The sequence below is a fragment of the Aporhodopirellula aestuarii genome (assembly GCF_023701485.1).
GTDB lineage: Bacteria > Planctomycetota > Planctomycetia > Pirellulales > Pirellulaceae > Rhodopirellula > Rhodopirellula aestuarii.
Map to the genome: position 1 here is coordinate 93,479 of NZ_JAMQBK010000015.1, position 44,123 is coordinate 137,601.

The 44,123-nt window shown below is 55.3% G+C and carries 22 protein-coding genes; 10 read left to right on the forward strand and 12 right to left on the reverse strand.

Features of this window, described 5'->3' with window-relative positions; all coding sequences use genetic code 11:
• Positions 1–54 precede the first annotated feature (54 nt).
• The 6 genes from NB063_RS04990 to NB063_RS05015 form a co-directional block, all read right to left on the reverse strand.
• Entirely contained in the window at positions 55–2,523 is a 2,469-nt protein-coding gene (locus tag NB063_RS04990; protein ID WP_250927646.1) for a PPC domain-containing protein, read from the reverse strand.
• Between the two features lie 77 nt (positions 2,524–2,600).
• Positions 2,601–4,007 carry a DUF1501 domain-containing protein gene (locus NB063_RS04995; RefSeq protein ID WP_250927647.1) on the reverse strand — a complete coding sequence of 469 codons (1,407 nt, stop codon included), beginning with the start codon at positions 4,005–4,007 and terminating at the stop codon, positions 2,601–2,603.
• A gap of 64 nt (positions 4,008–4,071) precedes the next feature.
• Positions 4,072–5,859: a LamG domain-containing protein gene (locus tag NB063_RS05000; RefSeq protein WP_250927648.1), complete on the reverse strand. Its 1,788-nt coding sequence runs from the start codon at positions 5,857–5,859 to the stop codon at positions 4,072–4,074.
• Entirely contained in the window at positions 5,859–6,467 is a 609-nt protein-coding gene (locus NB063_RS05005) for a sigma-70 family RNA polymerase sigma factor (protein WP_250927649.1), read from the reverse strand. Before NB063_RS05005 ends, NB063_RS05000 begins: the two co-directional genes overlap by 1 nt.
• Before the next feature lie 160 nt (positions 6,468–6,627).
• Positions 6,628–9,645 (reverse strand): FG-GAP-like repeat-containing protein, encoded by a 3,018-nt coding sequence (locus NB063_RS05010; RefSeq protein ID WP_250927650.1) that lies wholly within the window; start codon positions 9,643–9,645, stop codon positions 6,628–6,630.
• Between the two features lie 88 nt (positions 9,646–9,733).
• A complete protein-coding gene (locus NB063_RS05015) occupies positions 9,734–10,981 on the reverse strand; it encodes a DUF1559 domain-containing protein (RefSeq protein WP_250927651.1) in 1,248 nt (415 codons plus the stop codon).
• A gap of 330 nt (positions 10,982–11,311) precedes the next feature.
• Between NB063_RS05015 and NB063_RS05020 the strand changes: the two genes are divergently transcribed.
• Complete coding sequence (locus NB063_RS05020) at positions 11,312–11,500, forward strand: YgdI/YgdR family lipoprotein (RefSeq protein ID WP_250927652.1); 189 nt, start codon at positions 11,312–11,314, stop codon at positions 11,498–11,500.
• A gap of 385 nt (positions 11,501–11,885) precedes the next feature.
• On the opposite strand, the gene NB063_RS05025 is transcribed toward NB063_RS05020, so the two are convergent.
• Complete coding sequence (locus tag NB063_RS05025) at positions 11,886–14,918, reverse strand: FG-GAP-like repeat-containing protein (RefSeq protein WP_250927653.1); 3,033 nt, start codon at positions 14,916–14,918, stop codon at positions 11,886–11,888.
• 337 nt (positions 14,919–15,255) lie between these two features.
• Here NB063_RS05025 and NB063_RS05030 point away from each other — a divergent pair, with 337 nt between their 5' ends.
• Positions 15,256–16,782, forward strand: coding sequence for a glycoside hydrolase family 88 protein (locus NB063_RS05030; RefSeq protein WP_250927654.1), 1,527 nt, complete (start codon positions 15,256–15,258; stop codon positions 16,780–16,782).
• A gap of 181 nt (positions 16,783–16,963) precedes the next feature.
• Here NB063_RS05030 and NB063_RS05035 read toward each other — a convergent pair whose 3' ends face one another.
• Positions 16,964–19,930 (reverse strand): serine/threonine-protein kinase, encoded by a 2,967-nt coding sequence (locus NB063_RS05035; protein ID WP_250927655.1) that lies wholly within the window; start codon positions 19,928–19,930, stop codon positions 16,964–16,966.
• Between the two features lie 4 nt (positions 19,931–19,934).
• Positions 19,935–20,537: an ECF-type sigma factor gene (locus tag NB063_RS05040; protein ID WP_250927656.1), complete on the reverse strand. Its 603-nt coding sequence runs from the start codon at positions 20,535–20,537 to the stop codon at positions 19,935–19,937.
• A gap of 221 nt (positions 20,538–20,758) precedes the next feature.
• Between NB063_RS05040 and NB063_RS05045 the strand changes: the two genes are divergently transcribed.
• Both NB063_RS05045 and NB063_RS05050 read left to right on the forward strand, forming a co-directional pair.
• On the forward strand, positions 20,759–21,319 hold the full coding sequence (locus NB063_RS05045; RefSeq protein ID WP_250927657.1) for an RICIN domain-containing protein: 561 nt from the start codon (positions 20,759–20,761) through the stop codon (positions 21,317–21,319).
• A 484-nt stretch (positions 21,320–21,803) separates the two neighbouring features.
• On the forward strand, positions 21,804–23,711 hold the full coding sequence (locus tag NB063_RS05050) for a hypothetical protein (RefSeq protein ID WP_250927658.1): 1,908 nt from the start codon (positions 21,804–21,806) through the stop codon (positions 23,709–23,711).
• 65 nt (positions 23,712–23,776) lie between these two features.
• Here NB063_RS05050 and NB063_RS05055 read toward each other — a convergent pair whose 3' ends face one another.
• Genes NB063_RS05055 through NB063_RS05065 form a run of 3 tightly spaced genes read right to left on the reverse strand, consistent with a single transcriptional unit; the run spans position 23,777 to position 33,250 of the window.
• Positions 23,777–28,102: an NHL repeat-containing protein gene (locus tag NB063_RS05055; RefSeq protein ID WP_250927659.1), complete on the reverse strand. Its 4,326-nt coding sequence runs from the start codon at positions 28,100–28,102 to the stop codon at positions 23,777–23,779.
• 20 nt (positions 28,103–28,122) lie between these two features.
• Positions 28,123–32,019: a FlgD immunoglobulin-like domain containing protein gene (locus tag NB063_RS05060; RefSeq protein WP_250927660.1), complete on the reverse strand. Its 3,897-nt coding sequence runs from the start codon at positions 32,017–32,019 to the stop codon at positions 28,123–28,125.
• 13 nt (positions 32,020–32,032) lie between these two features.
• A complete protein-coding gene (locus NB063_RS05065; RefSeq protein ID WP_250927661.1) occupies positions 32,033–33,250 on the reverse strand; it encodes an SGNH/GDSL hydrolase family protein in 1,218 nt (405 codons plus the stop codon).
• A gap of 228 nt (positions 33,251–33,478) precedes the next feature.
• Here NB063_RS05065 and NB063_RS05070 point away from each other — a divergent pair, with 228 nt between their 5' ends.
• From NB063_RS05070 to NB063_RS05095, 6 genes are all read left to right on the forward strand, one after another.
• Positions 33,479–35,047 (forward strand): sulfatase family protein, encoded by a 1,569-nt coding sequence (locus NB063_RS05070; protein ID WP_250927662.1) that lies wholly within the window; start codon positions 33,479–33,481, stop codon positions 35,045–35,047.
• 363 nt (positions 35,048–35,410) lie between these two features.
• Positions 35,411–37,186, forward strand: a complete 1,776-nt coding sequence (locus NB063_RS05075) for a preprotein translocase subunit SecA (protein WP_250927663.1) — start codon at positions 35,411–35,413, stop codon at positions 37,184–37,186.
• Positions 37,187–37,299: 113 nt separating this feature from the next.
• Positions 37,300–38,232, forward strand: a complete 933-nt coding sequence (locus NB063_RS05080) for an efflux RND transporter periplasmic adaptor subunit (RefSeq protein WP_250927664.1) — start codon at positions 37,300–37,302, stop codon at positions 38,230–38,232.
• Positions 38,222–39,679: an efflux RND transporter periplasmic adaptor subunit gene (locus NB063_RS05085; protein ID WP_250927665.1), complete on the forward strand. Its 1,458-nt coding sequence runs from the start codon at positions 38,222–38,224 to the stop codon at positions 39,677–39,679. Before NB063_RS05080 ends, NB063_RS05085 begins: the two co-directional genes overlap by 11 nt.
• Positions 39,680–39,683: 4 nt before the next feature.
• A complete protein-coding gene (locus NB063_RS05090; protein ID WP_250927666.1) occupies positions 39,684–41,891 on the forward strand; it encodes a biotin/lipoyl-binding protein in 2,208 nt (735 codons plus the stop codon).
• Positions 41,892–42,106: 215 nt separating this feature from the next.
• Entirely contained in the window at positions 42,107–43,990 is a 1,884-nt protein-coding gene (locus NB063_RS05095; RefSeq protein ID WP_250927667.1) for a TolC family protein, read from the forward strand.
• Positions 43,991–44,123: the final 133 nt, after the last annotated feature.

The window sequence follows — 44,123 nt, forward strand, 5'->3', positions numbered from 1 at the left end:
ACCGATCACGATCAGCGGAATTGTCCTTATACCGAATCACTTCTATGTACCTGCTTAGCCTTGTCCGGGGTCGATTCTTAACACGCCATTGCCGCTTCGCTGGACAATTTCTTGTCCCTCGGCTTCGAGAATGACTTCGCATGAAAGACCCGTCGCCGAACCCAGCAGAGCTTCGTCGGTGGCCTCGATTTCAAAACGGATTTCTTTAGATTGGCTGTTCAGTGTGGGCATGGGCTCCATGACCGTCACGCCCTTCGGCAGCCCCAGCAATCGCACGTGGGCTTCACCATCAAACGCGTTCTTGTGCTTGACGTTCCAAACAAATGACTTCTTTTCGCCGCGGCGAACGCTTTCCGGCTTCGCAGCCAATTCCACGTACGGATCGGCAACTGTCAATTCGATAAATTCCGACGAAACACGTGTATGCCCGACGCCAAGAAACGGATCGATGTCGTCGCGCACTGTGCTGGCGATCGCAACTAACGGCCACGTCGTCAACGGTGCGGCATTGGTCGCCGAAACTCGCAAGAAACCTTCCGTCTCTCCTGGTTGAAGCGTTTGAGGTGGTTGAATAGCAAGCCCCGGCGGTGACCAAACGGCACCAAATTCGATCGCGCCTTCAAAGCCAGGTTGACGATGAAGTTTGATGGGTACGGCCAGTTCGCCTCCTCGCACCAAAGGCACCGCGGGCTTAACTAGCTCGATCGAAAACGGTGCGGGATCGACAACGGCGGTGATGTAGCTGTCCACGCGAACGGTATTCCACGCATCGCCACCCGAGTGGTTGATGAACGGCACTTGCTGAACCGATCTACTTTCCACTTGCTGATTGGGATCCGCAGGAATTGCTTCGAGCGTGATGACCGCTCCGGCGGGCGCGGCGTCCGCGTCGGCAACGAACTGCATTGGCCAAACACCAGGGATCTTCCCTTTCGGAATCGGAGGAACGATCAGTTTCATTCCCTTGGGGAGACCACGGGCGACAACGTCAAAATCACCTTTGATCGTGTCGCACTGCCCCTGTGGAAGATTCACGTTAACTGTCCAACGATTGCCCTGTGGAACCGCGAGCCCCGTAACCCGCATCGACTCCGTCCAGTCAAACGTGGTGCTCTTGAGCACCGTTTGAAACAAGGTGCGAGGCGACTCAATTTCGATGCGATAAACACCCGTCGGCCCACCGCTCCCGCTGGTATCGTGCAATTCAATGACATAGTCACCGTCTTGCTTCGGTTCCCAAACCACCGAGGGATCGAGGGTGTCAGGCAACCCGCTTCGAGAACGATAGTTGGTCCCGTAAACATCGCGTTGTTCTAACGTGACATCGTCGAGATCGACTTCGGGTTTCCCAAGTTTTCCATCGGCATCGATCGGCCGAATTCGAATCAGGGGATCGATTGGCGATCCCAGCGTCGCGGCGTACACACGAACGTGCCAGCGATCACCTTTGCGAACGTGCACCCGATAGCTGTCGAACTCCTCGCCAGAGTCAATGATTCCATTGATCGCGATTGGAAACTCGTCGACCGCGGTAATGCTCGCTCGGGGGTCTTCGAGCACGTTCGGGTAAGGACTGCTGCGAAGCGGCAATGGCGTGGGGGCGTCACCAAAATAGTTGAACGTTCCATCGGAGTCCGGAATTGGAATCATTCGATCCGTCGCGCCCAACGCGTCGCCGAGCATCCGAATTCGCTCCTTGCTGCCCGCCTGACCTCCCGGCGGATAGGCTGCCAACGGGCGAAGCGTGTCGCTGATGTGAACACAATAAGGACGGTTGGACGGAACAAAGATAGACCGACCAACTGCGACGTAAACGTGCCCGTCGCGAGGAATTTTCACAGACACGATCGGGTCTTGAATCAAGAGCGAGTTGTCGTCATTGGCCGCCAGTTCGCGTCCGTTCTCGTCCAAGACACGGACAGCAGTATCAAACTCCGAATCGCCATAGTGGACGTCAGCGATGCGGGCACATCCCACTTCAACGGCGAGTCGCTGGCCCGCTTTGACGGGCACTTTGTACAAATCAACATCACCGCGAGCCCCGTTGTTCAGTTCACCCCGAACCGTCACGTTGGGAGTGACTTCGATCGCGGTTTCGAACTGGTCGTTGCTGTTATGCCCTTGTTCATTCTCATCCGTGACCGGAAACGGCGTGACATGAAACGTCGCGATGCACGTCAATTCGTCGGCCGTTCGGAGCCGAAACGCATGTTCCCCAGGAGGGCAATCTGCGGCTATTTCAAATTGGCAAACGACCGACTCGGCAATGCGGCCTCCGTGCATCGTGTGCCGTCGTTTGGGTGGCGTTTCGGACACCTTCAAACCGGTGGCACGGATGCCTGGTTGATAAAAAATGATCTCTTTCGGGTCGTCGAGTGATACGCCACTGATCGTCACTTCAACGGTTGTACCACGTTGAGCAATCCGTGGAGAAACGGATTCGATTGCCTTGATCATTGCCCCAACGCATACGTTGGATAGACAAAACAACGACAACACAATGACGGAGATGCGCACTGGCATGATGAATCAGGTGGGATGGGGAGAGGCAGGATATTTTGGACGTGTGGATCTGAAAGGTAAGAGGCTTGCTCGCCGAATTAGCTCAACAATCCCTTGACCAGCTTTCCATCCTTGATGATTTCGATCGGGCGGGTTCCAAACGCCAACAACTCTTTGCCAGCATCAATCCCGAGTTGGTGGTAAATCGTGTGCATCAGGTTCTCCAGCGGCACCGCGTCACGTGCCGGCTCACCGCCGATCGAATCACTCGCTCCATAAACCAAACCGGGCGCGAAACCACCGCCTGCGACCAACATCGAATAGTTTCTGGCCCAGTGATCGCGTCCGCTCGTGTTATTGACCTTCGGCGTCCGGCCAAATTCCGACGTCACCCAAAAGATCGTGGTGTCCAGCAACCCGCGGCGATCCAGGTCGGTAATCAATCCGGAGATCGCGTGGTCCAAGGCGGGCATCTGATCCAAGCAGTCCTTTTTGACATCGACGTGGGAATCCCAACTGCCATACGTCACGGTGACGAATCGAACCCCCGATTCAACCAACCGCCGCGCGACGATCATCTTCTCGGCGAGTCCCTTCGGGTGGAATTTGTTATCAGGCCCCTTCAGCCCAACAACATCGCGTCCGTAGAGCTGGAACGTTTCTTCGGTCTCACCGTCCAACGAGAACGCCGCCTGGGATTCTTTGGACGTCAGCAACGTGTAGGCTTGCTGATAGAAGTCGTCCATCGTGTCCAACGTCGTTGGATCAGCTTCGAGTGCACGGATTTTTTGCTCGATGATGTCACGAGCCGTCTTGCGGCGATCAAACCGCTGCATCGAAACCCGTTCAGGAATCGAGAAGTCTTTGACTTTGTAGTTGCGTTCGGCTGGATCCGCGTTGAGTTCGAACGGCCCGTGCGTGCTACTGAGGAATCCGGTTCCGCCGGCAAAGCTGTGGTTATTAGGGATGGCAACATACGGCGGAAGTTCGCCGCGTTTGCCGAGTTCGTGCGAAACGATCGATCCCATTTGTGGAAAATCGATGACCGCGGTCGGCGTGTAGCCGGTAAAGAGATGGTACGTGGCTGTGGCATGGTCAGGAATTCGCCCCACCATACCGCGGATGATCGTCAACTTGTCCGCGACCGCGGCCGTCGTCGGAAAGTTTTCACTGAAGATTTCACCGGTGTTCGTTTTGGTAATACCGAATGCGCCGCGGTACTCGACGGGAGATTCGGGCTTCGGGTCAAACGATTCATGCTGGGGAACACCACCGCCAAGGTGCAACTGAATCACACTCAACGCCTTGGGGTCCTTCAACGTTTGACCCTTGGTCATGCTGAACGCTTCGCCGCCTTGCGATTGCAAACGGAACATATCGCCTAGCGACAATCCCAACCCACCACAAACACCGGCCTGGATCGCAGACCGGCGATTCATCATCGATCGGAAGCCTTTGCATCCGAGTCGATTCGGCGCATCGCTAGAGCGGCTTGAGTGTGACATGTTTAGTTCCTGAGGCGGGGAGGAGGGGTAGGTACTAAGGCGGGAAGAGAGAGCGAACGGAGATTTAAGGTTTGGGCAACGGGTGTGCGAGCGGTGGGTTCTCACGCGACCACACCAAGCTGGGACGTCCTTCATCGACTAACGTGGAGATTTCTTCATCGGAGAGAGCTCGCTTCCAAATGGCGACTTCGTCCATTCGCCCACTCAACGCGCGCGGCGCTCCTTCTGAGAATTGTGCAAAGGGCACCCAATTCCCCAATCGACAAACACCCGGGCGGATGTCGTAGTCGCCGTCGCCGAGCGCGCTTTTTGTTACGATTTCGCCGTTGACGTAAATGTCGCTTCGGCGTTTAGGGATGGAGGTGACGGACAGAACGTGCACCCACTTACCCAACGGAACCGGATCACCCACCCAACGGATCTCACTTCGGGGCGCACCCATGATTCCGCCGCGAGGAAGTCCATAACGATTCATTTGGAAGTGCAGGTCGCCATCGTCACCCTGATTCGAATTGCAGATTGCAATCATCTCACGATCGAGCCGATCGACTTGCATCCACACTCCGACAGTGATTTCTTGGTATTCACCTAAGATTTCAAACTCAACGAAATCGGAATCACGGTCAAACAACAACGCATCCTTTCCGGCCCAGCGTCCCGAAACCCAACGTGGCCCTGAGATACGACCTGCGGTGACTCTCGAATTGGGAGCCACGTTGACCAGTTTCTCTGTGTCTTCCTGTTTCACGAACGGAAACCAACCAATCAAGCTGGGGTCGTCGACTTGTTGTTGACGAATCGCTTTCCAACGCAAAAAGCCGATCTCTCCCGGTGATGGAAATTGCGAAGCATCTGGTTCGCCACCTTGTTTGGATTCGCCATCGGCATATCGAACCCAATCACCTTCGTAAACGCTTTTCATCAAGTCGTTTGTCTTTGACTCGCGAACGTTCACCTGACCGTCAAACACTTGCATCGTGCTTTCACCGGTTTTTTTCGACACGTTCAGTCCGAATTCCGTGCCCACGTCTTCGAAGTTCACGTCGTCGGTCTTAATCGTAAACCCGACAGCCGACGGCGGAACGATCGCACGCACCGCACCAAACGCCAATCGCGTGTGTAACAAATCGTCGATCGCGAGCCGAGCGGGCGCCTTCATGACCAAGTCCACGCCGCTGGCGAAACGCAAATGGACCGTACCTTCAAGCAACTCATACTCGCCCGGCTTGAAAACGACATCTTCGGTAGAACGATCATCCGCAAACTTGGCACCCGCCTCATCGACCAGCATGGCTGTCACTAGCGATCTCGAGAGATCCGCATTGGCAACCTCAACCGGTGGTGGCACCAAAACGATCCGCTTATCGAAAGACGACGGCGTCCGCAGCTCGAGAAGCACGGCAACGCATCCGCCCACGAGCATTACCCACGGAGCGATCACCGCAGCATGCTGCATTAACCAGCCCCCAAATCGTGACCTCCCTTGGCCCGTCTCCGGGGACGAAGCTTGGTCGCAGGTGACCGTCATAGCTTCGATGTCGGCTGCCAATTCGATTGCGAGGTCAACAGAATGCTTCGCATCGGACGGACCTGCGTCTGCACCAAATCCGATCTGATCCACCATCCCGCCAACGGCGTCTACCGACATCTCCCGCGCCACACCGGCCTCGAGCAATCGATGATGAATGTAGTGTTTGCGAGCCCGAGGATCCGTCTTCAAACGTTCCTGCAACTTTTTGAAGTCAGCTTCGCCGGGTGCACCATCGAGCGCCATCGACAACAGCTCCGCGAGCTCACGATCGACACGTGGCATATTCCGTCGTGGCTGTCCCGATTCGAGGTTTTCTTCCATCACGATGTCTTCAAGTTTTGTTGAACGCAGCCCAGCAACGATTCACGGATTCGAAATAGCGCCTGACGCACGGAACCGACGGTTCGGTCCAGCGATTCGGCAATCACGCTTAACGAAGAATCGGGCTCGTATCGCATGCTCAATAACTGCCTTTGGGGCGTCGGTAGTTTTTCCATACACCCTTGCAGCACCTCCATTCGATCATCGATCTCGCCACTCATCTCTCCCACGTCAGACGCGATCAACTCAAGTAGCGAATCATCAAAAACCAATCGATCGCGACCAAGCCGCTTGCAGTAGGTCAAGACTTGAAACCGCGCAACCGTGGAAGCCCACGCCCAAAAATTGGTCCCAATCTCGAATTCTTCGTGTTTGCGTAACAAGACGACATTAACGTCTTGCAGTACATCCTCGACGTCCTTCGGATCAAAGAGCAAACATCGCACAAAACCGTACAGCCGATTTTGTGACCGAGTGAGTTCGCGAACGAACTCGTCGGGGGCTCTATTTCCTGCCTGCTGTTCTTCCACTAGTCGTCTCCGGCAATCGCGCAATGAATGGGGGTAATGCGGTTTCGCTCGCAAATGATAAATGGCGCGAAAACGCATGATGTCACACCTAAACAAAAGATAATGGCATGACCTGTTACTGTGATAATGTTTCCTGGCCCGAATTCGCGGTTATTTCGTGATGATGTCGTCTTCGGATCAACACACTCGCATTGACCAATGAAAGCTTCGAAATCGCGCGGCCTTGTCTGTGTGCCATTTAAAACAGCACGGTGTGCTCTGGCTCGTTCTCCACAATGAGAATACGTTGATCCGGCCCGATTTCACCGTGAACTTGGCGTTTTCCAGTGGGCCAGCGAACCTCGACTTCCACCGGCACCATCGCCGGCCCAAGCCCAAACGAGATCGCTGATTCGTTGCGGCAAAGGTAGCCATCACCGGCGGCGGCCCAGTCCACCGTCTCTCGCTCGCCGCAGCGGACACGCACCTCCGCCCCGATGGCATCCCGTTCGCTCTCCGTTCCGACCAACTGGATCTGCAACCAGTGATTTTCAGTGGGTGTTTGGTTGATCAGTAACGCCGACCGTTGGCCGATATGGGTGACGACCGCATCGTTTTTTCCGTCCCGGTTAAAGTCCAGCCGAGCGAGCCCGCGGCCCAGGTACCTCGCGTCCCAGTACCCGGACGAATCCACGACCTCGGCGGGCTGAAAGTGGCTTCCCAAGTTCGCGAACAATTGCGGAGGCTGATGGAACGATGAGCGGTTCTCAACGGAGTCGTCGAGATGGCCGTTGGTGACCATTAGATCGAGATGTCCGTCGTTGTCAAAGTCGATCGCTTGCGTTCCAAAACCCACCAAGCTACGAGTCGGCTCGGCAATCTGGAATGGAATGCTGCGATCTTGATAAGCATCTCGCTCGGATAAGAAATGACTTGCGTTTTGATGTTCGTAATTGCTGATGTGGATGTCGAGCGTCCCGGTGCTGTCAAAATCACCAATCGCGATCCCCATCGATCCCGTCGCGACTCCGCTAGCGTCGAAGGCACATCCCTTCAGCGTTGCAACATCGTTCCATGTGTGCGATTTCACGTCGTGCGTCCAAAGCTGATTCGGAAGCAAGTCATTGCCAACAAAAATCTCATTACCCGGAACGCGGTCTAGGTCGGTCACGATGACACCAAGACCATAACTTTCATCGCGATCCTGTGAATGGATCGGCCGCAGATGCATTCCGCCCATGCCGTCATTGAGGAACACCTCGTCGGCTCCCACCCTGTAATCACCAGGCGACACCGCTCGCACAACACGACCCGAAGCATCCAGCGGAGGTTTTCGGTCGATCCGTGGATCATCGACGTAGACGCAATGAAAAAGATCGGGCAGGTGATCACCATCAAGGTCCGCGATCGCTATCGATGAAGGAACGCGAACACGGCTTGCATTCTGCGAAAGCATTTGGCGAGTAAACGTGCCGTCTCCATTGTTAATTAACAACGTGCTGGTCCCGATGTTCGAAACCGCCAAATCAGGAAAGCCGTCTTGATTCCAGTCCCCACTAGCCATCCCAAGGCTGTACTGAGTTTCCGTCGTACCGCTTGAATTCGTCACGTCGACTAACAACGTGCCCGTGTTTCGAAAGAGTTGATTCGATCGATCAGCTTGGAATGCGGGAGGATCGGACGCTCCCTGGGCGAAAGCCAAATCGGCAAGACCGTCCAAATCAAAGTCGATCACGGCCACTCCACCACCCAGCGTTTGATGAATCGAGTACCGCCGCGATACGGGTTGAGCCGAAACGCGATACATGTGTTTGAGACCGACCTCATCAGCCACGTTGGGAAAACTCGCTAACAACGCCTTCGTTTCGCGTTTTTCATCCGCATCAAACTGCAACGCGTCGATCGAGCGTGAATCAAATTGAGGAATAGGATAGCGTTCCAAGTCCATACCACATAAACGCTCTTCTTGGGTAGGAAACCCAATCCCCGACGCGACCAATTGGCGACGCTCCCCATTGAGCCGCTTGATCTCGGATGCGTCGACGCCGCGATAGCCGCTTTCAATGGTTTTCCACAACACGGCTTCGAGCCTCCTGCCGAGTTTTGACAACGATGCAGACAGCTCGCCCATAGCGTCGACATTTGGATCGTCCGATCCCGCAATCTGGTTATTGAATTTCATCGCATCACGTGTCGCAGACCAATGGAAGGTCCAGCGGTCCGCGAGCTCGCTTTGCCCCAATGCGATCAGCGGTTGGCGAATTCGTCCCATCGACAAGAAGTCCGACGGATCGCGTTTCAACGCCTCCGCCAACGCACGCACCGCGCCATCGAATCGGCGGTGTCGTGCTTCGTGAGCCCCAACGGCAGCCCAATAGTCGGCAAACTCTTTTGTTTCTGAATCCACACGTGCAAGCCACCACAGAAAACGCTCGTCGTCTTGGGCCTCCGCAACGGCGCGGCCGTAGATCGCCAACTCCGCCGGCATCGCATCACCAGCCTTGACCCGATCGTGCAACATCGCAATCACATCGTTGTATTGCTGCAAGGCAAACAGCCGACGCGCTTTGCCACACTCACCGATGGGCCAATAGGGCAGAGTACCTTCCTTGAGTTCGTCAGGCCGCGACGGATCGTCGTACATCGCATCGGTCAGAATAACCAACGCATGAAGCTCGTCCTGATGAACATCGCCATGGCGACACAGCTCGTAAAGTTGAACCGCCGCTTCGTGCCGACGTCCCTGGCGGTTGAGCAAATAGGCGAGTTGCCGGCGTGGAGGAATCGCCGAAGGAACTTTCTCGATCACTTTCCGATATCGACGCTCAGCCTCGTCATACCGCTGCAAATGAAAACACCAATCCGCCGATTGCCCCAACGCCGGCAGACCGGCTTCGGGATGCCCTTCGGGAATTTCATCGAGCAGCTCGATCGCTTGGTTCAGCTGACCGCTGGCTGCACGAACATTTGCCAATCGAAACAAGACTTCCACATCGTTGGGCTTGACTAGCAACCAGCTCTGAAGCGATTTGGATGCGCCGGCTAAGTCACCCTCCGCGGCAAGTTGATCCGCGGTTGCAATCGCGAAGCCACGATCCCGCGTCGCCGATTTTCTGATCTCGTGTGGGATGGCCCCTTCCACCTCGTCGGGTCGCGGCGCAACGGCAGATCCTTCGATCGTGCGAGGCACTTGCAAAGGACTCACGGTATCGGGAGCGCGATCGCACCCCGACAACAACGCTCCAACCAACAGATACCGCCAGATGCGCGATCGCATCTGGCGGCATGTCTTTGAATACACGATCCTCAAAATCCCAAAGGTTTCATTCGTCGAGTGGGATTTCGATCAACGAACCGATGGTCCATTAGAACTCCCCGTCAATGACTTCGCTTGACGCACGTGTCCCGAGAGCTCCCCACAAACCGTAAGGACTCTTGGATCCTGGTGCCCGCGTACCAGTCTTTCCGTATTCAACCATCGCAGCGCGAGAATCGCCCGCTTCGACCGAATCGGTAACAAACTTCACCGCACCATCGCCCATCAACACGTGAGCACCGCCCTGGTGACGACTAGACATCCCCAAAACTCCACTTTGCCATGACGGCTGATTTGCATCCCAAGTGCAACTTTCTCGGTTCGGAGGCAGAATCGTAAAGCATCCTGAATAAGTCGCCAAAGCATCGGACCAATGGAACCCTCGCATCGCAGCCACGGACCCCATCACGGTATCGGGATGCCAGAATCTCGGACGAGTTGGGTCAATCAGCGGAGTCGTATCATCTTGACACGCCGAAGGGTTCAGCAGGATGGTGCTCTCTGCGGTCACCGCTCCAGCAGCCTTCGGCAGACTGGTCCGCACATCGTTGTCGCCCAAATCTGTCGTGATTTCACCAGCCGCAATAGTATTGGCTAGCCCATCCAGAAAATCGCGAAATCTGGTCGACTGAAGCGTCACGAAAGCCCCCCGCAATGACGCACGTGTTCGCAACCCGTAGTAGTCTCCCGTTTGATACTTCGGATGACGCTCTCCGCGGATGTCGATCGCACCGCGAGCCGACCATGCGATCGAGTCACCCATGCACGCCGCATAGTTGGTTCGCCCCAACGCTGGCAAGCCGGTACCTGGATCACTTGGACAACGGTACGCGGGAAGTTCCGTCGACCAGGGAACGTACTGAATTTCCTCAGGAGTCGGACCAAATGCAGGCCAAGGAGTCGTCCCACCAGGATCGCTAGTCGCGCCGTCGACCCGGCCGAGCAACGGATTGCTGATCTGCTCCCAAAGCGCCTGCTGCTCAATAAATGGTGTGCATCCGACCAGGAAACTCAGGCGATGCAAGTTACCGTCATCCTTATCGCCCCAGAACCAGTGGTTTGTCGCCGACATAGTGCCCGTTCCCTGCGTCGGCAATTGGTTGTAGGCACTGTGATAGTTGTGTAGCGCAAGTCCAATTTGCTTGAAATTGTTACTGCAACTCATCCGCCGAGCAGCCTCGCGAGCCGCCTGGACCGCCGGCAACAACAGCCCAACAAGGACTCCGATAATCGCAATCACGACTAATAGCTCAACGAGCGTGAAGCCTCGCGGCTTCGAACCAAATTTTCTTAACATGTCATGGGACCAATACAGAAGGCGTAGAAAACTTCAAAACAAGGCAAGCGAGCGTGCTGCCTTCAGCCGAACTGAAACCACCGTAGGCGGTCCAGCACCGCGTAACATAGCCATAAGGGAAAACCCGCGTGCTTATTCAGATGGCGCCCCCCCCAACCTCGTCACGCGCAATGGATGAAATTTCCAGGAAAATTTTGTGCGGTCGACGATTCACCTAAAACCGATCATTTTATCCGGAACAACACATCGCCTTCCGACATTAGCTGTCATGGAAACAGGTGCAGTATCTGTGTTCCCTTTAGATTCGAACCTCCTTTGAAAGATTGTTCCATGAAAATGCTCGCCCTCGCCTGTCTATTCGCTAGCAGCCTTGCTTTGACCGGTTGCGGATCAGGCGAACCAGCCGTCATTGGCCAGAACGACCCCGAAGGAATCGCCAGTTACGAAGCCATTATTGCAGAACAACAAATGACCCAACGCAGCATGGAAGACGCTGAAAAAGAGGTTATGTCCAAATAAGCAGGTCCGCAAACGCCGCGCAATGAACAAACGTCACGTGGACAAACAGCACCTCATGGCGTTTCATCCGATCCCAAGGTGATTCCGATCATTGCCTTTCATTCTGAGATCGGATCAATAAGTTTTGCGGCTAGGTTGTGAACTTATCCACGTGGCCATTCGCTCCGCGAATGAGCGTTCCCGTAAGCGTCGTTTGCGGAGCAAACGGCCACATAGATTCGCCTCAGGCGAATAGATTCACACCCTAGGCGCAAACGCATAAGCAGCCTCACCAACCAAACCGAGGCAACACAGCCTTCGATCAAACGTCTCGCGTCATTCATCCACGCTAGAAAGTGATTCCGTTTTCCGTGACATGCTTAATGTTACGGGGAACGGTGATCGGCTACAGAAAAGGCTCCTGACCCTGAACTACCGTCCACTCACGATCCACTTCCATCGTGTTGATCGCCTGCTCGGTTCCGTCAGGCCATGTGATTTTTGCGGTGACAGGCATTTTGTTTTGACCGAGCCCAAAGCGGACCAGACGCTCATTGCTACATAGGTACCCATCGCCTGCGGAAATGACGCCGGTCCAGCGGTGACCGTCTTGCTCGATCTCGATGATGGCACCGATTGCATCGCGAGCTACCGAGCGGCCAATCAATCGGAAGGCGATTTGGTGGTGGTCGGTCTGCGTTTGATTAATCAGTAATGCGACCGGTTCGGTTTGATGTGTGACAACGAGATCCGTCTTACCATTTCGATCGGCATCGACCGTCCATAACGCTCTCCCAGAGTGTTTTCCCGACAAATATCCGCCTGAATCGTGAGTCGGAAAGACGGCAAACCGCTCGCCAGTCGTCTGGTAATAGACCTGCATCGGCTGCAGATACTCCGATTCACTCTCGGAAACAGGAAAGTCGACATGCCCGTTGGCCACCACCAACTCCAGCAATCCGTCATTATCAAAATCGACAGCTTCGGTTCCGAATCCGACCATCGGAAATGCCGCTTCGGAGAGGTTTTGCTGCAGCGTCCGGTCGAGCCAAAAACCGTTCCCGTTTTGCTGATGAAATGTGTTGTATTCGTCTTCGAAATTGGTGATGTAAATATCCAGATCCCCATCCCGGTCCATGTCCGCGGTAGCGATTCCCATCGATGCTTGCGGGTCAGATCGGTCGTCCGTGGCCAATCCACGCGAGATTCCCGACTCCATCAATCGCGGTGATCCCGCCGACGCGTGGCTGTAGTAGTGGTTATTGCTCATGTCGTTGGCGACAAAAATATCCAACCCCGGTTGGCGATCCAAAGACGAAACCACAACGCCGAGACCACGCCCCAGCATCGTGGGCTGAAAGCCCCAATCCTCCGTCACATCGGCAAACGTTCCGTCGCCTCGGTTGTGAAAGAGGTTGTCCGCTTCGGCGGCGAAATAGATCGGCGCACAAGATTTGTGAATGCCCTTTTCTTCGTCCACACACGAATCCGTCACCGGATCGAGCCCCGCGCAGTAGTTCAAGACAACCACGTCCGAGAGCCCATCACCGTCGATGTCAGCGATCGCACCACTGGATGACCATCGTGAAAGACGATCGGGAAAGACCTTCGCAGTGGCGTCGGAGAACGTGCCGTCACCGTTGTTGATGTAGGCCGTGTTTTCGCCGTAATTCAACACCAACAAATCGGGAAAACCGTCTTCATTGAGATCGCCCACTGCCACGCCTTGCCCAAACCCGGTGTCGTTCGTTCGAGTCTGAACGCCCACGTCTACAAATCGTCCGTCTTGGTTTCGCCACATCGCGTTGGGAGCTGAATCGCGGTGCGGCGGGGTTCCGCCAGCGGCCGACAAATACAAGTCACACCAACCATCGAGATCAAAATCGATAGCACCGCCGCCACACCCGAGTTCGGAATAAATCGGGATGCCAGGTTGGTCCAAATCATCGCGTGTTCGTCCGAAAAACTGCAAACCTCGTTCGGCCGCCTCGTTGACCAGCGTTGGGGCGATCGATGCGACCGCGATTGTTGGCGCTGACGCGACTCGCGGTTGCGAATCATCCGATCGTCGCTTCGGTTTGGGCAGGTGACCGAGGTCGCAAATCAACTCCGGGTGCTGCTTGGTGACCTGCCACGGCGTGTCACGACGCAGCGACTTGACGATGTCCTGCCGCACCGACTCCACGTCAACATCGGGTTCGTCAGGCGAGACAGGAAATCCCATCGCGATGGCTGCCCACGCCTCCGCTTCCCAGGGTCGCCCCAGCCGACTCAGCGTCGTCGCGACGTTGGCGGCTTCGGCTCTCGAATCCCTTCCCGCACGATCAAATCGCTTTTTCGCCTGCGTCGCTTGACTCAACTGAGTCGCACGCTGCTGTGCCGCTTCGATGGTCTGCGTCATCTCCTCGACCGACGTTTCCTCCATGGCAGATTCGGGCAACTGCCGAAGCGTGGCGGCGAGTTTGGCCCACATCAAACCCACGTCCGCATTCCGCTGAGTCGCCTCCCAATACGCCCGCGCGGCCTCCACAAAGTTGCCTTCATGACGTGCCCAATCGCCTTGCACGCTCCAGTACGCCCATTCAAGTTCGTAACCTTTCGTGCCGGAAATCGCGTCAAACCACGCCGGCAATTCCTCATACCGACCCAAATCCGCAAGCGTCCGTCCGAGCAATAATTGAGCGGGCAGAAACTTCGGATGAGCTTCCAAAATTTCGAGCAGTACCGGTTCCGTTTCCGTCATTTTGCCTTGATCAAACAGTTTTTTAGCCTTGCCGATCAATGGTCGCTTATCGCTCGGGTTTCGCTCGACCATCTGATCGAGCGAGTCGTTTTCTAAATCCCGCTTTTCGGTGTTACTCAACTCCATCAGCAACTCGACGTCGAATTTTCGGTTTCGCACCAATGTCCGACCGTGCGGGATCGCCTCGGTGTGCCGTTCGAAGATGACCAGAAAATCAAACAACCAACGCCGTGTTTCGTCTTGATCGGGATGTTGTGCCACAGCTTCGGAAAGCAGATCGATGCCCTCGAAGATTCGCCCTACCGAGATCAGCCCCATCACCGCTTGGTAAACGGCACGTTCATCCGCCAGCGATCCGGCATGCGCGGCATCCACCAACAGCCCCACAGCGGCCTCAGGACGTTGGTTTTCGTGTGCAACACGAGCGACCTGAGCAAGAACCTTGGGATCGTGCGAGTGAGCGATCAATACCGCATCGGTAAATTCATCGGCGACGTCCCAGTTACCCGAACTGATCGCCGCTTGCATCGCCGCCAGCGGCGAAACACCCACACCGTCCGATGCGTTGACAGGATCGCCGGGCGACGTTTCCTGCGAACAACCTGAAAACGTCGTGATCATGAGCATCACGATGGAAATGGAAATGATCCACCGTGTTGCTGGACGCGGTGTCACCTCAGCGAATAGTCGAATCATGAGTGCGAAATCAACGCGAAGTGGAATGGAATGTTGGATGATCGGGAATGATTCTACATCGCCACATCTTGACGGCGAGTACAACGTTGCGTGAACGGTAGTTGGAATTAACAAGCGAGCCTACCCGAGTCACCCGCAAGATTTCATTTCGCGAAACGAACACCGTTTTTCTAAAAACATCGAAACAGAATAGCTCGACTCGCTTATGGATGCATTGAATAAGGCAATGTATCTGTTCACGTGTAACAAGCCCGACAAGCTACCGATACATTCGACCTTCGTACCCGTCATCGTGACACCGATGTTTTCCTTCATATTCCGTTTAAAGAATTACCTCATGCCGATTCGTAATTTGATCTTCACCACCGGATTGATCATGGGCCTGTTGGCCAGTCCCAACATTTTGAGCGAAGTAAGTTACGCCGACGCAGTACATATTCCGGCGACGTCTGAAAAATCACCCGACTTTCCTGTTCCGAGCGACAAACGAGTCCCATTCGGTTGGCCTTCCATCGCCATCGCACCAGCAAACGATGGGACATCGACGTTCGTTCAGTGGTCCGACCAAGAACTACCAACCGGGGATACGGTCCGGCTTCGGGTTGCCACGGCACTCGATTCCCACGAACCGTTATTGTTGGAGATTCGTGTCCCGAGCGATCCCGAACCACTCGGAAACATCAAACTCAATTTCTCACCAGTCTTCCAAATCGGTGAATTAACACTCACGCGTGATCAAGCGTCACGCGTTCTCGCCGAAGGCATCCTCATCACGCGAACCGTCGGCAACGCAGCGTTCCATCTGTTCGGCCCCTCACAGAAATTTTCAACATCGGAGACCCCCGGCATTCCCGCTGTGCTCCAACCGCATCTCATGGTGGCGGGAGAAACCGATCGCTGGGCGGAGTACATGAAACGACTCGAAGGCGTTGACACGGTTCAACCATTCGGCTGGATGGAGGGTGCGATCCTGGATGGTGTTTATGAATTGGCTGAGGTCTCCAACAACAAAAAGCTCGCTCACGCTCTCTCTGAGCGAATCAACCTTTACTTGCATGGCGACCAGCTTGTTTACGAAGACCCCAAGAGTGTTCCCTGCGACAACCGAGTTTATGGGATCGAAGATTCGCTCCCTTTCGCCGTGATCGCTCGGACACGTCCCGATCATCCCACCATCCAACTCGCGATCGATTTTTGGAAAGACAAACGCCGCTCATCCGGCTTTGCCGAGGGTTGTATCCAGGACGGTGGGCTGTGTAGCGCCGAAGGTTCCTACACGGTGGGTTACCCGCTCATGCTCATCGGTCGACTGCGAAACGACCCACAACTCGTCGAGATGGCCCTCGACCAATTTCGCATTCGCAAAACATTGCTCATCGAAGAGGGAGACCTTTGGCTGAGGAACTCCAACGGCCGACGCCACATGAAGAACTGGGCCCGGGGCGTGACTTGGTACTTTCTCGGTCTCGTTCGCGGTATCGCGGAAGCTCCTGAGGGTACCGACACGAGCGACCTGCGGGCCGAAGCGATTCGCACCATGGACCGGGTACTGCAACATCAACAAGCCAACGGTCTCTGGCGAAACCTTTTCGATCTCCCTTCACAAACCGTCGACACCTCCGGATCCGCAGGAATCGCAGCCGCACTCGCCATCGGTGCTAGCGAAGGCATCCTTCCTGAACGTGCACGTACGGCGGCACTGAAAACCAAAAACGGATTAACCAACTACCTCACGCCCGATGGCCTGCTCGCTCACGGCACCCCGAGTAATCGTTCTCCCGAAGCCCAAAGCAACCGCCGCGTGATCTTCCCCGTCGGAATGGGACTCACCGCGCAGCTCATTGCGGCGTTGGAAAAGGAATAACTGACGATCAGAATGGGGTGTGTATCCGCTCGCGGGGGACATCGATTTAATTACTGCGGGATTTCAAAAGTAGCGGAACGGCGCGAGCCGTCCGGTAATGCGGGACCGGACGGCTTGCGCCGTTCCGCTATAAAGAGCACTAAAACAATCAATGTCCCGAGCGAGCGGGCGACGATGGACATTATCCCGAGCGAGAATCGGCAGATGTCAGTGCCGACGTGGGCGTAGCCAAAACCAGATACAAGCCGAGCGATGTCAAAACCGCGATTGCGATGACCGCAAATAAGCCCGCGTCAGCACCCCACCAAGAAAGGTCAACCGTCATTGGCCATTTCAATAACAGACGTACAAAATGCATGACAGCAACGGCCAACAACCCGAACCTCATGAACAGTGTCACCGTGAGCGTCATTTCAACACCCGTGAATGCCATCGTTAGCCAAAACTGATGGTGTCGCGATGCGACCAATAGCGACATGAATACGACATAAGCGACACCGGCTCGCAAGTTGGTCCGCAAGACAACACGCAGCAACATCAAAAACAGCAACTGCGTGAAGAAGCTATACAAGACGCCAAATCCCGCGGCCGCGATCATCTCAGCCAACGTGACCCGCATGCCCATCAACGGACTAAAATTGACAATCGTCGCAAACGAATCGGAAACCCCGCCCACCCAAAGCGGCAGCAACGAGTTAAGCAACTTCATCAGCCCCACCAACACACCCGCCGCCGCGCCGACTAACAAATCACGACCGACGACGGGATCTCGGTAGTTGCCCATCATCAATCGACTCCATCCGATTAACGTTCTCGGCCAGAGACGTCGCGTATCCGGTTCCAAAGCGACATAGGAACACCAAACGAAGGCCATCACCATCAGTGCCGCGGCGAGCGTCGCGAGCAGCATGTCGAATTCGAGCGCCGAAAACACGTGGCTGTCTTTCAACAAGCACACCACCAGCGCAACGCCGAACATGATCCGTGCGATACGTTTCGCGGTGCGAAGATCACTGCGGCCGCGACAAATATTCCTCCACGCGAAAAACGAACCTCCGGCGACCAGGATCGGAAACCAGACCAATATGATGATCACGCGTAACGTGCCGGAACCGGCTGCATTGGGTGCGGAAAGACTGCTGCCGGGATCCCATTGACCGAGCAACCGGAAGAACACCGGCCGCTGGCCAACCGCAGCCGCCTCAACCCTCAGATCCGGCTCCTCGTTTGCGTGCGATTCCGTCGAGGACTTGAGCTCCCACGCTTTGCGTTGGTCGGCGTACCCGCTCGGCAACAGTTCAGGCGATCGCTCGGTGAGCAACTTGCCGTCAGAGAGATTCGAGAGTTCTGCGGCGTCCAGCAAACGTCGCTCCCACGGTTCGGTCAACTCGAAATCGCTGCTGGCTGCGTCACCACGATCGCCTTCGCGCAGCATTCCGACTGTCGGCAGGACATCCAGTTCGAGCAATCGCCCCTCGGAATCCGACTTCAAGCGAATCATGCCCGGTGTATCAAACGCGGGACGAGCCGTGTCCGCAACCAAATAAGATTCTCCCGACCAATCCGGCACTCTGGGCACCAGTGCTTGAGGACTACTTCGATACCAGAAACGGACCGCGGGCGGATTGGGATCCGTCACCCGATCCCAGCGCTGTTGATGCTCGGTGAGGTAGCGTAGATAGTCGCGATCGATTTCAAATCCGAACGCTTCGTCTCCCGGTGATTGGTTGTAGCCGAGTGATTGAAGCGAATCTCTCGCTTTACTTGCGAGTGCTCGCGGCGAGTCCGACAATCCGATTTTGTCGATCAAGTTCGTCCATAGCCCCGCCACGACTAGCAGCCCCACCATCGCAACAGCAAATACGGTCCACGCCAGCTTGGGATCGAGCATGCGATCGTTGCTCGCCGCGACGACTTGTTGCGGGGTAGGCGTTGTGCCCGATGCAATCGCCCGGGCGATCGGATCACCGCCGGGCAGACGCCGGGCCACCGCCGCGACACCTGGTGGACGTTGTTTGGGATCGGGCTGCATGCACCACTGGATCGTATCCCAAATCAACGCTTCCTCTTCCGACTCGGTTTCTCGCTGCGCATGCGGTACAGGATCTGATAACCACTGTCTTAAATCGTCCTTGCTGGTCACGTGATGAGGGTGCCGGCCTGTCAGCATCTCGTAAAAGATGATCCCCAATGCAAACACGTCACTTTGCGGACTGGTCTGGCGTTCGAAGTATTGTTCAGGAGCCATGTAGAGCGGCGTCCCCATCAATCCATCCGAATCAGCCTCGCCATCAAACTTTCGCGCCACACCGAAATCGGTGAGCTTCGCACATCCCCGACCGTCGATCATGACGTTAGCCGGTTTCAAGTCCCGATGGACGACACCTTTCTCATGCGCGGCCGCCAAACCGGAGCACAATTGCTGGGCCAACTCGAGAACCTTCGTCAACGGCAACCGACCGATCCTCCGTATCAAACTTTGCAAGTCCTCACCATCGATGTATTCCATCGATAGGAAATGCGAATCTTCGGACTGACCGATGTCAAAGACACGGCAAACGTTCGGGTGTGCAACCGTTCTTGCCAAACGGACTTCGTTAGTCAACATCCGCAGCCGAGCCGGGTGCGCTTGCACGTCCTGGGACAGAAGTTTGAGTGCGACAGTCTCGCCTAATTTCAAGTCATCAGCTCGATAAACTTCACCCATCGCTCCCTTGCCGAGAATGGATGCAATGCGGTATCGACCTGCAATTACTGAACCAGGTAGCAAACCGCTTGAGGGCGAATGATATCGTTCAATTTGCGTATTCGACTCAGCTTCGACGGTCGAATACAAGGATTTCTTCGCATCAGATTCGCAACGATCAAAAACCTCGGAGATCGTTTCGGCAAAGTCGGGAAACCGGCTGATGTAGGACTCAGGCTCCGGGCAATCTCCCCGTTGTCGACGGTGATCCAGTTCCAATTCCAACAACTGCGCAAGCAGCGGTCTGAGTTGACCGTGTGGCCAATCTGGAAGAAATTCTTCCAGCCTGACATCTGGATTCAACAGAAACGCTTTTTCAAACACGTCACAGATCGTGTCGATCTTTTGGAGCAGCAAGATATCATCTTGCCCAATCGGCACGGCAGGCTCGCGATCATTCAAGACGTTACTCCGCCGCCCACGTTAAGCGTATGAGGTTCAGCTTCCGCTCGACGGTTCGAATGGAAACACCCAGCTGTTGAGCAATCGCTTCGTTGCTTTCACCCTCCAATTTCTTGGTGGCGATTTGCCGCTGCACCGGTTCAGTCAACTGTTCTAACCGGCCGGCAAACTGTTCTTCGAGTAATGCGACGAACTCCGCCGTAGGCTCGGCGGCAACAAAGTCTTCGATACTCTGGGGCATGTTGTCATCACCGCCGGCAAACACCGAGGCGCCCCGAACCAAGCCGCCACCGCGTTTTTGACTGGTTTGTCGACGAACCTGATCGACCGCCTTGCGGGCCGTGAGCACAACAAGCAATCGCCAGAGGTCGTCACGATCTCGCAATTGCGTAAATCGCCCCTCGCGAACGCCTGCACACAGGCTATCAAACACGCTCAGCGCGATGTCTTCTTCGTCAACAACCCGCCGCGAAGCCGACCCAAATTTTCGACGGGCGAGACCCTCAAGCCGGCGGAAATAGCGATCCCAAAGGCTCGCAGCCGCATCGTCTCTGCCACTGCGAACGCCATCGATCCATTGGGTCACTGATTGATCAAATTGTTCCATATCACGGACTCCAATTTCGTCCGAACGTGCGAAGCGGGAGTATATCACAATCAGACCAACCACGGCGTCGCCCCAGATCAACGTCGTGCCCCGCAGGAAAATCTGTGAAATTCTTTGACGTCGTGGCGGGTCGGCGGCGGGTTTTGCGAGCCATGGATGTCGCCGGGCACAACGTTGCTGCTCGGCTCTTCAAAACGCCCTTTCGATTAAGGATTGAAACCATGTCTCGCTTCTTCACACTCGCTCTTGTTGTCGCCGGAACCCTCGTCTCGATGGCAAGCCACGCCAACGCCTGGTTTGGCATCGATGCCAATCCACGTCCCGTGCCCAATCGCGGAGTCGAAGAAATTGATGTCGCCTACTACTACCGCCTTACCAATTCGTTTTTAGGTGAAACCCGGGCGCTGGACACGTACTCCAACGGCGACAATGAACCATTCATGGGACAGACCGGGAATTACTCAGGCCAAAAATGGAAGTTCACTCCTCTGGGAAACGGAACGTATCGGCTGACCAACTCGTTCCTGGGTGATGGGCGATCGCTCGACACGTACTCCGGAACTGAGAACAAACCGTTCATGGGCAGGACCGGAAACTACTCGGGGCAAATTTGGAAACTAACGCCGGTCGGAAACGGATACTTCCGAATGACCAACTCGTTTTTGGGGAAAGGGCGTTCGCTTGATACCTACTCCGGAAGTGAAAACCCACCATTCATGGGAACGACCGGGAACTACAGCGGCCAACTGTGGAAACTCACCAAGCTCACTCCGATCTACTAAGCAGGTACATAGAAGTGATTCGGTATAACGACAATTCCGCTGATCGTGATCGGTTCGGCGTAGGCCGGACCAAGGAGCCTAAGCGACGCAGTTCCGGCACGACTGAGCAAGTGAATGCCGGAACTCGCAAAGCCTCGGTCCGGCCTACAGTTCGCGGCAGTTTCGCCAGATGATTCCTGCATACCTGCTTATGCCTCCACTTTGCGGGACGATGGATCGAACCGACAACGATATGGCGAGCATTCGTTCAAGCAAAGAAACAAGCCGTGAGGTCTCCACGAGATCACGCGGCTTGTTTCGCCGGGATTAAATCGATTTTCTTGTTGTTTGTGACGCATCCCCCGTGCTAGTTTGACTGTTTGCTTTTCTAACCCGTTGGTCGGCTCCGAACGTTTTTTGCTGGGTGTATCACGGTTCGAAAGTATATCCGTCGCTGCACGAGGGGCTCACTCGATCGTTTGTGACCTAAAGAAGAGATTGAGATATGAACCGATGCCTAATGACTATCGCCGTTTTCGCAATATGTTTCTTGTCAGAAAGTGCATCGACTGCACAGAGTGTTTTTCAGCTAATCGAGCCTCAGACCGGTATCAATTCGACTGCCACAATCAGCAGTCGCAAGTTGGACATCTTGTCAGGCGGTGTGATCTATCGCTACCGACGTGAACCTCGAATGGACACGTTCGGATTTGATGCCTACAGCAGCAACACGCTCGGCCAAGTTTTGGGTTGGCCCCAGAGTGATTCTGGCCGCTTGCGGATCGGAACCGATACCGGTGCGGGTATCTCTTGGCGATGGAGTGAAATGGAAATCGACAATCCGACACTGACGCAGCCAGCGTATCCACCGTCTTACAACACACCGTCTTACAACACACCGTCTTACACTGCACCTAACCTCGCGCCGGGAGTGCCATCTCGTTTTAATCGTGGATCGATCGGCAACAATTTCATCCCCAGTTTGCCTGCGGGAACGGTGACGTTATCCAACCAACACATCAACGAACTGTGGGTTGAGATTATTGACTTGCGACAACCGGGCAACGTGCAGCGGATAAAGATCAAGCCAAACGAAGCAGTCGCGGTAGATTTAGATCGTGATCCGGTGGCAGTGCTTTACGAAGTGGTTGTTTATGACGTGGTGCGTCAATCGATCGCGATCGATCGAACTCCCCGTGGCCAAGGCAGAATCACGGAGGAGAACTTCGCACCCAAGAGCGTGGGTATCTTCCCAATCCCGCCTGGCACACAACATACCGTTGTTACACTCGACGTTTATCGCTTGGCCAAAGACAATCTCAATCCGGGGGCGGTTGCACCGTTCGATCCAGATGACTGGAAAGCCGTTGTCTCAGTCCAACCAGAACCCGCCCTGACGACGCTTGGGAACATGCCGTCAGTGCCGGTCACTGGAACGCCTGTTGCTGAGCCTCCAATTGGCCCCAGTCAACCCGCGGTTTCTCAACCGTCAGTTCCTCAACCACGCAGACCAACCCCGTTGGATTTGCATTTGAGCATTGTGAATGACTATACCGGCGCTCCGACGCAACAACCCAACATTTGCTTGGCACGCTTAAAAGCCCCAGGTACTCTCACAGTCGAGCGATTGATTTGGCAATCCAAAGAACTCATGTACGAAGTTCAGATTCCTTACACCGAACAAGTCATCATCAACGGCAAAGAACAAACGGTCACCAAGCTTCGCGTCGAAGCGCGAACCCGTTCGGAACCTTTCTTGTTGTCCGCTACCGTGGACCTGGCGATCGATCAAGTCGAAGCGTATCGCAGCGACGGCCGTCTACTCAATGGGAATGAACTGGCCAGCATTCTAAAACAAGAAAGAACCGCCGTTTGGCTCGAGGATGATCAACAACTCGACCCCCGCTATTTGCCGCTATTGAACAACACGACACTCGTTCTCTATGCCGCCCGACGCCCGTCTTGGCGAGCAGAAGCGATTGCAGAACAGCAAAAAAACAACTTCCCTTCCACACCAATCGAGTTCTGCGGTATTCTGCAATTCGACACCGGAGAGACCGTTCTCGCGAACACGGCGAGCGAATATGTCGAGGAAAATTACACCGTCATGGTGCCGGTCAGCAAACAGGTCGAACAGAACGGCGAGTCAATCACCGTGACCGAATTTGTAGAAGAAACGAGAACACGTGTCGTTTCAGTTCCGAAGGTCAAGCAAACTCGGATTGCCACCGGTACATTCTCGATTTACGAGATGGGTGGCAAACGCCTCAACTCGCCCGAAATACGAACACGACTCGCTAGCCCGCAAACTGTCGTCTACGTTGCTGCCGGAGAAAAAGTATCGCCTTGGTACCGCAAATTGCTAGCTTCGGATGCCCTCGTATTGATGGAGCGAAGGGCACAAGCAAAATAGGGCGACAACACAGGCTGCCAAGTCCAATTTAGATCTCGTTCATACCTGGTTTGAATCCACACCGATCACTGGACTTTCCATTGGCCCCAAAGTTTCGGGGTCAGTTCGGCTTCGCTAGGAACGTCGGCAGTGATCGCGGTGGCTTTGTTGCTCCAGTAGACACGTTGTGTCGTCTGGCCGCCGGATCCACGTAGGACTCCGATGTCGGCGTGCACAATGTCGTCGGATTCGGGAGCCCAATGCAACGTCGCAAGGGGAACGCTGATTTCATAGTTGCCAGCTTTGTCGGTGGCGAAGTTCACTTGCGAGGTAACGTCCTTGACGACATCGATGTTGATCGTCCGCCAAGGACTACTGAAGGCGACCGGATCTTTCGTACCGGGGACTTTGGCACGATAAAGCATGGCTCGCGGTTGGCCGTTCACCAGCGTGACCAACAACCGTTGATCGGTGTCGGTTTGCAACATCAGATCGAGACAGCCACCGGTCTTGAAGAGTGCATTGGGCGTCTCCCCACTGTTGACAAGCAAGTCTTTTTCGGTTGTTCGCCAAGCCGCAAAGAGCCGGTCGTTGGCGATGCAGATCGAGGCGCTCACTTCATACGGGCGTGAGTTGCTGTTGAAGTTGGCCTTGGTGCCGCGCCGGTCAATCATCGCCCACTCGACGGTAGCGGGCCAGTCGTTGAGTTTGCCATCGACTGTCGGCGGTTCCGTGCGAATCGGCACGGCGAGGACGCCAGTTCCGTGGGCCTTCTGCCGCGAGATTTCGGAACGGGCGAACCAATCACGGGCCTTCTCAAGATCGCCGGTAGTGACGGTGAGCTTTTGATCGGGCAGGCGTTTTAGACTGTCAAGTCCATCGACACGTACGAGGCTGGTCCGAGCACCGTCAACAACGAAGACCTTGCCGTCGGGTGTCTGGGTCATGCTGGGCCAAAAGTTCTCGTCGTGCAGCGAGACGTCGGTAACGTCCATATTGCGCGTCGCGACAGGTGCCGCCCAATTCGGTCGTAGTCGGATGTCGTGGAACAAAGTGCTCACGAACAATCCGTCCGCCGTGAAAAGATACATGTTCCCCATGTTTCCGTTGACGCCGAACATCGGGCCGGCGGGACCGGCGATGAAATCGCCGAGCAAACGTGTATGACCAACGACCATACCGGGGCGATCTGGTACGGCCGCTTCGTGGCTGGCATGGAGACCAGGCCACGGGCTCGGATAGCTCCAACACGGCTCGCCCCGATACATGCCGCCGAGCCCATGCGGCGAAAACGGCGCGGTGGCATTCGTGGAAAGCGTCCACTCATTGCGGTGCAACGTCTGGTTTCCGCCACTCGACGGTGGCTTGCCGCCCGCAGGCCCGAGACGAATGGGCTCGAATTCGTAATGCGGCACGCCCTCGGCATCGATGCTCGTGGGTCGGAACATCGCGGTGTCTTCACCCAGTTGCGTGACGACAAATTCGAGATCACCCGTCACGGTGACGCCGCGTGCCATGCCTTTCTTCATCTGTAGTTCGGTGATTTGCGGTTTGCCGTCGGCGTTTAAGTCGCTCCACAGAAACGTGACACGTTTGTCTGGCCGTGGGTTGGATTCCCCAGGCTTCGAATCGACTGGCCACGCGGCGATAAACTCGGGTTGTTTGAGCAAATTCCACGAATGCGCATCACCAAACGCGGCGACGAGTTGAGCTTCCTTGCCGGTGTCGAGCCAAAGAAACGCCGCATTGTCACCACCCGTGGGAGTGTGCGTGTAACAACTCGTGAAGTAACGCCGGCCTTTCGCGTTCGACGGATACAACGGCCAATCGGGCGAGAAGTGACCGTAGTGCGCCTCGAGCAGCGGATCGGGGCGAGCGAAGACACGTTTCAACGAATCCGTACCGTTTTTCCAATCGAGCGCAAACTCAAGTCCCTTATAGAAAAACACGTTCGCATCTCGCGAGTCGAGCACACCGCCACCGCCGTATTCGGTGGGTCCGTAGAACGTACTTACGAGCTCGCCGTCGACCGACCAAACGGAAACGCGACGCGGATAGTTGTCGTTTTCGGCAACCCATACGCGACCTCGCGAATCGAGCGTGAGGCCGTTGGGATTGTTCATGTGTTGGGGATCATAAGCACCAACCGTGGGTGCTCCCGCTTTGCCGATCGCTTTGATGAGCTTCCCCGCAGACGTGAAAACTTTGATTTGATGCGAGGAACAGCGGTCGCTGATGAAATACTGGCCGTTTTTATCGATCGCGATATGTCTTGGGTCCTCGAGCCCCTCAGCAATGACCGTCTCGGCCTGCGTCGCCTCAACCGAAGGGTAAGCGAGTAGTTGATTCCCGCTGAGCACCAACATGCGACCCTGGGCATCAAAGGTGACACCGCGTGGGCTGTTAACAGGCAACTGGCCTGCAAGCTCACCGGACCTCCCATCAACGAAGAGCAATTCGTTTTGCCTCAGCATCGCACAGACCAAGATGCCGTCATGCACCGCGAGTCCACTCAACACGAACTTGCGATCCCCGCCTTCGAATCCTTCGATAAGCGGTGGCCTTGGATCCGTGGGTTTCCTCGGACGCGGGTCTTCTCCGAGTTGGGTTTGAAAGATGGGCTGGTCGCCGAGCGTTTTGGTTTTCGCAGTGAGACGTAGCTCGCCTTCCCAAACAGAGCCGACGTAGCACAGATGATCCGTGTCGGAATTCGGCCCCGAATCGACAGCCAGTGTCGGGGCACCGGTCCAATGGCCACCGACCCAGTGCTGGCCACCAATTTTGGTGCCATCTTCACGCAACCATTGCAAACCATGTCCACCCTCGGCGACATAGCAACCCATGAAGATGAGTGGTTTCCCATCCGCAGTACGACTGCCCGGCACAAACGCCATGCTGGTGGGAGGTGTGTGCGTCGTGAGCCAGCAGCCGGTGTTGTCGGCGGTCTTCCATGCCGGTTTGCCGGCGTTGTAGATACTGAACTCGTAATGCAAACTCAGCGGTTCTCGCCACAGGCCGCGGACCGTGTATTCGCCTGGCGCGACGGGGCGAGAGGGGATGTGATAGACACCATGAGCCGCCGCCTGCGGATCTCGCAGCAAATCGTCGCTGCCATCCCACCACGCGATGTTCTCGCCCGCGGGGAAAGGCGTTTCGCTCACGAGATTACGCACGCGCCGCCCGTCTTTGTCGTCGATAACCAGCGTCACAAGACCCGCTTCGGGCAGCGTGAACCTCACCGGAATCGGCGGCGGTTCCTCGCCTTGCTTGGGCACCACCAGACTCGCCAACGTTGCGTCTCGCACGGGCGATAGCGTCATCAGTTCGCCGAGCCAAACACGGCGTCCGTCTTTTTTCTTGCTGGTCACATGTGAATGCCGCTCGTTAGATGGCGCCGTCATACGGACGCGTAATGCCCGAGTGCTCACCTCGTGATCCAAGGCAATCCAGTTCGGCCCGAGTTGACTCGGATACCACGATCGCAGGTCACGTCCGCTGCCGACACGAACCCATGATGCTTCGGGAGCCTCCCGCACGTTCGTGTCGTCAGCACCCGTGAAGGCATCGATTTCGCACTCGGCAAAACCGGTCCACAACAGACAGAGGCCGCTGATTTTCACCGCCTTCGGCCACGTCAGCGTGACGATTTCGGGATGCTCGGCGGATACCGGCAACGCCGCGCCGTTTTCGGCATTTTCCCAAGTCTGCCAAGTGCGGTTGTGCGACTCATCGACGATCTTCATCGAAACATCATCACGAGCCCGCGACTGCACCAACGCCTGCGGGGCCACATTCGCTAAACGATTTGGTAACAGCCAAACCGCGGCGAGTTGCCCCGCCATCTCGGAATCTCCGGCCGCAGGTGTATGACTGAAACGCAGTGCCCGTGTCGAGGTCCCCGGAGGCAATACCCACAGACCGTAGTCACCGCGTTCCACCTCCGCATTCGACTCCTCTCCGTCAACCAACCTCTGCGCCGGAATCCAATGCGATTCATTCGAAAGATCGCCCGGATACGCCGCGTCCGCCTTCAACACACTTAGGGAACCGCCACCACCGACCAACACGCTGCCCACCTCAACGGACTGCGTAAAACCGATGCGCAAATGCCTCGTTCCTGCCTCTCGGCCCGCACCGTAGGTCATGCCTTTCCAGTGCGGAGTCGATTGCGTGCACCACACAACCGCCTTGGGCCCGAGTCGAGCCGCTTCATTGTCACCTTGAATCAACGACTCGGGTGCGTTGCCTACGCGTCCGGCAAACGTCGCACGATCGAGCAACAACGCGTCGAAAGCCGGAAAGGGTTCAGCGACGCGAGCTTGTGCCAAAACAATTTGATCTCCACCGGCGAAGAAGATCGCCAGCAACACACCCGCGAGCGGCGAGTTGAAGAGATTGCGTGTGAGTCGCATGTTGGTGAGGTCCTGATGGTTTACTCGAGTGTGAATGTTCCCCAGGCTGCGGGAACAAGGTCCGCTTCGCCGGGGATGTCGTTGACGAGACCGGTGGCTTTGTTGCTCCAATATTGGCGGGAAACCGTTTGAGTGCCACCATCACTGAACAAAACGCCAACGTCAGCTTTGAGCTTGAGACCGGACTCGGGAGTGATGCCAATTTCGTTCCATGGGATGGACGCTTCCACGATGAAGCCTCCTTGCGTGCCCGCGGATGCGAGAGTCACGCCGCGAGTTACGACAACGCGGTCGAACGAGATCGTCCGCCACGGGGAGCTGAAATCGAACTTTTCCGACGCCGCGGCCCCGGGAGCCTTCTTCACGTTCAAAACCGCAATCGGTGTCTTGCGGTCTTTGAAAGTCATCAACAGACGCAAATTCCCAGCGTCGTCATTCGCTCCATCGGGACCAATCATGAGGTCCACGGCGTCGCCGGTCTTGAACAACAAACGATCGTCCTGACCAACATTTTTCATCGCGGAACGCGGGGCGAAAACACGGTAGGCGAGGTAGAGATTCTGGTCGTCGTAACTGGCCAAGACACGAGCGTAACGCCGGCGGGTGTTTTCTTGAACGTTCATTGCAAGCTGCTCGTCATCCATCAGTGCCGGCCACTCGGTCGCCTCGCCATCCACGTTCGCGGTACCGCGTGGGACCGTGAATGCTTTCGGTGCGGACGTCTCGGCCAATTTCTGCGACAGCAACGTCTGTGCCTCGGCAAACTCCGCATGCGTGTAAGTAAACTTACCGCTGATGCGTCGAATCGATTCGAGGCCGGTGACTTCAATAACCCTCGCATCGGTGCCACCATTGGTGAGGTAAGTCTTGCCCTCAGCGGTGCGGATGAAGTTGCCGCCAAAGCTTTCGCCACCCGCGGTGGTGGCGTCGAGCGACATGCCCCGTTCAGCATGCGCGGGTTTCTCTGAATAACCGCGTGTGTCCCTAAAGAGCGACTGTACAAAGAGCCCATCGTGGGTGAACAGGTAGTTCTCACCCAGGTTGCCGTTGAGGCAAAAAATCTCGCCTGCCTCGTCGTTGCTTTCATCACCCACCTGGATCACTCCCAGGAACGAAGATGGACCGATCAGATAACCTGGACGCGCCGCTTTGGCACGATGCGAGCCATGGACGGAAAGGTGCCGATTTGGATAACCACCCACGACACGTCCGCTCGGCTCGACCATGATCAGCGGATCTTGGTTGATGTAGATGCGACCATTCGAACCGCCAATGATTTGCCCCTCACCATTGCCACCGCCGATGATTTCGCGGTCAGGACGAATAACGCGTGGCTTCGTGACGTCGTAGATCGGTGCACCGGCTTTGGTGTAGCCGGCAACGGGGAATTGAACCAATTCTTGACGGTTTTTGACCGCGTAGGTGATGGTGCCCTCGGTATCAGGCAATTGGCCCCAGTAGAAACTACGCAGGTCGACCGGTTCGTCATCGATCTCGATACTCGCGAATTGCAACTCCGAATCTTGCACCAGACCATCCCCGTTTTCATCGGCCCACGAATAGCGTTGCCTATCACGTCCGGCAAATAGATGTTCGTATTTGGAGAACCGGCCCTGGTTGGCCTGACCGTGCCCCACAACACCCGTGTGGGCCACCGAACGCCAATGCGTACCATCAAAGACGGTACAGTGCACGTCGCTGGAACCTCGTCCGGCTCCGGTCGTATACACATAAAGCAGTCCGTTCTTCTGCATGACGCGGCTGGTCAAGTTATGAACGGATGGTGGAAAGAGGTCATCGGGATTCTCGCTTTTCCCAACCGAGTAGATTGGTTCGGACGTTCCGGTCTCCCAATCCAAGCGGTAGACGGTGTCGTCAGCAAATCCCATCGAGGGATCGTAGGGGTTCACCGTACCGGCACCCGCGTAACTGGTAGTGCCGCTGAGATCTTTGATCAACGCACCGCTGTCAACATTCCACACGCTGGTCCGTTTGGGATTCTCGGTTTCTTCGGTCACCCAGAGGTGATTGCGACTGTCGATCGCGATACCCGCCGTCTGCCGCATGGCTCCGGCAATGAACTGACCATGGTGCGGACGCCCACCACGTTTGCCGATCTCTCTCAGCGGTTTCCCATCGGCTGAGAAAACTTTCACGTTCTGATCAGTGCCACGCACCGAAAGATAAACGCGGCCATCCGCTCCCGCCGCCAATCCCCAGGCATCGACGTACGTTTGCGTGGTAAACGGACGGATGCCTGCCTTGTCGTCGGCGATAAGAATCCGGCCTTTCGAGAGAACGAGCAGCTCGCTCTGCGATGTGTACGCGACTGACTTCGGCTCATCGATCGCGATGCGAGAGAGCAACTCACCGGTCACGGCATGATACAGACGTACCTCATTTTCGCGTGCAAAAGCAGCAGCAAGAACATCGTGATGCCAAGCGATGGAACGGAGGTTTGCCTCGGTTTTCGCGGCGGCCAATCCCGGCAGTTCAGAGACGACGAGGTCGACAGGATGAAACTCATGTCCATCATTGTCTTTCTGCACGGTGCCCCATGGCACGTAACTTCCATCGGCGAGCGTGACTCGATAGATGAGCGATTGCTTGCCCTCAGTCCCCACCCACAAGGTCGTGCCGTCTGTGGCGAGTGAAATGTGTCCGCCATCAAAAGCGACCCGATTGCTGAGCCCCCACAAACGCTGGCCGTCCAGATCAGTGGCGATGAGATGTTTGCCTGCCTCGCCCATCGGTGTGGCGAGAGCAACGAACTTGCCTGCCGCAGCGGCCGCTTGCGGTGCAGTGTGGTCGCCGTAAAAAGCTCCCCGCCCATCGTCAGTCGACCACGTCGGGCTCCCCGGGTTGGCGAATGAGAGGGCGTACTTGAGATGAATGCCGTCGTGGGTCAAGACATGGAACCGATAGTCGCCCGGCAACACGGGCTTGCCCGCGTCATCGAGACCATCCCACTTCTCGATGTTCTTCCCGGCCGTACGAGATTGTGCGGCAATGAGATTGCGCACCCGTCGGCCATCAGAATCATCGATCGCCAGAGTGACCTTGCCGTCTTTTAAAAGCTCATACTCAATCTCCACCGGCCCCGTCGGCTGTCCTTCGATCTGTCTCTTCATCCACGCGGGCTTAGGCAGGTTCAAGTTGCCTTCGGCTTCCAGAATAAGATCGCCCCAACCTTTGTGATTGGTGAAGAAGAACTCACGACCATTCGCTCCCTCACTGAGGTTGTCCGCATAGCGATGAGACGGCCAGTCGCCTTGCCCCCAGAAAAGCTCAACGCCCAATTGAAACTGATCGCCGGCCTCATACTTCTTGTCCGTCACGAGCGACCACGGCAGCTTCATCTCTTGCACGTAACCCTGCTCGTTGGTGTCCTTCTGATACGCGGTCTCGACGCCTCGTTCTAATATCCAACCTTCCTGGTGAAACAATGTCTCGGCACCACCGCCGAAAGGCGTGTTCAAATCCTTGCCACGGTCGAGATATACCCCCGGCTTCTTCTCGCCGGCAAAATACCATGCGGTGATGTGGCTAATCCGCTCAGTCTTGAAACGTACTTGCACACTGTCACCTGCCCAAGCCTTGTGAGCTTGATAACGCGGATCATGCCGGTTGCCCATCGGCGTCGTGTCCGCGAAGTGAACTGAGATGTAAAGATTCTCCGCGTCGTACATCACCGCGACTTTGGCGGAATACACCTCTTGAAGCGACTCCAAGTCATAACACATCAATGTCTGACCCGAGAGATCCCAATCCGCGAGGTTACCATCAATGACGACCTCATCGGGAACCGGCACTGCATGCAGACCACGGTTGTCGGTCTGCGTCGCGGACGCGGAAGAAACGAAGCCTAACCAAACGACGGAGAGACAGCACAAAAGAAGCTTGTAATTATTGTTCATCAAACAAAAGACTTTAGTGGGATACAAAGGGAAACACTTTGGCGTCGCCGCCCGCAACACAGAGGCTCTCGAGACGCAATTCTTGTTCGATTCCATCGGAAAAGACCGGCTCGATCTCAATCGTGTGATCGCAGTCAGCGGCGAGGTTTTCGGAAATAACGGCCACATGGTGCGTGTTGCCGTTCGCTCTGGCAGAAAGACTCGCGGCATCAAACTCACACAGTGGTTCCTCCGCGTTGGGCAGCACCCGCTCAACTAGCTTTCCGTCGATATAAACGCGGTATTTGGCGGACTTAATCGTCCCCTCGCCGAACAGCAAAACCATCGTGCCGCGAAACGTGATGTTCAGCCGAGCGACTTGCTGTGAAGAATGCGTTTTGTCCACTACGCTCTTCGTTTCAATGTGACTTGACGCAACCACCTCGTCATCGAGCCATCGCGACATCAGCATGTCGTAGTACGCAGAGCTGAGATGGGGCGAGTCTTTCCGCCATCCAATGGGCGGCTTGCCGAGCGTGGAGAGACGGACACGAACCTGGTTCATGTATGTCTCGTCGTGGACCATCTGTTGCGGAGCCGCGCAGACGACTTGCCGTTGCACACCGTCTTCAAACGCACCCCATGCGGCGTCAGCAAAAAGCTGGTAACCGACATCGCAGGGATGCACGAGATCGACGGGCCAGAGTTGCTCGACGGTGATCGCTCCGGCCTTCACTCGTTCCACCGCCAGCGAGATCGCGTCTCCGACAGTCGTTTTGTACGCCTTCGAGAGAGCCAGGTGCGCAGTGCGACGTTTCATCTTGTCGAAATCCGCCGCCTTCACGTCCCAACCAAACGGGAAAATCACCTGCACCAACGGCGAACGGGCTTCGAGGATGATGCGCCGCATCAACGACTCATACGAGGCCAGCGTTTCAGGGGAGGCTTCGTTAATGCCGTCATTCGCAGAGAAATCCAAGAACACGAGATCGGGCTTGTGACGCAACACATCGCGATCCATCCGAAACACGCCGAGCTGCGAGTTGGTACCGCCGATGGCTGCATCGTGAAATGTGAAATGTGCCCGTGGATACGCCGCTTCCAACCGCTGAGCGAGCAGCGCACGATACGAAGTTAATTGAGGATCCGTGGCATTCGCACCCCAAGTGAGCGACGCACCAAAGAAGACAACGCTTAGCCGTTCTCCCGCTTTCGCCCGTTGATCGAATTCAACAAACGAGGGCGAGGTCATGCTCATGGCCCTGAGCGGAAACGCGAGGATGAACAAAAGTACAGAAATGATCAGGTGAGTGCGCATGCGACCGAGTCTGCCGTGCCATGTTGATTTGTCCAACTGGCATATGGCGCGACTCAGCTTGATTACACGCCAAATAGCGGCCGAATTACAACCTTTTCCAGATCGCCGTTACACTGACGCACCTCGCGGTACGACGTCGACCTGTCTGAAGCGGCATCTGCGGTGATCGGGGCCATCGATGATGTCATCGTGTTCGGCAAGGCCCCGACTGCCGAAGAGGCCGCGATGCTGACTGAACCATCCAACGTGACCACCACCGAAGTAAACCAATCAATGTCAACTCCAAACGCGACAGGACATCCCGTCATGAAAATCGCTCGACTGCTCTGTACTTTATGTTGGATGCTCGGCGCGGGGGCGTGTTCAGCAGCCGATCGCCCGAACATCCTGTTTGTGTTGACCGAAGACCAGGGTGCACACTTGAGCTTGATCGGCACGCCGGGCCTACAAACACCTCACATGGATTCGCTGGCGAAATCGGGGACCTACTTCAGCAGCGCGTTCGTCGCCTACCCCGTGTGTTCCGCATCCAAGGCGGCGTTCTACACAGGCCTACACAGCCACACCAACGGCATCCTGAACAACACGCACAACTTCCACATGCCCGCCGACCAGGTCAGCAAAGCACAGCGAGAACTGCGACTCGCCAAAACCAACCGCATTCGAGGCAAGTATCTAACGTTGACAGAGATCCTGAAAACTCACGGCTACTACCAAGGTGTCACCCATAAGCTGCATGTGTTACCGAACGAGAAGTTTCCGTATGACGAATTCCTGCATGGCGGCCGGGCTGAGATCGCGGGCTTCATCGAAAACGCTACCGAACGCGAGCAGCCCTTTTTCCTAATGGTGAATATCGCCAACTCACATCGCCCCTATCCAAACAGTGACAAGACGACGATCCGCGTCGGTCCAAACGAAGTCCGGCTACCGCGATACCTTCCGGACTCACCTGAGGTTCGCAAAGACTGGGCGGAGTACCTAGCCGGAATCGAACAGGCGGACGCATTAACCGGCGAAGCTCTCGATGTGCTCGAACAATCAGGCCAAAGCGACAACACCATTGTGATCTTCATGAGTGATCACGGGCCTACCTTTCAGCATGGCAAAATGACTCTGTATGACCTCGGTCTACGCGTGCCACTCATGATTCGTGGTCCCGGAATCGCTCGCGACGAGAAGTGTCCGGAACTCGTGAGTGAATTGGATCTGCTGCCGACGATTCTGGATTTGTGTCAGATCGATCAATCCTTTGACTATCCGCTTCACGGCAAGTCGCTTGCGGGCCTGCTCGCCGGCGACGAATCCGCGAAGGGCCATGACTACCTATTTGCTGAAATCTCCAACCGCGGGCCACTGCCTAACAACGGGATGCAAGAGCGAAGCGTCTTTGACGGCCGATGGAAACTGATCTACCGCGAGAAAGTCGACACTGCGTGGCGACAGGTGAATGCCGATAGTCGCGAATTCAAAATCTGGGGAAACCGAACTTACTCCGAAACGATTCGGCTCAAAGATGAGCATCCACAGCAGTTTCGAATTTTGGCAGAGATGGATCCACAAAACCTAGGAGGCGAGGTTCCGACGCTCGAGCTTTACGACCTGCAGTCCGACCCAGATGAAATGAAAAACCTTGCCGGGGCAGCTCAGCATCGCGACCAACAAAACAGGCTGCTCAGCGCACTTAGAGACTGGGTGAAATCCACGAACGATCCCGCCGTCGCTCCCTAACCTAAGCGTGGAACGAGGTTGTGTTGCGACTCAACGATTAGTTGCTGCAGTGGCCCTTCGTTCCGTTGCAACAACGGCCAGAATGATTGCGCCGCCAAGCGTAACCCGGCAAACTGAATGAGGTTTCGTTCTCGCCCCCCCTGATTGATTGAAATAAGCGTGAGCGGCAACACGTCGCGTTCACTTCAAAATGAGCGTTCGGTTGAACCGATTGTTCACGATGGCGCAATCTACACACGAGAATCTAGGTTTCAAATTTCAGAACGGCTTTTTCTACTCAACGATACACACGCGAACACGACCGATGTTATTTGAGGCACCACAGGGTCCGCAACGGTTCGTTATTCATTTACCAACGTTTGTATGCTGTTTAAGTCGTTTCTATCGAACTGGAATTACGCCGCAGGTCCAGTCGAGCGTTCGAATGTGGATGATGCCGTCAACGTTTTTCGAGACGTTCTTGGAATTGACTTGTACCCGGTTCAAGTCGAAGCGGCCATCGCGTTGACGGCGGGGCGAATTGTCGAGGTTCAAACCGGCGAAGGGAAGACGTTCATCACGGGGCTGGCGGCTGCTCTTCTCTCCAGACGCGAGATGGGCGTTCATGTCGCGACAACCAATGAGTATTTGAGCCGTCGCGACTTTGAGCAACTTCGAGCCGTCTTCCGATGTCTCGGCAATTCGGTTGCATGCCTCCGAAGCGATCAAAGTGCAGAACAAAAACGCGCCGCCTATCAATGCGACATCACTTATGGTGCGGGGAGCGAGTTCGGATTCGACTATCTTCGCGACCAGGTAAAACTGACCAGTCAAACTCGCACGCCCACCGGGCAACGGTTTATGGATGCGTTGCATGGATTTCCGCCGGAAGCCTGCGTTCCCGTCCAATCACGACGCGGTGTCGCGATTGTTGACGAAGCCGACAGCGTGATGATCGATGAAGCAGGGACACCTTTGGTGCTCGGGTCCGCGACGAACCTCTCAATCGCGGACGAAGCAGCTTTGAAAGTGGCTGACAATATTGCCCAAAGGTTGCGCAACGGAACCGACTTCCATCTGGTTGAATCTCGCTGCGTCCTCGCAAAGTCTGCGGTCGCCATCATGAGAAACGCGTTAGATCAGGTGGACACAAAATCGCTGCGACGGCCTTGGAAACAGTATGTCACGCAGGCCGCCTTAGCTCGACATCGATACATTCGCGACGTGGATTACGTTGTCAGCGATGACAAGATCGCGATCATCGATTCCCACACCGGACGTATTCACGCGGAACGAAACTGGCGGGGTGGCTTGCACCAAGCCATTGAGATGAAGGAAGGCTTGCCGCTCACGGATCAATCTCCAACGGCTGCACAAATCACTCGTCAACGATTTCTGAAGCAATATGATTTGCTTTGCGGATTAACTGGGACCGCGACCGGAAACGAACAAGACTTTAAGCGTTTTTTTGATCTTAGGATCCAGGTGTTCCCAACTCACCAACCATGCATTCGTCGAACGCATCCCGCTCGATATTTCGCATCAAGAGAGCAGAAAGAACGCCATGCCTGCCGCGAGGCGATTGAGGTTGCAACTGGGGGCCGCGCCGTGCTGGTGGCCACTCGTTCCGTCGACGAAGCCAATCGAATTGGCAACATGATTCGAACCGAATTTCCTGCGGTTTGTGTCTTGCATGGGATGCAAGACGAGGATGAAGCTGAACTGGTTGCCATGGCGGGGCAAGCGTTCCGTATCACAGTGACCACCAGCATCGCGGGACGGGGAACGGACATCAAGGTCGCATCGTCGGTACTCGAAAAAGGTGGAATGCATCTGATTTCCACGCAGCACTATGATTCGCTGCGGGTGGATCGTCAGCTAGCCGGCCGCGTTGCTCGACAAGGCGAACCGGGAAGCGTGCAACAATTGGCCTCTCCCGAGGACACGATCTTTCAAACGCACAGTTCGACGATGCCCTTGGCGCGGCGAATCAGTGCAAAGTTATTCCGAATCACCAAGGATAGGGCTGTGTGCCTTCCGAGCATGGACACCGCCATCAAGAGGCTTCAACAGCAGTTGGAGTCCCGTGGGCATGCCCGTCGTTTGCAGTTGGTTTCCCGTGACTGTTGGATCAGCAAAATTCAAAACGAGGTCGCATGATGCGATTCATCCAATCAATCTCACAACGTCGAGTACCGGCCCAATGCCTGCGTTCCCGCACCATCCTCTTGGCGGCGTGTTTGATGGGCATTGGCATATGCCCCAATCCCACGATGGAAAAAGTTGCTGCTGAGGACTGGATTTCGTTTACCGAGCCGATACATCGGATCGAACTAGCCGCGAAGGAATCTGGACGAATTGAGGAGGTACTAGTCAAAAGTGGCGATGAAGTGCAAGCAGGGCAGATCGTTGTGCAATTGGATGACGCACTGCATCGCATTGGGCAACAGGTCGCCGAGTGCGAAGCAACCGATCTCTCCAAAATTGAGCAATTCGAAGCAGAGCTAGAAAGCTACCAGCGGCACGCGGACAACGTTCGGCGATTGTTTGAAACTGGCGCGACCAGTCCAGAGGAACTTCGGGAATCAGAGCTCAAGGTTGCAACGCATCAAATCGCCATTCAAGCCGCAAAGAACGAGCACGAACAAAAGCGACTGCGGTTGCAGGAAGCGAACATACGTCTGGAACGTCGATTGGTGCGAACGCCCATTGCCGGCGTTGTCATCGATGTCATTGCGCAACCCGGTGAGTATGTATCCACCGCCAACCCGCATTTGCTGACGTTGGTACAACTAGACCGATTGCGTGCGACTTTCTTTCTACCAACTGAGGCTGCCGCCAAGCTATGTGTTTGGCAAAGAATCCAGCTGAAGCTGGAAGACAGCAATCAATCCAACGTGGTTGGGACGGTCGAGCACGTCTCTGCAATTACGGAAGCCGATAGTGGCTTGGTTCGGGTGGATGTGATCATTCCAAACGCGGAAGGGCTGTTCCGAGCCGGTGTTCGAGTTCACTTGATCTCACTCGAGCCTGTTGCACCACCGGAGGTTTTGGATCAATTAACAAAGCGACTCCAGTCATCCACGACCGGGAGTACAGTATTAACGTTGAATGCGCCCGTCATCGCTACCGCCGATCGAACTTTGCGAATGACAAACACGCCTTCGCAAAACTCTAACCAGCGGGGGGCATTCCATGTCCGCTAGTCTTCAAAACGCCCCCCGTTCGTCGCCTGCGCATGGGGTGACGGTGGAAAAGACGCTCGCTTCATCGGGAGCGGACCTGGAACTACGCAAACGCATCGCAGCGACCAACTCAAAATTGCACTCGGCGGCATGGTTAATCGAAGTGATGGAGGAGTTGTCGCGGACCCCATCGTTCGACGTTGCCTGTCAGGTTGCAGCGGATCACCTCCGACGGCATCTTTCGGCGCAGCGAGTGGTGTTTGTTGCGAATCAATCAAACCAAACCCATCGAGTTATCGCCGTCACAGATTCATCCGCGATCGATCAGGATTCCGAGCAATCCCGTCTCTATCGACAGGTAGCAGACGAGTCCTCAAAAAACGCCTCTGTCAGGGTGGCGAGCTCAGTAGGACGTTCGCAAGACGATACCGGCTATTCACATCAGCAATTGTGCGAAAAACAGGGAGACCTTGTCAGTATTCCTTTGCAGGATGAGAACGGACACGCGTTCGGATGCATTTTGATTCTTAGCCGGATAGGCTCTCTACTGGCCCGCGAAGGTATCGTCGAATTCGCCGATGCGTTGCGACGTCCATTAGCGGCTGTCCTGGAACAGACCAAACGAGCTGAACCCAATCGTTTGGAACGATTTTCTCAACGACTGCAAAAGGTGTCGCCTAGCAGCAAACTAGCTGCTTGTTTGATCAGCATGGCAATCGCGGGTAGCATGTTTCTTCCAGTCACCCACAACGTGACCTGTGATTTTGAAGTGGAGCCGACGCAACGCCATTTTCGCGTGGCTCCATTTGATGGTTTGTTGAAACACGTCAGCGTTGCTGCCGGAGACGAGGTCTCCACTGGTCAATGTCTGGCTGAGATGGAAGACCGGGAACTGATTCTTCAGTTAGATGAGCTTGCCGCAAAACGGAGCGAACTGGCAAAGAAGCAAGATCTCGAATGGATCGCTCATCATGCCTCCGAAGCCGTTGCTGCCGGATTGCAGATTGAACAAGTCGAGGCAAAGATCGAATTGCTGCAACAACGGCTGAAACGCACCAGCCTTCACACGATCGAAGCAGGGATTGTATTACAGGCGCCGTTGGAAGATCGCCAAAACGTCCCGGTGCATCAGGGCGATATGATCTTTGAAGTGGCACCATTGAATGAGCTACGAGCTTCGATCCTGGTCCCCACCCATGACATTCACCATATCGCGGTTGGCATGCAGGTGACCCTCGATATTGATGGCTTCGGTGGAACGGAATTGTCAGGCGTGGTGAGTCGGATCATGCCACAAGCGACGGCGATTGGGCACCGTCATGGATTTGTTGTGCATTGCTCCATCGAAAATTCTGCGGGCAGATTGCGCCCCGGGATGAACGGGACCGCAAAGATCGATGCAGGCCATCGATCATTGGCATGGGTGGTGTTACATCGCCCGGTCGAGCGTTTGCAGAAGTGGTGGTGAGGGGATGGCGAACGCAATCGAACCTGCCGAGTCCAGCGTGACCAGCGGTATGGATGCTGCGACGTTGTTCGACTCGCAGACCGTTGATCTGATGTCCGTCTCGCCCGAGTTGCGGTCCGATTTGAGCGTCGTGCGTCATTCGTATCGCGGTACACCGTGCTACATGTTGGAGGATTTAGCGAGTGGTCGAAGCCATCGACTCGGTGAAGTCGAATTCGCGTTCTGTTCCGCCTTGAACGGTCATCATACCGTGGAGGAAGCGGTTGCTCTCGTGGCTCAGAAATATGGGGACGATGCGATCAGCAGTGACGAGGCGCTGAATCTTTTAGGTTGGCTTGTCGATTCGGGTCTGATTCACAACCGTTCGCGTCAAGCCGCAGCGGGCGTTTCTGATGCACAGACGCGTTTGGACCGGGTTCGCGGACGAGTTTCGATAGGAGCCTTGTTTCAAAAGGTTCGACTTGGAAACCCTGATCGATTTATCCAATCTTTGACAGACGCCATGTCGCGAAGTGTTTGTTGGGCAGCAATGATTGCATTTGGGATCTGCCTTCTCATCGGGTCAGCGTTAGCGATTGGGCACTGGGATCAATTGACCAATCAAGTGTTTCAATCCATCACCGCGGACCGCTGGGCTTCGCTCCTACTGACGTTTGCTGGCCTGAAACTGTTGCACGAACTTGGGCATGCCGTCGTGTGCAGAAGCTTTGGATGCGCGGTGCGTGGATGCGGGTTGGTGTTCGTCCTGTTTCTCCCGATGCCGTTTGTGGACGTTTCATCTTCCATTCTGCTAACGTCCAAATGGAAACGCATTGGAATCTCGGTAGCGGGCGTTGCTGTCGAAATCTGGGTAGCGTCAATCGCGGTGATTGTTTTTTCACTCACCCGTGATCCATTGACCCAACTGGCGTGCATGGACGTGATGATCGCAGCGTCGATTGTCACTTTGGTTTTTAACCTCAATCCCTTGATGCGTTTCGACGGCTATTATGTCTTGTCTGATTTTTTGGAGATCCCAAATCTAGCGTCACAAGGCTCCCAGGCTGTGCGGGCAATTCTCGGCAGGACGATTTGGGGCGGGACGTTGCGATGGAGTGATATCCCCGATCCTCGCGGTTGGATCCTCAGCTATGGCGTACTTGCGGGGATTTGGCGAATCGGAATTACGATCACCTTGATGATTGCCGCAGTGGGGTTGTTTTCAGGCTGGGGGATTCTTCTCGTGATCGCAGTTGTTTCCAAGTGGCTGCATCAACAGATCTCCAACTTTCTGCAACCGTTTGTCGACAAAGAATTGGGATCGGGAGGCGGGATTGCGTCAAAACGAATCGTACTTATCGGTGTGGTTGCGGTGATCTTCGGAGGATTGGCGATGACGTACCCGTTTAGCCGCACAACGACCTTGCCCACCAGCATCCGATTGTTAGACACGCAAACCATTCGTTGCTCCGAATCAGGGGTGGTACGGAAGGTTTTGGTGCAAACGGGCGACCAAATCAATCAAGGCGATCCGATCTGTCATTTGTCGAGCCCTGAGTTGGAATTCGAATTGGCGGAAGTGACCTCACAGTTGAAGTCTTCGGAGAACCTGCTTCGCCGACTTCATAGCCGCGGTGACATCGCCAGCTTTCAATCCGAATTGGTAAGAATGGAAACGTTCAAGCGCCATCAACGAATGCTCCAGCGACAACAGAATTCCTTGACGGTGATTTCGCCTCATTCGGGATTGATTGTCGATGGTAACTTGGATGACTTGCGAGGTCGATTCGTCAAACGAGGAGAGTCGATCTGCTCGATCGGCAACAGCCAATTTGCAGAAGTCGTCGCCATGTTGCCCGCGGACGAGTCATTGAGTTGGGAGGTTGGCTCAGCGCATCACGCTACTTTTTGGGTGGAGGGGCAGCCAGACCTTCCCATGCGGTTCTCGCTTCACTTGGATGCGCGCCAAGCCAGTGATCGAGTTGAGTATCCTGAGTTGTCAGTGCCGCTCGGCGGATCGTTGGCAGTCTATGGCGGGGGTCAAGGCACGGAGCCTCGGTGGGTTCAGCCGCAGTTGAAATTGCGGGCAATCATCGATCTCACCACAGATGATCCGCACTACCCCAAAATATTGCCTGGCCAGGTCGCGAACTGCCGTATTGAACTGCAAAACCGGCCCTTTCTATCGTCAATCTACGGATGGTGGACGGACAGTGGAATTGCATCGCGATGAAGCCCAAATCCTGAAACCGCTCAACTTGATCTGCATATTGTTGAAATCAGTTTCGGGTTGCATAGGAATTCAGACCTATGAACACCAGTTGAGATTCCTTTCGGAATGATGCAGAGGGTTTCGATAAACAAAGAGTGGTTTGAATCTTTTTGACCTGATATGTAGCCAAAGCGTTGCAATGGTGTTTCTTATCTCTCTTCGCAAGGATGTTTGTAGTGCCAAAGTTAAATGAGTGTCGCCACTCATCAATCGGTCAGAGAAGATCGCAATTCCACAAGGTATCCTGGAACATCGTCGTCGCAATCACGTGCGTTCTCGCGACGGCATCTTTGACATGGGCACAAAAAGGCGGAACACAGAGCAATGTTGTCAACTTTGCCGAACTGCAAGCTGTGGCTCTGGGAGTGACATTGGAAGAGGGTGATACTGAAATTCGTCCATTCGAGCATGGTTGGTGGGCTCCACATGTTGGAGTCGCGTTGCAAAGTCAATTCGTTCCTCAGGCAATCTCGCTGGAACAACTAATCATCGAAACCTTGCAGCATTCCGAACAGATCAAGGTCTTCAGCGAACTACCACTGATTCGGGAAACCGCAGTGATCGAAGCGAGTGCGGCATTCGATTGGAATCACTTCATGGATACGAGATGGGATGACGTCAGCGAACCGATTGGCAATTCATTGACGGCCGGTGCCGGCGCGACTCGATTCAACGATCACAATTGGACCGGGCGCAGCGGGGTGCGTAAACGCACCTACACGGGCGGGACATTCGACGTTTCCCAACAGTTTGGTTTTCAAGACAACAATTCGGAGTTTTTTGTCCCCAACCCGCAGGGCACTTCTCGTTTGGTGCTGGGGTTCACCCAACCGCTGATGGGCGGACGAGGAACCGTCTACAACAAAAGCCTGGTCGTATTGGCGCAAATCGACCGCAACGCGGCGAAAGATGAGTTTCGGCGGCAGACGGAATCTCATTTGCTAGAAGTCACTCGGGCGTACTGGTCACTCTATCTGGAACGAGCGTCCTACTTTCAACGCATCAATTTGTATCTTCTTGGAAAACAGATACTCGATCGCCTGGAGGCGCGTAGCACCCTGGATGCCGCGGATGTGCAGATCGCCGCGGCCAGAGCAGCGGTCGCATCACGCCAATCAGATCTGGTGCGTGCGAAAGCCGCAGTACACAATGCTCAAGCGCGACTGCGCAGCCTAGTCAATTCACCAGCATTAATCGATATCGAGTTGTTGCCAGCGGATGTTCCAACCTTAGATGTTAACCATGTCCATTTAGACGAAAGCATCGCGATCGCGTTCCAGCGTCGTCCTGAGGTCTTGCAGGCAATCAAGCAGAACAAGGCCGCGTGCGTTCGACTCAACATGTCGCGTAACGAGTTGAAGCCATTATTGAACTTGGTGACACAGACCTACTTATCTGGCCTGGAAGATCAAGGCGATTCGCTAGCCGCATTTTCGCGCCAGTTTGACACGGGTGCACCATCATATGGCATTGGATTCGTCTACGAACGCCCGATTGGGAATCGTGCGGCACAGACTCGGTTGCAGCGACGCAGACTTGAGTTGCGACAACTCGAGCACCAATATGCAACCACACTGGAGAGCATTCGCTACGAAGTGGTGGTTGGTGTGAATGAACTAAAAACCTCCGCCCAAGAGTTGGCTTCGAAATGGTTGGCCTTGGAAACACGTCAACGCCAACTTGAGGCATTGGAATCAAGGTGGCGTCAGCTACCACCTCGTCAAAACGGTGCAGCACTCGCCTTGCAAGACGTTCTTGAAACACAAGCAACCGTCACAAATGCCGAGTACGAGTATTTGACAGCTCAACTGACCTACAACTTGGCATTGGTCAATTTGAAAAAGGTGACCGGCACGTTGCTGAGCTCTGAACGGATCAACTTACAGCGGTACTATGAATGCAATTTGCCGACGCAGCAGTATTCCAAAGCGTATGCAAACGAGATGATCGTCGAGGATGAAATCAATTCAGATCCGATCAACATTTCGGATGACTCCGAAACGCAATACGGGACGCCGCCCCCCGTAACCATTTCGCCAGTTCTCTCCTATCTCGAATAGACTTACCAAGCAGCTTGCATTGATTCGCACCGCAGTTGCTCTGCAAGCCCACGGCCCCCAGGGGGAGCTCATTTTTCAACCATCTTTTCGGTCGCCGGACGCAGGTTATGTGCCGGGTATGTCCCGTTTGTTG

Excerpts from the sequence above, each read along its gene's own strand:
- NB063_RS05045 (WP_250927657.1), top strand. The coding sequence starts at position 20,759 with ATGTCTCGCTTCTTCACACTCGCTCTTGTTGTCGCCGGAACCCTCGTC.
- NB063_RS05010 (WP_250927650.1), bottom strand. The coding sequence starts at position 9,645 with ATGCGATCGCGCATCTGGCGGTATCTGTTGGTTGGAGCGTTGTTGTCG.
- NB063_RS05065 (WP_250927661.1), bottom strand. The coding sequence starts at position 33,250 with ATGACCTCGCCCTCGTTTGTTGAATTCGATCAACGGGCGAAAGCGGGA.
- NB063_RS05060 (WP_250927660.1), bottom strand. The coding sequence starts at position 32,019 with ATGAACAATAATTACAAGCTTCTTTTGTGCTGTCTCTCCGTCGTTTGG.
- NB063_RS05005 (WP_250927649.1), bottom strand. The coding sequence starts at position 6,467 with ATGCGTTTTCGCGCCATTTATCATTTGCGAGCGAAACCGCATTACCCC.
- NB063_RS05050 (WP_250927658.1), top strand. The coding sequence starts at position 21,804 with ATGAACCGATGCCTAATGACTATCGCCGTTTTCGCAATATGTTTCTTG.
- NB063_RS05080 (WP_250927664.1), top strand. The coding sequence starts at position 37,300 with ATGGAAAAAGTTGCTGCTGAGGACTGGATTTCGTTTACCGAGCCGATA.
- NB063_RS05030 (WP_250927654.1), top strand. The coding sequence starts at position 15,256 with ATGCCGATTCGTAATTTGATCTTCACCACCGGATTGATCATGGGCCTG.
- NB063_RS05025 (WP_250927653.1), bottom strand. The coding sequence starts at position 14,918 with ATGATTCGACTATTCGCTGAGGTGACACCGCGTCCAGCAACACGGTGG.
- NB063_RS04990 (WP_250927646.1), bottom strand. The coding sequence starts at position 2,523 with ATGCCAGTGCGCATCTCCGTCATTGTGTTGTCGTTGTTTTGTCTATCC.
- NB063_RS04995 (WP_250927647.1), bottom strand. The coding sequence starts at position 4,007 with ATGTCACACTCAAGCCGCTCTAGCGATGCGCCGAATCGACTCGGATGC.
- NB063_RS05055 (WP_250927659.1), bottom strand. The coding sequence starts at position 28,102 with ATGCGACTCACACGCAATCTCTTCAACTCGCCGCTCGCGGGTGTGTTG.
- NB063_RS05075 (WP_250927663.1), top strand. The coding sequence starts at position 35,411 with ATGCTGTTTAAGTCGTTTCTATCGAACTGGAATTACGCCGCAGGTCCA.
- NB063_RS05090 (WP_250927666.1), top strand. The coding sequence starts at position 39,684 with ATGGCGAACGCAATCGAACCTGCCGAGTCCAGCGTGACCAGCGGTATG.
- NB063_RS05020 (WP_250927652.1), top strand. The coding sequence starts at position 11,312 with ATGAAAATGCTCGCCCTCGCCTGTCTATTCGCTAGCAGCCTTGCTTTG.
- NB063_RS05015 (WP_250927651.1), bottom strand. The coding sequence starts at position 10,981 with ATGTTAAGAAAATTTGGTTCGAAGCCGCGAGGCTTCACGCTCGTTGAG.
- NB063_RS05040 (WP_250927656.1), bottom strand. The coding sequence starts at position 20,537 with ATGGAACAATTTGATCAATCAGTGACCCAATGGATCGATGGCGTTCGC.
- NB063_RS05085 (WP_250927665.1), top strand. The coding sequence starts at position 38,222 with ATGTCCGCTAGTCTTCAAAACGCCCCCCGTTCGTCGCCTGCGCATGGG.
- NB063_RS05000 (WP_250927648.1), bottom strand. The coding sequence starts at position 5,859 with ATGGAAGAAAACCTCGAATCGGGACAGCCACGACGGAATATGCCACGT.